This is a genomic window from Clostridium peptidivorans (genome assembly GCF_900205925.1).
Lineage (GTDB): Bacteria > Bacillota > Clostridia > Clostridiales > Clostridiaceae > Clostridium_AK > Clostridium_AK peptidivorans.
In genome coordinates this window covers 173,015-228,894 of the sequence record NZ_OAOD01000003.1, presented here as the reverse complement: position 1 = coordinate 228,894, position 55,880 = coordinate 173,015, and the positions used below count along the sequence as shown (strand labels likewise).

Sequence of the window (55,880 nt, the reverse complement as noted above, 5' to 3'; positions counted from 1 at the left end):
TAATCTTTAAATTTTTATTTTCTATTTTATAGCTTAGGCTAGTATAAGCATTTATAACGCAATCTTTTAAAGATAGTTTTTCAACCCTTAATTCTTCTTGCTTAATTAGTATAAGCTTTAACAGAGTATTATTAAGCTTCTCTAGTCTTTTAGATTCAGAATTAATATAATTTAATGCTGTGAACCTAATATCTTCATTTATATTCCCCTTAATTAGCAAATCTGAATATCCAATTATAGAAGTAAGAGGGGTTTTAAGCTCATGGGTTAAACTGTCAATAAACCTCTGTTTAGCACTATTCAAATTTTTAAGCTCCTCTATTTTATCCTCTGTAGCTTGAGCCATTATATTAAAATTTTCAGCTAAAAGACCTACTTCATCTTTTTTATTTTTAGTCTCTACTCTTTTTGAATAATTTCCATATGCTATTTCTTTAGAGGCTTCACTTAGCTTGGATATAGGCTTTGTAGTTCCTTTTACAATTAAATACATTCCAAGGGCTAGTAAAACAAAGACTAATCCATCTAGCATAAAAAATAGATTGTAATTTTGTGCTCGTTCATCATAAATAGAATTAATATCTTTAGTTAACACAAGTTTAATTGTACTATTTTGCAAAATGAATTTAGAACTAATAAATAAGTAGTGGTCTTTATTGATTTCCCTAACAGTAAAAAGGCGTTCATTTAACTTTGCATTATTTATTTCATCTCTTGCTATGTTCATATTTTGATTTGATCTAGAAAAAAGCAAGTTGTTATTGTCATCATATAGCTCTAAACTGTCTTGTCCTATAACATCATTGCCAATGTATCCTGTTACAACTAAAGTCAGCCAGTCTTTGAGCTTCTTCTGTGAAGCAGGAGCTGTATATTGTATAGAATCTGTATTAAGATACAGCGTACCCTCTATTACTTTATGCTCATCAATGGCAGCTTTTATAGTTCTATCAAGACTTCTTTTATGAATATTTTCTATGATAAATATTCCGGCACCATTGAATATTATTAAGAACAATGTCATTGAGTAGATAAATATCTTCTTCCAAAACTTCATTTTTTCACCTTTATCCTAGTTATTTTAAGAATATATTTTATACTTTAGTTATACTGATTACTTTAATGGAGTTGCAATAAGCTTTTCTTCATAGGATGAAAGTATTATGTTGTCATTCATAGCTATAAAATCACCTTTGAAAGTCACTTTAGTTTTATCCTGAATATTTTGGACAGTACCCTTAAGATTATCAATTACATATACATTGCCAGAGTTCAATATATGCAAATTATCTTCTGAAATAGGATTTTCAAGACTTAACCTATTCCAATTATTTTCCTCATAAGTTTCATCAAAACTCCTTTTATAAATTTTTGTAATCATATTATTTTGTAATTCTCCAATAAAAGCAGTATCACTTTTATCAACATATAGAAGCTTGAGTTTTCCACAGCCATCAATTTCTATTTGTCTATTTTTAGATTTATCCGTCATATATATCTTGTTATCATTAAGATTTTCATATATTAGCTCATCCTTTTGTTTTAAAACAAAAAAATTACCTACTCTTGTTGCATTAATGTGAAGTTTATGCATGCCACCTGATATATCAAGTCTTTCAAGGTAACATTTTCCGTAAAGGGTTGATACCTTAAGATACATAATAGTATTCATTGTATTTAACTCAATTCCAGCTACAACTGCATTTGATGCTGGTAATTTGTAAATTTCACTTTCGTTATTATAATTTAAAGCTTCTTGTTTAGAGTTATTTTTAGTGTTGTAGGTATATATCTTTATACCTGCTTTATTACTTGCAATTGTCTTTTCAGAGATAATCAGTTTATCTTCAGTATTATGCCACTTGAAATGATAATTTTCTAGATCTTTGTCTAAATTTAATGAGTTTTTGCTCCCATCAACTAAACTAATTATATTTATTTTTTTCTCTGAATAATATGAGCAATATTTTCCACTAGGCGACAAGGTAATATTTTTAGCATCCGGGTCAAGTTTAATTTCCACGTTAGCTGATACAACAGGCTTTAAGCTTACTTCTTTAAAGGTAAGCTGTGTATCGTTTGTAAAATAAAAATTATTTAAATAATATAATATCATAGTTTGCACTGAAAGTGATAATATTGCACCCAAAAATAATATACTAAATTTTTTCCTAATCTTTCTCTTAATCTTTACCATAATCTTTCTCCTTAAGGCTCAACATATACCATGTTAGGTATAGCTCTTTCCCCAGTAATACTTGAAGGATTATTTATTATTTCATTATTATAATACATAGCTGTAGAGCCACCTCCATCAAGGCCCATTGCATTGACAGCATCAAGCTTAATCATAATGTTTTGTACATCCTTTAGTGTAGCTCCTAGTTTTAGCCCTTGTCTTCCATCAATAGCCAGTAATATTATACTTCCATCTGCCCTTTGACCTATGGCTGTTCTAGGATTTAGACCACCTAGAGAGTTTTCTGAAATATAAGGGTTACCATCAACAATAAGAGTTGGTGAAAAGGATATAGCTTCCTGTATATTTTTATTTATAAGTTCGTTTCCGGTAGCTGGTCCAACGTACATTTTACCTTTATTATCTATAGCAAACACGCAGCTTTCTCTAGTATCATAGTTCTCTTTTTCTTGTGGATACATTATATTACCTTTAGAAATCATAATGCCACTAGGTATCCCACCTGTACTACCTGCTTTACCATTTGGAGACACATCTAAAAATCCCCCTCCATTTATTGCAGCAACAGCATTATAATTTTTAGCCATTTCGGATACATTCTCACCTGCATGCCCAAGTTTTGAAGAATATCCAACCTTCACCTTTAAAGGATCCTTTACTATTAAGGCAATGCCATCAAATTTATTTGTACTTATATCTAATCTTTCTATAGAACTATTAGTATATTTTAAATTAATCTTGTCCACCTTTGAAATATCATAATCTGACTGAGCTGAATTTAATTCTTGATTATTTTCTTCTATTATTTTTTTAATATCCTCATCATTAAAAAATGTCTTTGCTATATACGTATGGTTTCCTGTAGACATTGATAATCCTACTATTGTATTTCTTACTTTTTTAAATGGACCGTAGAAAGCATAAAAAGGAAATGTTGTAGCAGTAAATATGGTTTCCAATATTAAAAATAAAGCAAGCTTTTTAAATAAGCTTGTTCTATTTCTTTTACTATGCTTTCTTCGTTTGGTTTTCATTTTATAACCTCCCTTCGATTACTAAAATAATACTAACCTTTGGAGGTATCAAAATTATATATTACTTGTTTCAAAGTTGTAAAATAGTTACGTAAGAAATGTTTTATTCCACTTTATTCAAGTATTCTTCCAATGTAATGTTCTTTTGTGATATTTCGGTAGCTTCGGAGATACCTACATATCTTAAATGCCAACACTCATAATTGTAGCCAGTAATATTTTCCTTGCCTTTTGGATATCTAATTATAAAACCGTATTTATGACAATTATTTTTAATCCATCTATAAGCTTGAGTTTGTTCAAAGCCTTCATCCAAAGATGAATATTCATCTGATAGTACATCCATAGCTAATCCTGTTTGGTGTTCACTTGCCCCAGGTTGTGCAACATATTTATCTGCTTCCTTTTGACCAACAGCAGATACTTTGTTATTATAAAGCTTTTCCTGATAGAAATAATCTCTATAGCCAGACACAGCAAGAAGAGTTACACCATCTTCTCTTGCAGCATCAAATAAAGTTTCCAATGCTGAAGCAGCAGAGGTATCTATTTTTTTCACCCTAGAGTCAGCATAGGAAATAAATCTTACATTTGGCACCCTTAATGATTGAGGCACATAGTCTTCCTCTAATCTATTGTTTCTATTTACTAACAAAATACCCGGCTTTGAGGTATTTTTAGAATTGCTATAACTGTCCCCTTCATTAATTAACTCTTCCTTTTCAGCTTCTGCGGACTGCTTTATATTTAATTTATTAGTTTGTATAGTGCTCAGCTTAATATTATCAGTAGCAGCAATTCCCTTACTATAACTTGTTACAGCAGCTAAACCTATAATCAGTAACAAAATACTTAATCTTTTTCTCATATGTTTCACACTCCTTTTTCTATATACACAGTGTAAAGGAGTGATGTCTCATATTTCTTTATTAGTTGTTTCAAAGTTGTAATGTATTAGTAAACTTAATTTTTATAGGTATATGGTAAAAAAATGACATCGAGCTAAACCTATTGAGGCAATTTATATTTTGAGTGCTAATAAAAATTATCAGATTTTACTGGAATTAGCATGTTCCTAACCTTTTATAAATGCAGCAAAATGCCACCATTTAAAACTATCTGACGTTTTCAATGGTGGCAAAATAAAAAACACTCTCTCTAAAGTGAGTGTTTTCAATGCGCGACTAAGTCTATAAGCCGAGTTCTGTATTTCATTTTCACAATATAAATGTGTAAAAATAAATGTTTATAAGTAAGTTATATCAATGCTTCAAGGCTACTTATATAAAAATAAGTATAATTAAATATATATGAATATTTTTAATCAGAATGGCAAAGGAATGGCAAGTTTATTTTTGCCATTCTTTTTAATACCCTCTTAAAACAACTTTAGTTACCTGAACTTATTATATAATTATGATCCCCAAACAATATAAGAATATTGTGATTATAAGTAATTTATAATAAACTATATTTATATAACTATTTAATTAAAACAAAGGATGATACTATGAATAATATTAATTATGAAATTGACCCAAAACTAAAACATTTAAAAAATGATGAGCTAAAGTCATTAATAAGAAAATACTATACTAACGAAAATATAGAAACACTGATTGAAGAATACAAAATTGATACAGCTCCAAACGAGCTATACTTACTGCTTCCAACATGGTTATACAAAGATGTATTCTGTCCAAAATGTCATAGACCTCTTGTGACAGGTAGAAAACCTGGAGATACAACTTCGTTAGATTACAACCAATATTGTGAGATATGTGGGCATACACAGACTGCTAGTTCTATTTACCAATCTAACTCAGATAAGGTAGATAGTAATAACTTAAATAATTCTAATTATGAAGTTAATCCAAAGTTAAAACATCTAACAGAAGATGAAATAAATGAATTAATGAGAAGATACTATAGCAATGAAAAGACAGCATCACTAATCAAAGAATATAAAATTAATGCAACTACAAGCCAATTATGCTCTCTATTTCCCCCAAAGATATGTGAAGATATGCTTTGTCCAAATTGCAATACACATATGATAGTTGATAGACAACCTAAAACCAGAGTTGGCTATAGAACTAAACCGTACTGCTATAAGTGTGGACATACTGATAGCGCTAGCTGTAAGTGCAAGACGTGTTCAGAGAAAAGAAAAGCTGCACAACAAAAGGAAAAAGAACTAAGATTAGAACTAGAAGAAAGAAAAAGAGATTTAATAAATAAAGTATATTCACTACATGATTGTGTGCCAATTGAATTGAAGGATCTAACATTGAGAGATAGGCTATACATAGGTGCTTTATTAAGACTAGCTTTATCAGAGGATATGCAATATATCCAGGCACTAAACAGTATAGAAGGTGAATTGGCACCTACTGTAGAATTAAGTGAAGACATTCTAACTACATTAAAAAATAAGAAAATAATTGCTATACATCCAAATTCGGACATTAAATCATTCGTCGAAAGAGAAGGTGTTAACTTCCCTTATAGATACTACATATATGACGTTAATTATCACCTAAATGTCGGAGAGCATTGTGAAAAGGATAATGTTTTTGAATACTTATTAAATCCGCCTGATCTTAGTAGTTTTGATAATATAATGGTACGTCCACTTTGGAAAGAAATAGCTATTGCTGAATGTCTCCAGTACTTAGAGTATCAGATGAAAAAAGTAAGCTTTGAATTTAGTCCTGGTGAAAAAACAATTTCTTTACTTGATAATTTTTTAAATGACTTTTCTATTTCTCAGGTTTATGGAATTATATATAAAGGTGTTACAAGTGCAACAAGGTATTATCAGGAGAAAAGTGTTAGTAAATTACAAGCAGCCAATTCCGTTATAGGAACTTGTCAGCGATATGCTGAAAAAGCCATGCTTACCGGTTGGGATGTACCAAAATATAGCAGAATTTTCGATCTCCCTCAAACAGTTATAAGTGAGTTTTTCTTTAATAAGATGCTTAAAATAGGTGACGAAGGTTTTAACTCTATCCCTAGAAAACTATAATAAATATAAATCTACTTTAAGCTGTAGACATATTTATTCAAATGATTAACTATATAAAATAAAGTAGTAATAATGCTATAACCTTATTATAACAATATTACTACTTTACTTAATTTACCCTCTATTTAAGAATAGGGAATGAATCTTTATTACTTTAATGGTACTTTAATAATTATTTTATTTTCTGCTAATATCTGTCCGTTCTTATTATATCCCTTAACTGTTATTTTATAATTAGAACCTTTACTAAAACTGTATCCACCATTTCTTGCAGTTATGACTTTACTTGTATTCTTTTTTAATGCTGTATAGTTGCAGTTTGGAGGTACTAAGTCAAATGCCCAGCTTGCTCCCTTGTCACTATCTACCCATGCGAAAACTCTTGTAATATCTGGAGAATACTCTCTTATAATTAAATTTACTCCAGGAGCTCCTCTATTATATGCAGCATAACTTCCACCATCAATATTTATATAACTTTTCTTGATATTATCATACTTGCTTAAGTTATACTGTTTTATCAAAGCTATAAGTTGCTGAGCATAGTTAGGAGCTGTTGCATATCCTGCCTGTTGCAAAGCATTTGCTTGTCCTACATAATCTTTAGCACTAAAAAATCCATTCTGCTTATATCTAGAGTTATTAACTAAGAATAAAGCGTGGTCCTCTATACTTTCCGCATAACTATTATATACTCTAAAATAATCATTTATTAGAGTTTTCTTACCATTGTAATACTCATAAGTTGCATAACTTTTCTTTGCTCCTCTCCACCCACCTATAGCTTTTACACCAAACAAATTTTTACTTTCTTTTGCTAATGTGCTATTTCCCCAGCTACTTTCTAATATAGCTTGTGCAATTGTTATACTTGCTAATACTCCATGCTTCCTCATAGAAGCTATAGCTCCATTCTTAATGCTGTTTATAAAATTATCTGTATAAGCCATGAGTTATTCCTCCCTCTTATCTATACTCTGCTTAAACAACTGGTTAGCATAAACAGTCACTCCTGTGACCAGCACCCCTTGAATTACTGCATTTATATTGAGTCCTATTAAAGCTATAGCTCCACCAATACCACAAATTAAAAGTATCCAAGGGATAGTCCAATCCTTTATTTTCACTGTGCCCTTCAACATTCTACCCAATATATATAGAAAAGGTATTAAAATAAAGGCTTGCTCAACAACATAATCCATTAAATTAATATTCATACTTATTACCTCCTTATTTAGTAAAAAAAGCTATTGTAGCAGTTATAGCACTTGCAACAATAGCCCAAAATTCCTTTGTATTATAAAATTTAATTTTATTTTTAGTTGTATTATCATCTGATAGATTTTTAGTAAATGTATTTAATATTTGTTCTGTAAATTCCTTTAAAGTCTTCTGCTGCTCCCTAGAAGTATCATTTATCATAACCTTTATCTCAGCTTGAGATTTTTCTATGCTTGCAAGCTGAATTTGTTGTCTTATATCACTTTCCTCAAGCTTTCGTATTCTTCCTTCATGGTCTTGAAGCATTTCTAATTCATTCATGCCGCACCTACTTTCTTATAAAATAAGGCAAAATAAAAACACTATCTCTAGTGCTTACTTTGCCTTTGAAAATTATTTATATCTGTATTATGCTACATAATCTTGCCCTGTTATTTCCTTGAATTGTTCTTCAGTAATTACTCTTTTTAATACTGCAGTCTTTACCATTACTGCATTCCATAAACCTCTATCATAATTCTTTTTAATCATTTCAAATGTCATAGTATACTCCTCCTTTATGCTGTTGGCATAGCCAATAAATTTTGATATTCTAATGCACTCGCTATACGTTCCTCCGCGGTAGGTGCTGGTTCTGGTTCTGGTGCATTTATTATAGCCTCTATTGCTAATATAGCCTCATCCTCTGTCAATGCCTCATCTATCTTATATATATTTCTCATTGCTCCTAACTCTTGAATTGCCATACAAGTGTTTCCACTTACCTGTATAATGTGAGCAAAATAATCCAAGGCAGAATAATTCTTTCTCATAACCTCCGGTGTTGCCACCTGACCATTTGGAAACATATAAGTTTTTGTACCATCAAATTTCTCTAATTTTATCATTACAAATCTCTCCTTTATTGTTTAGTTCGAAAATACTTCAACTACTGTGCCCTTAGCTGCAGCAGTAAATAATGCATGACTTCTTATAGTAGCACCTGTGTATTGTTGAGCAGTTGCTACAACACTAGCATGTGTGTTTAATGCCAAGTTTTTATCGTAATAATCTACTGTATTAGAATAAGTAGGTGTATTGCTTGTTTTTCCACCAACAAATAATGCATAGTCGCCTACCACGGCTGTTCCAGGAGTATCTCTTGGTGCAGACAAGCTGGTTGGAGTAGTATGAACTAATGAGGCATCGTATGCATCTGCATCAGAATACCATTGTGATGTATTACCACCACCCCCAGCAAACAGTGCATAACCTCCAAATGATACACCACCCATTCGTCTTTTAGCAGTAGTTAAGGGTGTAATTATGGTCTTTACCAATGAGCTATCAAATGCTTCAACATAATTTTCTGACCCTGAATTGTACCCTCCAGCAAATATAGCATAATTCCCAACTGTAGCACCTTTAACTTGAGTTCTAGAATACTTTAGATATGAGAGTAATGTTTTTACTAGAGAACTATCAAAAGCTTCTACAGTATTAGTAGTATAGTTATTACCACCTCCGGCAAATATGGCATGATTTCCCAAAGTTGCACTTCCCATTTCTTCTCTTGCACTAGATAGGGCAGCGACTACGGTATGCACTAGCAATGTATCATAAGCATCTACATCCTTAGAATGAATAGAGCCGTTGTAGCCACCCGCAAATAAAGCATACGCTCCAACTTTCCCCGCGGTCAACTCACGTCTAGCAGAGACGAGAGCATTAGCAGTAGTTCTTAGTAAATTAATGTTATACGCATCAACAACTGCGGAACTATCTCCTCCAGCAAATAATACATAAGCATCATTGTTTCCAGCTGTTTTGAAGGCTTTATCAGAACTTAAGGGAGTTGCCACTCCTTGATATTCTACCTCACTACTATAAACACAATAGGGAAGCCCACCCACTCCTACAAATGCTTTTTTTACTTTTCTTGCTACCCCACTAACTCCAACGTGTATCTTTTTTACTTTCTTAGCTGCTCCACCAATTCCTATATATACACCTCTAGCCATTCATATCACTCCTATTCATATGTCAAGCAAATATCTCCATTTGCCATTGATGTTGGAATATTAGTTGAAAAGTATATATTCCTTAATCTTGCTGTTGTGTAATCAGTTGCTCCGGATGGCGCTTTTGGTGTTCCTGTAAATATAGGCGATGCCTTAGGTGCTCCATCTGTAATGTTATAGCCACCCAGTGTTGTAGGATTAGTACCAGCAGTGACGTGACCTTGTGCATTCACAGTTACGCATCTAAATTCACCGGCAGTTGCACCAGAGTTTGGATGCGTATAGTTATTTGCACCTGTTGCTATCCCATCAAGCTTAGCCTTATCTGTATCACTAACAAATCTATGCGAAGCATCTTGAACAATTATTGTTGCAGGATGAGTACTTGGATGCACATAATTATTTGCTCCTGCAACTATTCCCGCTAATTTATTCTTTTCAGTGGTTGTATAATCATTAGTAGATAAACCTTTTCCTGTTACCTTATCTACTTTGTTATCTTTTAAACTTTTTATTTCTAAGTCAATTTTGTCTGCATTGTAATTAAGATCATCAATATTTACTACATCTGTACCCTCAGGCTTTTTTAGTCCTGAATTTGCTGTGTTTTGCATTTATATCGCCCTCCTTATTCAAAAACTTTTAATTCATTCCATGTTTTAAATTTAGCATTATTCCAGGTTAATTTCTTTTCATTTAAGTGATTCCAAACTGTATAAGTATATTGAAACTCATATGCTAAGTGAGCTGGTTTTATAGTATCTAGCATATCCTTGAACCCTGCTAAGTTCTTTGGAATGCCTTTAATACCTATAAATTGTACTGTAAAAGAATAGGTTTCAGAATGCTCAATAATATCTACCTCGCCACCACTGAAAGCTTCTGCTGTTTCCTTTATCATTTTCCTTGTTACAGTCCCTTGACCTCTCTTTTTAGCTTTTAATATTTCTCTTCTTTCTTCATAAGATTTATTTAAATCTATACTTATTCCATACTCTTCTTCCCACAAACTTAATCCCCATGTAGCAGTATCAATAAAACATTGTTTAAGCACATCTCTTATATGCCAATTTAATAATGCTAGTTCATAGCCTACTACATCATTCCATACATTAAATTCTTTTATTTCTTGAAGAACAGGAGGTAAATAAGCTAACAAGTCTGGTCTATATAAATTTATTTCATCTTCTGGTATTGTGAAATTGCTACCATATTGACCAGCACCATATTTTATAGCTCCATACAAAACCTACACCCCCTTTAGATTATTCCATGTAACTCCGTCATTAACTGTTGCTACCTTTTTCCACAAACTCCACACACCATTATTCTTAGTTCTTCTATAAGTGTTACTCTGCCAATCACAATATATCTGACTTATCCATAAACTACTATGTGCTAATACTATCAATAAACCATCCGCAATTACTCCGGGTGGTTTATTAGCATCACTAGACGATACCCAATACATACCTGTCATAGTAGCATCATTAGAATTAGTAACACTCACAGTAGATAAATAAGTTCCTAAACCATATCCAGATGGGGCAAATGCCCCCGCATCTATTCTCCTCCAAGCTGTCCATGCACTACCATTAACCTTAAATCTAGTATAACTTCCACTACTTGTGTCGTCAAAATACTGCCATATCCAGTTACTTGAGTTATTGTGAGTCCCACCATCACTTACATATATTCTTAGCTTACCATACATATTCCCCGGGTATGGCGCATTTAATAATGAAGTAGGAGAAGCTATTTGCATTTCACCCTCAGTTAAAGCATTGTTAAAATCAGATACAGGAGCTAAATTCTTCTGAATATATAAAGTATCGTGATTATGTGTAGATGGGGGATATGTGGGTGGCTTGTTTTGTACTCCACTCCATTCTATTTTTTCAGCCCAATCTACTATTCCATCATTATCTGTATCATATGTTGATTTCAGCATATCCCCATATCCAGCATTGCCTAGTTCGCTTTGGGTTATATATTTTTTATCATTTTCAAGTTGTCCTACTTTAGTTGGTATATTACTTATATCTGCTTTACCATTCCACGAATCTCTTTCAGCTTTAGTAATATGTCGTACTGTATCTTTTATATGTTCTACTGCACTATTCCAATTAGTTTTTTCAGTATCTGAAGAAAATCTATGCGTACTATCCTGAACAATAATACTTGCCGTATGTGTTGATGGATGTATATACTTATTAGCCTCAGCTTCAATTCCTGCAAGCTTATTCTTTTCAGTAGTTGTATAATCCTCAGTACTTAATTGCTTCCCCACGATTTTATCTACTTTTCCTGCTAATTGAGTTGTTATGGTTGCAGCAAAGTTAGGGTCATTATTAAGTGCATCTGCAAGTTCTTTTAAAGTATCTAAAGCCGCAGGAGCTGCATTCACTACCATTTGGATTCTTTGGTCAGTTTCAGTTTTAGTATATGTTTCTGTTTTAAGGTATCTTTTATTAAGCTCAGTGTCCACATATGTTTTTTCGGCTTTATTATTTTCCAAATTTGTTGCTCTAACTTTTAAATTGCTAACTTCTAAGTCATTAGAACTTTTATATCTATTTACTTCTATTTGAGTATTTACTATACTTTCTTGTACTTTATTAATATCATCAGCTTCAACTGTATCTCCTTGAGTTTCATAGGTTATATATACTTTTTGATTACTAGAAAATATTTTTATTATCTTTTTCCACGGAGTTAAACTTGGAGTAGAAAGAATAAAATTGTCTATCCTATCTCCAGTAAGCTTAGAGCCTGTATAAACTCTTACGCTCGTATTGCTCACGTTATCATGCCTAAGCTCAACTTCGTACACTCCATTAATCAACATTACTTCTTCTTCAATTACATAAGTATTGCCATCAATCTTGTTTAGCTTTTCTGTAAATTTATCTATTTCATTTGGGTACATTTATCACACCCCCAACTCTACAGTGCCTAAGACTGGTACCTCTTCATCCTGCAATCCAATATTAGCTGTAGAATTATTTATTTTTAAATTCATATAATCCAAAACCCCTGGAGTATTTAATAGTAGGTTTCCTATTCTTGCAATACTAATATAGGTTAACTTAAAAGCTATGTCTTTTAGATATTTATCTAGTAATATTATAAATTCTTGTTGGACTTGTCCTATATTAAAACCATTTGCCAATGCAATATTTGCAGTTACGCTAAGTTGTTTTTCTGTAACCCCAATAATGGTTACTTTTGGTCCTATAGGTCTTGCTTCCTCTATATGCTCAAAGACTTTATCTATTAATTCTTTAGAAGGTGCTTTTTTATTACTGTCCATTATAACTACTTTAACTGTTCCATTGCCTGCCCATAAAGGAACTGGCTTTGCATCTCCAACTCCCGCAACTTCTTTAGCCCATTGTTTGTAATGATTTGGATTCCCTGATGTAATAGGCTTTTGTATTTTTTCTGAATATCTATTAAATAAATCTTCACCTGATTCTATATCTATACCTTCTCTTATTATTTCTCCTAACTCAGCTATAGATAGATTTTCTATATAGTCTATAGGGATTAATTGTCCTGATGGATTATTTCCCTCAACACCTGTTTTTTCACATTCCATCTTATAAATCCCCGGCTCTATCTTTTCTATAGCTTTAAAATTAAATTTATCAATAGAGAATCTAGATCCTAAGGGGATATCTATAAACTTTTTATTGCTATCATAAAAATAACCTTTTTTAACAGCGCTTTCAGCTTGCTTTATCTTAATACCTTCTTCATTTGCACGCTTCTCAATAAACTCAACTGGTGTATCTTGCTCAGGGAAAGCATAGCTTAGAAACCTATCTAAATTTGAATATGCAAAAGCTAATTCTAGTGACACTGGAGCCAAGGTATTATATAGTAGGCTACTTTCTCTTTTATCAATATCATCAGGAGTCTTATCAAGCATTCTTTTTAAAATAACTTCTTCTGTATTTTCTTCAAACACTTGTTATCCCCCTTTCCATATCAAACTCTCCATAAATAGAAAAGACCATGAACTCTATGAGAACACCGTCTTTATCATACTTGAATGTAAAATTATCTACGCTTTCTATTCTATCATCTTGAATAAGAGCTTCCCTTATTCGTCTTTTATATTCGCTTTCAGCTATATTTCTCTCGTTACTTATTAAAAATTTTAACTCACTTCCATAGTAATCTGAGTATATTAAATGCTCATATCTTTCTGTATTTAAAATTAAACATATAGCTTGTTTTAATGCCTCCACTCCATCACAAAACCCAACTACTCTGCCTTTTATAAAATCTACCTTATAAGTTTTAGTAGGTTGTATAAATGTTTCTTCCACTTCTAAGTCATTTTGTACGATTGCTCCTTGTGGCAATATACTAATCTCATTCATAGTTTACACCACCTTGTCTAGTATTACATATTGCTGTCCACCTTGTACTCTCAAAAGTAATACTTTATCCCCTTGCTTAAGCCCTTCTCTAATGACTATTTTATTTAGTTCTTTAGAAGTTGAACCATTTGAATAGTTGTGGCTATGACTTAAATCTATTTCATACCTGGTTAGATTTTCAGGAATAATAAAAAACTCTTGGGGTAATATAAGTTTTTGATCTATCTTGATTTTTAAATCTTCTATACTTAGTATTTCTCCAAAAATTATATTTACAGGGTTGCCAGCTCCTACTGCATCTACTCCAGCCTTCTTTACAATATCTATCATTCCCATACCTTACACCACCTTCAAATCAAAGTCCATAATTAAATTACCTTTTTCAAACTTATGTGTAGCCTCTTCTATAAGATAATATTGACTTATGCCTTTTTCCTTTATATCTACATAGACACCACTGCCAGCTCTTAACTTTAAGTCTGCTGCTATATCTGTACTTATTACATCTTTAAGTTTTAAAGTCTTAGTTTCTCTATTTTTAAGTTTTAACGTAGAATTAAGCATTTCCTGAATTTGGGCCTTATTCATTTTTTCATCTACTTTATGAAAATACTGAAGCCTTCCCCATCTTCTAATACTATTACTATCCTCAAAAATAAACACATCTCTCTTCTTAGTTTCTTTATTATCTTTAACGATTTTAATTCTGTTATAAGTATCACTGTCTATGCTATTTTTCCAGTCATAGTCACCTAAATTACTATCATCACTTATAACTGCAGCTTGCCGCATATTATTTATATTTTTAAGATTTAAATATCCATAATCATCGTATAATGTATAAGTCTTTCCAGTACTCATTACGGTATTTTCTAAGGAACTATAGATTATATCTAATAGCTTTTTATCATCCCCTAATAGCGTTGGTATAACGTAGCCTGTATCTTCTATGGTTCCTATTCTCAAGCCCACATCTTTACAAATTTTACTTATAATATAACTTGCTTTTTTATTCTCAAACTTATAAGTATCATTGTATAGTAAATATCTAATTTGATCATAGGCAGTTACTTGCATATCTAAATCTTTACTGCCGCCATTCTCAAATACATATCCGTAGAAAATACCATTACCATCCATTTTAAAACTTACTACATCCCCATTATTTATGGGTAGTTGCTTATCTTTTAATAATTTAATATCTAAACTAGATGAATTTCCTTTTCTTTTAGTTTTCCAAGTGACTTCACTGATTAATTCTGATATATCAAATACATTGCCATTTTTGTTGTCTATTAGTAGTTGTATCTCCATAAATCCTCCTATGGAATTTTTATTGTTTGCCCTATATAAATGTGATTAGGATTTTTTATATTGTTTAGTTTAGCTATTTCTGGATATCTAGCACCATCCCCTAAATATCTTTTAGCTATGTGCCAAAGAGTATCACCTTTAACAACTGTATGTGTTTTAGATTTTGCTTTTTCTACTGATCTTGGTGGCTTGGCATTAACTTTAGCTTTTACTATATTTTTAGTGTCTTTTTTGCTAGTAACTATTACAACCTTTTTAGCAGCATAAGATTTATACCTCTTTAATTCTATAGAGTAATAAATATCTCCAACTTCTCCGCCGCTTTCGGTTAGTTTTAAATTCTCTATGGTAAATAAATCATTAATTTCAAGTGGAGAGCCTGTAAATATAAATCTTATCTTTTGCTTATTTTCTCTCCACTCTTTAATTTTAGAAATATAAAAGCTCGGTTCAAATAATTGCTCCGAGCTTACATATGGTCCTTCATTTTTAGGGAAAAAACTTTCAAAGCTTATTTCGGTTAACTTAGGTAAATTTATTGTGTTAACTTCACCTAAGTTTATAATGTCATAGGTTTTATTATCTCCGCTTTCATTAAATTCTATCTTCTCAGGGAGTATTGGCAAAACAAACCCTTCTTCACCATTATTAATTCCTAGATACATTTTATAGTCCATTAAGCATATACCCCCTCTGCACTATTAACTAGTTCATTTTCCATATAAGTCTCAATTTTAGATATTATTTTATTTATATCTGCCTCTTCTCTTATATCTCCAGTAGTTACTTGAACTGTAGGAGTTAAGGTAACAAAATTTTGAATACTTTCTGCTTCTGCTAGATCTCTCATTATTTCTAAATGCTCATTGGAAACATCCATTTTATCATCCATATTCTTAAGGTGTTTGTTAGCATCTTTGAGATTCTTGTCTTTATCTCCACTCATAGACAACGCTCCTGGACCTTGTGCTTTATTCCACTTGTTTAAATCTATTCCAGCACCAGCAGATAGTTTATTTTCTTTTGGAGCTTTTGCATGAGCTCCCTTAGCTGCATTTATTTTTGCTTGCCTTTTAGCTAAATCCGCATCTGCCTCCTTGACCATATTTTTCAAATTATTTTCTCTTGCTTTCTTTGCTGCATCTTTTTGCGACATGTAAGCAGCCAAATCCTTATTCCTGCCAGCCTTTTCAGCCTCATTTTCTGCCATAGCTTCAGTACCAAAAGTAACCTCATCTATAACTTTAATTGAAACCCCTGGGATTTTATTCACCGTATTTATTAAATCATTGATTAGATCTATTGCACCATTAACAAAGTTTTGTATTATCATAAGCCCCCCAGCTTTCATATTACCTAACGCATTCTGAATGTTTACAGATAATTGATAACATGAAACACCTAAAGAATCCCACATATTCATTATTCCGTATACTGCCATAAATGCACAAATCTTAAGTGTATCAAATGCAGTGATTAAAAAATTAGTAAACATAAGCCAAGTTGCTTGAAGTCCATAAGTGTGAACTGACCATGCAATTATTGCTGCTATAACTGCTATTATAATAATTACTAACCATGTTAAAGGGCATGCTAATACTGCTGCATTTAGTCCCCACTGAGATGCTGTGGCTGCCGCATCTACATCAACTTTAGCCAATGTTGCCCTTGTATGAACTGCTGTAGCAATTGCAGAAGCAAGTTGAATACCTTTGGATATTCCTTGTACTATATTATAAGCAAGCATTGCTCCTTTAAGTGTAATAATTGCTCCTATAGCTCCAGCTAATATGGGACTTATAATTCCCCAATTACTTTGTATGCCACTTCCAATCCACTGTACCCCATCGACTAACCATAAAATCAAATTAACAGCTCCAGCTATTCCAGTTGATATTGAGTTAAAAAATACTTGAAAATCTCCATTACTAAATGCTTGATTTAACTGTGTTATAACAGGAGCAAGTATCTCCAAGGCATTACTACCTGATTCAGCTAATGATGTTTGAATATTGGACATTAAATTATCAAACTGTGCAGTTGCTGATTTGTTATATTGTTGTAGCATACTCTCAGTAAAACCCTTTTTAGCTAATAATTTATCAAATTTAGATATAAAATCATCCATAGAGCTTGAAGCCTTAAGTATTTCCGCATCAGCTTTTCCAAAACCAAACCTTTCTTTTAAAGAAGTAAAATCTCCACTCATTGCTTCCTTCATTGCAAATCCTGCACCTTCTAATCCTTGGGCTGGGTCCATAAGCGTAAGTCTTTCAGAAAGATTAGCTAACTTATCTAAGCTTTTAGTGTTCTTTGTAAATTGCATAAATTTTCTAGCATTACCCGCAAACTCTTCAAATCCAAATACAGATTCATTAGCTTTCTTTTGTAGATTATCAAAATATGCAGTTGCAACATCTTTGTTGCCCATAATACCTTGTAGTGTAAAGAGCTGCTGTTGAAGCCCCATAGCTCCTCCTATAGTAGATTTAATTCCTTGTTTAGCAGCTTGAAAACCTAAATATCCTCCTACAAGACCTTTGACCTTCCCCATTAACCCATTAGCAGCTTGTGAGCCTTTCTCAAATGAGTTATTTAAATTGTTTTGTTCTCTAGTTGCTTTTCCTTGAGAACTAGCTAATTCTTGTAATCCCGTATTAGATTTTTGGATTGCCGCCCTTGCTGCATTTAATGTATTAGTCATTTTGATATCTTTACTCGCTGAGTTATTCATTCGATCCATAGCTGATATGGTAAGGTTAAGTGCCTGTGTAACTTGTTGGAGAGGACTAGTCATCTGGTCAAACATTTTTAACGAAGTTGCCACTGTAGCCATAACTATCACCTCACTTTCAAGGCATAATAAAAAAGCACCTAGTTATAGATGCTTTTTAAGTTTTATAATTCAATTTTATTTTTTTCTTCTCTCTTTTTTACTATTGGTCTTAATGTATCTACTAATCTTGCCGCTCCTTTTACTGCATTTGCCTCAAGATCTTCAAATATCATATATGCAGTATCCCCAGAACTGTTCTCATAACTTATAATAGCTTTACAAGTAACTTTTCTCTTTTCTTTTGTTTTTGGTGATGATCCGATAATTGCACCTGATACTCCAAATGTAGCTGCCCCAACTACACCTTTTACCATGCTTGATTTTGTATATTTTTCTATATCTAAGTTCATATCAAAATCAACTGAACATATTTTTTCCATTTTTAAATTATATTCCTTATCCCCAGATTCAATAACCAATTTATCACTGTATACAGTAACTTCGCAATACATCTTTTCTGGTATTTCTAGTCCTGTTATATGTCTAAGTTCAAATTTATCTAATTCTCCATTTATGTTCTTTTTCTTCTTAAAAAATAATCCCACAAGAACACCTCCCACTTAGTTATTTAAATATTAACAAATATTCCTTAATAATTCAATTATTATCTTTATTACTTCTTATTTCTTTGTCTTGCTTAAAGATTTCTTTTCACTCTCTACATGTAAATCTATAGAAGCATAAATAAAGGCTTTTTCTTGTCTAGACATATTTGCTAATGTGCCAGGAAGGATTTTAAGTTTGTGGAGGGCATAGTGTGCATATGTAGCCTCACTATCGTCCCCCTTTATTAGTTTTTTGCTTCGTCTACTAGTTCCTCCATAGTCCTATTATACCCATTCACTTCACTTACTACGTTTGACCAATCAGAATATTCCCCGTCGCTCATCTTTAATTTCATGGATTCCAGAAGTTGCTCTGCACCCATTACTCCCCAGGATTTCTGAAGCTCTGCATTTTTTAAATCTGGATATGTTGTAGTTTCTATAATAAGGTTTGAAATATATTTATCTTGATCTGTTTCATACATCTTTTGCCCTTTTGTAAATGTAACCTTTCTACATTTCTTTCTTATTTCATCACCTAAAGTTGAAGATATAGGCTTAAACTTCATCTTTCTTTTTCTTCCACCCATAATTATTTCTTTTTCAATCTCTACTGCATCCTCAAAACTTTCCATTAAAAAATCTTCAAATTGACTCATTTTATACTCCTCCTATTATCCTAATACTGGTTCATTAAATTTATCTAATAAATCTACATCATCGAATGTAAATCCTACATCTTCCTCTAAAGAATCTGAGTCTACATCAAGTAGTGCCATAGAGCATTCATCCAAATTACAATTTTTCAATACTAATGTTTGTCTTCCGATTGAACTTGTAGGATCTTCATTTACAACTGTTATATCGAAATAAGTGTCAATCCCATCCTTCATGTATTTAAGCATAAGCTCTCTGAATAAAGAAGTTACATAGTAAATTGTAAGGGTACCTGTTCCTTTGTACCCCTTAGCTTTACTTTGTGTACCTCTTTTGCCTAATGTTTTGCCTTCACTTTTTTCTTTTTCAATTTTGGATTCAAGTTTTTTAATATAAAATAGTTCTTCATTTCTTCCATCTATGGTCGCATAGGCTCTTGCCTCTTGACCACTTATAGTATCTTTAAAATCTAAATAAGGCATATACTATTCCACCTCCACATCCATATATAATTTTTCCATAGCATCAACAGGCTGTATCCCTATTCTTGATATTACGGAATCTTTATCTGAACCAGATAAAACTTCTACATCTTCTGGAACTACGTTTTCTAAAGCTCCAATTCCTTGTAATCTCTCTAAAAACTTAATGACATCTTTTTTAAATAGATTTCTTCCATCGTCACTATTGTTGCCTTTACCAATGTAATTAGTTTCCCATAGCAGCCTAATGCCATTGTTTACTTCAAACAAAGTTCTTACTACTCTATTTTTCCTGTAGTCTTTTCCTTTATCACTTGTGAAAGTTTTAAATGTGTTAATATCTTGCTCTATTACCACTCGACCGTTACTTATAGTGAATACTATCTCACCATTTGCCAAAGCTTCTTCAATCTCTCTGTTAGTATATTTCACATCAACGTCAATAGCACCATTATAAACGGCATAAGTATTTGACTGATTTATATTAGCACCTGCTGTAGCTCCTGTTACAAATGCAACTGCCTTATCAGATGGTACTGGTGTTCCATCACTTAAAACAACTCCATTTTTAACACTAATAACATTTTCACTATCAGCTTCTAAATAATTTTCTAATACTAACTGAACTTGTCTACCATCTTCTTTTAATCTTTTTATAAATGTGGTTGCTACTGCTTTAATAGCAGGATCTTTAGTAGAAATACCTACTGTATGAAATTCGCAAGGCTCTATAGCTGCTAAATAATCAGTATAATTTTGATTAGTAACTGTTCCATTTTCCCCACCTGTAAGTGGTAATCCTGCAGCAGCTTTTAATTCTCCAGTGCCCTTAAATTCAACATAACTGTTAGCTTTTAAGTCAGATATAGCCTTACCTAATTGTTTGTCTACCTTATTTCCTTCAAACATAGTTATAATTTCAAAGCTGCCTGGAACATCTATGTTGTTTTGGATTACTACAGTAATATTATTTCCTTTAGTCCCTGTGTATTTTGCATTAACGGTTAATCCATCTAATGTTGCAGTGGCTTTAGTCCCTTCGTTGAGCCTGTATAATAGAAGTATCTTTGCTCTCTTAAATACTTCTCTAATAAGTAGCGCGCTTTCATCTGCTATATTTATTCCAAGTACTTTAGATAAATCATCATCAGCATATAGAGTAAGAATTTGTTTTTCTGGCCCCCAAGGTAATTCTAAAGGCATTGTAGCAATACCTCTTTCACCTATTGGCGTTATAGCTTGTTTTTTAGACTTGAAATTTATATATGCACCTGGTCTAATCTTGTTTTGTTTTTCCCAAGTTCCTCCAGCCATACTATTTCACCTCTTTCTTTTTAAACTCTTCTAATACTTCTTTAGCTTCTTCTAAGCTATATTCCTTATCTTCTAAAATAGCTTTTAATATGTCCTTTTCTATTACTGTAAATTGTTTAGAAGATACTATTTGTTCTTTACTAAATTTAACTTCTTCATTCTCCAATAGTTTTCACCTCAACTTTTAAATTTTGCATTATAGGTTCGCGATCTACTTGCTTAATTACTTTGTAATCAAATTGCAGCATGAAATGTAAAACTCCATCTACAACCTCATGGGTCATGCCAGTACTTCTGTATAGGATATTACCTACTGGCACATACTCAAGCACCTCATATAACTTATCAGCCATATCAAGGCAATCCGCATTTATATCCTCTTTATCACTAAAGTAATGAACATCAAAGAATATATTTTTCTTATACCTTCTGTTAATCTCCTTATTTTGTGCTGAGCTTAGAATCTTAATAAAAAAACAAGGCTCCTGAAAGCCCTGCTTTATTTCTTCTCCATATATATTTATGCTAGGAAATTCTTTATCTAATACCTGATTAATTCCTATTCTTAAATCATTTATGTTATCACCTTCTTATTTAATGTTATAATTTTACTAAGAAAGGAGGGATATCCATGTCAAATATAAACTTTGATAAACTCTTATCTGATTATTTACAAGAACTTAAATTAAAAAATCCTAACCCTTCAAATGATCCTTATGTTAATATTCATTTGACTAATATGAAGCTTTCTGCTGAAGTATGTGTCACTATACTTAAAAGGTATGAAGAATTAAAATCTAAAGAAGATGATTAGATTTTTGGGAATATTCTTCAGCGAACTTTTCAGTAATTTTATTAATATCTACTGGCTGGACTTGCTTTTCAAGTTCAGCCACTCTTTTTTCTAATTCCTCTATCTTCATTTCAATATTACTCATTCATTATCACCTACCATTAAGTATTTGATTTAATAATTCTACTTGTTTCTTTTCCAAGAACTTAGGCAAATCTCTTTCTATCTCTTGCATAGATATTTCAACCATAAACCGTCCCTCGACCCATCCTTTATGATTTCTAGTTCTATGACCATTATTCACATAGCTTGCATACTCAACGTTATTAAATATTTCTACTATATATGCATTCCCTTGCTTAATAACTTCTCCTACTTGCCAGTTACGTCTTAAATGTCCTCCAGTTTTATCGGGATATACACCTACTGGAGTACGCTTTTTAATCTTCCTTTCAGCACGAAAAGCCATTTCTAAAAGAAATTCTTTTATCCATCTTTCAATTACTCTTTCATCTAAAGCCTTTTGGAAGCTTCCAGCAAGCTTTCTAAATTCAGAGCAATCAAAGCTTCCTAGTTTAGCCATTATGCCTTATCCTCTTTACTAATAATTACTTCTTGGTGTGTATTGTATATAAAGCCTTCACCAGCAATATATTTAGTAGTTACTCCAAATCTAGTAACTTCAATTATATCTCCTTGGTGTATTTCTAACTCTGGAGCAATAAACAATTTAAGCTCATAGGCTACTTGGTTTACAGTATCAGTTTGATTATTCTTAGATAAATTTTGTTTAGATACCCTGCAATGAACATCACTATATTTTATTTTTGGCACTAATTTAGTTTCTTTAGTAACAGGATCCTTAATCTTTTCCATGCCACCGCTTATATTACAAGTGCAATCATAAAGACTTTCTATGGCTTTTCTGGCTATATTCATAGCTTGCGCTAACATTGACTCACCAACTTTCTAATACATCCTAATATATGGAGAAGGTAACAAAGCTTTAATTTCATCATCAATTACAAATGCATCTGAGGCGTTTTCAAAAGTCATTGAGACATCACCTTCTGTGATTGATTTAACTCCAGTAGGCTTACTTCCTTCTAATTGCTTGGCTTTATTAATCATTCTATACATTGCAAATTTAAAGTTTTTTCTAATATAATCATCAGAAAAATCCTTATTTAAATATGTTCTTATAACTTGTACAGCCATTTCTTCATATTCTTGATCCGTAAAATCCATATAGCTCCTCCTTATAAATAAAAGAGGGCAATTAATCCCTCTTAAATTAAGCTAAAGTTATAGTTCCAATTCCTAATTCTTCACCGTGTGGGAAAGAAGGTAACGCTGTAGCTGCAGCCTTAGTAAATTCTCCAACAGGATCTATAGATGTATAGGTTCCAACAAAGATATTCCCAACCATTGAAGCTTCTTCCATCTTGCCATCACCAATTAATTTTACTTCTTCTGCAGTTAGACCATAGATTGTCTCCCCTAAAGTACCATCTCCAAACATTGAAATAACATTTTCAGGGAAGTATCTATTAGTAGTAAATCCTTTAGCACCTTCAATTTTATACTTACCCTCATAAGTAACAAATATAGGCAATTCACATTGTACTAATAACTCATTTAATTGAGCCAAAGTAACAATTTTATCTGAATTAACTCCATTAATTGCTTTTCTCACAGATTCACTTGCACATATTGCCTTAACAATTTTTCTAGAAGTAAGAGCTCTAGTAGGTCTACTTCCACTTTGAGTTTCAACTGCAGATGCTAAAGTTTCTAAATCAACAAGTGGTGTAGATGTAGTAGCATTGCTCCAGTTGAATGACTTCTTGTTACCAGCTGGAACCTTATAATCAAGAGTAACTTTAACCCCATTCTCCTCTATTTTAAGCTTACCACTTGAAAGAACTTCCATTCTCATGGCTTCAACTCTTACTTTTACTGAGTCAACCATCTTTTCAGAATCATTGTACAGTTGAGATAAAACAAATGCTAATTCAGCATCAGTTCTTGGATTTTGAATTTTGATTATTTCTTTTTCTGCAACCTTAATTTGTCTTTTAATTAATGCTAAGCTTGCAACTCCTTTTTCAATTGCTTCTCTACTAGCTAATTGAGTTTTAGTGTCAAATGCATGTACTTCAGCACTAACTGGTAACCCTCCAGCCCCTAATATCATGTCAAATTCAATATCTTGAATCTTTCTTTCTGGAAACAAACTTTCACCTAACATTGGGGTGATTTTTCTTTCCTTATAGTAATTAATTAACTCTTTAGTATTAAAAACTTCTTCTATTCTTGGCATTATTAATTCCTCCTCTTATTATCTAAATGTTATGTTTGGTAAAGCAGTCTTAATTGCAGTTATTGCCTTAGCTGCAAAGCCATCTAAAACTCTATCTGCCCTTAAATATCCCTCTACTACTAAGCTACATGGCATATCACCATTAGTTACATCTACAGTTTTATATAATATACCTACTGGAGTAGATGTTAATGTTTCTGAACCAGTGGCTCCAGTTTGCTTAACCACATTACCATCAGCATCTATTAAACTACCATTTAATACATATTTCCTACCATATTCATCTGCCGTAGCCACATCAGTTAATACTGTTCCACTAAAAGTAACTAAGTTTGCAGGTGTAACTAAAATTTCTAGATCTGAATTATAAGTTTCTTTTTTAAAATACATAAATTTCCCTCCCTATTTATCATCGCCCCATGGATTAGGAGCACCTTCTACTTTATTTCCATTTGCTTGCGCTGCAATTGCAGCTCCAATGCTAATAGCTTTACCGTCTGAACCCTTTCCTGGTACATAGCTGTTAGATTTCATCTTTTCAGTAACCATTGTTTCAAGACCTTTTGACCAATCCTCAGCTATTGAATCAATAACTTCTTTAGTTTTATCAAAATCTTCTCCTAAGCACTTTTCCACTACACTAGCTGGTAACTTTTTATCAGCTGCATATTTCATTACTTCTGTTAGTAAATCTTTTCTAGCATTAGATTTTCTTTCTTTTTCTAATTCTTTTTCTAACTCTAATAATTTCTTTTGAGTTGGATCAGTAACTAAATCTGGATACTTCTCCTTTATAAAAGGGTCAAGTTCCTTTTCTAAGTTATTTTCCTTCCAAGTACCTAAAGCTTTATTAAAGTGCTTATCATTTTCACTTTCTAAGAACGCCTTAAAATCTTTTTCCTTAAGTTTCCCCTTAAAAGCTTCCAACGTAAGTCCACTAGCTTTAAAAGTTTCTTCAATATCAGTCCCAGATAATAGAGAATTTATATCCTCATCATCTTTTGCATTTTTGATTTTTTCTAGTAAATCTTTCTTTAACATATTTCCTCCTATCCCCTAAACCTCCATACGAGCCTTAGGACATGTGTTTATATTATTTTTAATGTATTTATACCTTGTACACTTAAGTAAGCACACAAGACGTTTAAAGCAGTTTAAGCCATGCTAAGGGCAAAATAAAAAGCCTTATTTCTAAGGCTTCTTTTTATTCCCCATAAAACTCAGTATTACAATTGTGGAACATATTATTAACGTTATTTGCACTGCAGTACTCATAAACATTCACCTCATTTCAGGCATAATAAAAGCACCTACTATTGTTACTTAGTAAGTGCTTATTAATCAATTTTACCTGTTTTTTCAAACTCTTCTAACTTATCAAACCATATCTCGGACAACTTTTTAAATTCATATGTTGATATTTCAAATTCTTCATCTGTAAAATCACAATATATTATTGTTTTTTCTTTGCCAACCTCTGCTCCAAATCCAGGAACTCCAAAATCATGTTTTTCATCTGTTCCAGACATAATATCGTTTATGGCCTTTAGCCAATCCATTTTACTATCATAACCAAGAACTATTTCCATGAATATATTTGTTAACATTGAATAATCTTCTTCAAACTCCATAACTAATTTTGGTACAGCATATACTGGAACAGTTACAAATTTATAATTCATGATATCACCTTCTTCTTTCTATACTATTAATGGAAATGCTGTTGATATTTTACCTTTTTCATCTAAATATATACCTATATCAAATCCACATTTAGTATTTCCCTTCATCATTGCTCCTCTATAAGGCTTCATAGTTAAATAAGCTTCATTTATAACATTAACTACTTGTTGTGGTGTCATGTTGATTGGAAAAAATGTTGATTTAGCTATTTTAGAAACACCATTAATAGTTACATTAGCATTATATATACCGTTTTTATCAACTTTACTTCTAGTACTTTCTATAATTTCACCTTTTTTAGTTGGCATATTTTCCATATGAAAACCAACTGCTTTACCTCTTCTATTCACTTCACCCTCAAGAATGTGCTTAATTACATTCTTGTTGGAGAATATTTCTGTATTCTTTAAATTATCTAAATTATAAACAGTTTTAAGCTTGTATTTATAAGCTAATCTATCCCAATGCTCCTTATTATTATACTTCAATTCCTGGAATTCTGCCAAGTTATTTACATCTAAATCTTTTCCTAAAACATCTTTATATTTTTCATACTGCTTTTTATCAGTTGATTTATTTTGTATTTTCTTTTCCTCTGCTAATGCTTTCGAATTATTAGCAACATTTTCTTTATACCAATCTTCATATTTTATATCACCAGGTACATAATTAGTTTCACCTGTAACTGGATCTCTTGCAATTCTTTCTTCGTCTATAGCATCATCAAAATATGCCATCGTGGTACTTCTGCAATTCGGATGAAAGGGTGGAGCATTAACACCTATTTCTTTTTCGAATACTTTAAATACTTTCCCATCCATAGATCTACATATCTTACTTGTATGTAAATCTAAAGTAGCGAGTATTTCATATTCTTTAACAACTCCACTCCCACTATAGCTGTCAAAAGTGGCTTTAGAAATAATATTTGCACTTTCAGTATTAACCAAGGTCCTAGCTCTACCAATTCCAACATTCATTCTATTAGCTATTATTTTAGAAGTCTTATCTATGCTATCGCCTCTAATAAAAGCCTGTGTTAAATTAGATTGCAACTCCTTTATGAGTAATTCTTTATTATTCCATATCCTATTACTGTAATTATTTCCATGCCACGGTTCAGAAATTATTTTATTTACTGTATTAGTGTCTAATTTAGCAAAATTAACACCTATTCCTAAACCTCTATGAACTTCATATATATTTCTATAATAAGTATCCTCACATATTTCGCTCAAAAGATTTGTAGTATTGTCTTGCTGTTTAGTGTATAAACTTTCTATTTGATTTCTTATTTGTGCCTGTAAAGATTGGAGCCTTGTTATTCTAACTTTACTAGATAAATTATTAAGTTCATTTTCCCATTTTAGGTTTTCATTGTTTTTAGCTTTTTTAATAAACTCATCTAAACTGATTTTAAAATCTTTAAGCTCATCTCTAGCTAGCATTTTCTTAGCTTCAGATATGCTTATTTTATTATCATTAGCAAATTTATTGTGAAAAGCATCTATGTCCTCACAGATATTTTTCAAAGCTTTCTTATACTCTTCTTCTAGCTGTAATTTGTAGCTATCAGCCTTTTCAAATTCATGATTTGAGATATTCTCAGCTCTTTTTTTCCAGTAATCCATGCTTTTCATAGCTAATTACTACCTTCAGGAAAGATATCATTATATTTGTTTCCAAAGTCCATTTCTTCACTTAGCTCTTTTTTTACCTTTTCAGCCTCCGCCACCTTATTATTTATAAAACTAAACAATCCCCTGGCTGTATCTTTAGAAATAATGCCTTCTGGAACTTGTGATAACATTTGCGCTGTAGCTAAATCATCACTTGGTATATTTGGAGTATAAAGAGCCTTAATGTCTTTAAAATCATATTTCTTATTCTTTTTAATATCTAGGTACTTGAATAAAAATCTAAGCCTATTTTTTACTATGTTTTTATGAGCCTTTATCTCTAGATTACATTTGTTTTCAAGTACTATTAACCTGGATCTTAGAGTTATACCTGATAAATTAGATTGCAATTTCTCATTATGATTAATATGGCAAGCAAGTTGGTACATTGTATCCTCGTACCTATCTAAAGTGTTTTGAATAAATGTATCATTTATATTCTTAATTAACCATGCTGCATCACCTCCAGCCGCTGGGAATTGAATAACTCCTAGTTTTTTCATATCTGGTATGTCATTTTTATCAACTTGAGCATTTTTAAATAATAAATATGCATTTCTAAAATCAGATATTTCATTACCTACATCACTTAAATTAGTTTCAAAAGCATCCTGTAAGCCCTTTATATCACTATATAAACTATCGTCAGTACCTTCCTCAGTTAATTTTCCTATAGTAACTGGTACCTCACCAAAAATATTTTGAGTTGGAGCTGCAATTTCATTAAACTTATTGTCAAAGTGATATATCTTATCAGCAGTGTAAACATCAACGAAGGAATTAATTGTATCAAAATCATTTTTGAAATTATGAATAAAAAATAAAACCTTGCCTGAAGCATTATCCATATAGGCATAACCATCAGTAGGCTTTATAATCTTGCTACAAAAATCAGCGTTATCATCTACATAATATAGCTCATACACATGTGTAAATATTAAAAGATATTTCATTAAATCAGTATCATGCAATTCATCCCAATGCGCTGTATAATATTCTATATCTTTTATAACATCTTCGTTTCCGCTCCTGGACTCATAAGTTATGTCATTCCCAAGGGTATATGCAACTTCTTCTTTAATAAATTTCTTTATATAGTTAGCATTTACTTTTAAATTAGATCTTTCAGTTACAAATAAATATTTTCTAATTGCATCAGTATCACCTTTATAATATCTATACATTTTTTCATAGATATTTTTAAATACATAATAGATACCATAGGCTTTTTTTACTACTTGCAAATGCTCAGGATTACTAAGGTTTAAGCCTACTTCTTTTTTAAATAGCTTTTTTACCAAGTCACTTAAAGTCAACTAGCTACACCCCCAAACTCCTTCTATCTAACATTTTGACTTTATTAACTGTCTTAATTTCATCAACTTTTAGCCAGAACTCAGAACTAACGTCAGCAGCATCATCATGTGTAGTAAACTTTTGTCCTGCAAATTCCATAAATTGATTAATAAATTCTTGATCTTCTTCACAAAAAACAAATTCCCCTCGATTTACGAAAGGAACTATTGTACTAACTTTATCATCTTTATTTTTACGCTGTTGCTCATTTATAATTGTTATGTTTCTATACTTTAAAATTTCATGGTCCTTAATAGCTTTTTCCAATTGATTTGCATCAGCTCCATTAAAAGTATTCTTTTCAATGCTTATATGAGTAGCATCTGGATACTCAACAAGCAAATCGACCATGTATTGGATATATTTATCAAACTCCTGCCTTGCATTTATCTTAGCTAATTCAGCTTTTCTAGCATATTTATACCCATTAGTAGCTTCAGAACCTACAATAAAGGCTGAATAGTCATTCTTTCTTCCGCCTGCAGAAGCTGGGTCAGCACAAATCATTGTTTTTATAAATTCATGACTCTCAATTTCCTCTCTAGTTTCAGTATGCATTTGCTTAAACCATTTTTCCCCTATAGAATCCACATCCCCTTGAACCTCTTGTTTAAAAGAATTGGGGTTTTCAAAATAGTCTAGGGCCAACTCTAGGCAGTCCCAAAATTCACTCCAAAGCATAGGAAATTGCATTTCTTTTTCATTATTATAGTAAAATTCTTTAGCATCTTCTAACCTAGTATTGTTTTTAAAATTAAAAAGAATATCCTTAAACTGCTTCCATAGGCCATTATTAAATAAATAATCAACACCATTAATCTTTTGCCCTTTTTCACCTATAAAATCATCAACTAAGACCCCTTTTTCTTTCTTAAAGGTCCAAGTAGCTGTTTTAATTAACTTGGAATAGAAACACTCCTTATGCTGTTGAGTTCCCCAAGCCATAAGCACGGTACCTTTTTTAATAATCTTACCATTTCTTCTTACAGGTCTTTGCTTAGCGAACTTAACGTCATCAGAATACCTCTTCCACTTCTTTTCTCTGGCTTCTTCAGTCCTAACATCATCCTCTGATTGATAGTCATCTAATATTATAAGGTCTGGTCTAACATTTTTATATTTTCTACCCCTCATAGGAGATGTAGAAGAAATAGCTTCGACAAAAGTATGATTAATAAATTCTAGTTGAGTAGCATTACAAATAAAATTTCTATTTTTATCATCAAGTATTTTACCAAAAGCAGATTCAATATACTCATTTTCAAGCATGTTGTCCTTAATATCTTTTATAAACTTTTCCGCGGTACTCCCTATGTCAGAGCATATTAACACATAAGTTTTATGTTTATATGCTACGCTCCAACAAGTAGGGCCTAAAGTACCAAAGGCTGATTTACCAGTACCTCTTGGAAGAACTCTTCCCAATTGTTCAGGTCCAGTACCAATAATACTTTCTTGAATATCATGCCATAATTCTTCATGAACCGAAGCCAATGGAGCTGCTGCATTATCTTCCTTAGGAAGATATATGTCTTGTAAAAAATACATACAAAAAAACTCTAAGCTTATTTGTCCTAATTGCCAGGCTAAGCCATGGTATCCAAACAAATTCTTAGAGTTTTCTAATATTCTATTATCTGTTAATTCTTCAGCTTTTTTATCTTCTATTCCTATATCAGTATAGGATTTTTTAAGATAGTGATAAAGCAACCATTTATTACGAGCTTCATCACTAGGAAAATCAAATGGTATTTTCAAGCTTTATCACCTCTTCAAATTTCTAAATCATTTCTTACTACCATTGAATTTGCGATTTTCATCTAAACCATGAAATTTGTTTTTCACAATGGCCTTTAATCTTCCTTTTTGTAGTTCATCTTTACACCCATCATCAATCAATTTATTCATTAATTCATAATACTTTTTTACCTTTTCTAAAGTATCATTACTTTGGTTTGTAAAAAAAATGTTCTCTAATGCAGTCATTCTAAAGCTCATATACAAATATCTGTCATCACTTACGTTATCATTTATGTTAGTATTCCCCTCATTAATATCCTCATCAACCATATTAATAATTTTAAAAATTTCAATACAATTTCCAATTAACGCTATTGAATAAAAAATTATAAATACTATCGTATATGTGTATAAAAATGAACAAATACCTATACAAAAAATATTATATGAATAAGTAGAGTATGTAGTTATATACATAATCAAACTACTTATTATATCTACTCCAACAATTATGCCTAACAAATAAAAACTAAGTAAAATCTTTTCAATAACATTAATCCTGTCCTGTTTCTTTAATATGTTTATAAATTTATTAGATATAGCAGATGTTAATATCGCAAGACCTGAAATCACAAAACCTAAAAATCCTATTAATACAATTGCAATTTCTTTTGTCATTTCCCTCATTAGATTATTAATATCAACTATGTTTGCTTGATTAAATACTAAAGTTATTAACATAGTTATTATTATTGAACTTATTAACGAGACTCTTACTTCCATAGTATTAGTATTATAAATATCTCTATACTTTTTATACCTAACTATCCTACTAAATGAAGATTCGTTATTCATATTTTTTACATCCTTTATCTACATATTGAGCATACCTTCTGCTCTTACTGCTGCAATAAAATCTCTAGCTTCTGCATTATAGTCATCTTCTTCTAAATTTTCATTTACAATTCGTGTTAATGCCGCATCTGTATTAGACTTTACAATTTGCTCTCTTCCATTTTTATTTATTCCATATGTTGTAATGTCTCCATAACCTTTAACAGCTGCGCTTATTGTTTCTTTCATCATTTTTGCGTCCATATTCAATCCGATATCATCGGTATCAATTAAATCTAACTTAATTTTTTTAGCATTAGTCTCCCTACATTCAGCTATATAACCTATTGACTCTCTTAAAGCTTTTAACTCACTTTCATTTGAATTTGGTGGAATTAATGTAGCAGATACTCTTTTTACTTTTCTTAAGCTTTTGAGTTTCCTTTCAAGCATGTCTTGATCTTTTTTTAAAAACACTTCAAATTCATAATCTTTTATACTTATATTTAACAAATATTTAAATGCTTCTGTAAACTGATTATACCCAAATGCCTGTCTAACGCTAAAGGTAACTAATTCCTTTCTTACATCAAAATAAAAATATATACTTACATGTTCTTGAACGTATGTATGAACTAACTCATTGTTTTTGTTAAAGTCTTCTGTGGGTCTATTATAAGTTCTAATTACTTTACCAGTAACAATCTTCTCTTCATCAAATTTAGTTAGCTCATTGAATTGATATTCTGATGTTTTTATATATACCTTTGTATTTCCTCGACTATCTTTAAATTGTTTTCTCTTACTTATTTGATAAGTTTCTTCCTCATTCACCTTTTGGAATATCTCATTTAGAACTTTATCCAGTTTTAATTTTTCTTCATAGACATCAAATATTTTAGAATTAAGATTGATTTTTGCTATATACATTAATGGCATATTATTCTCCCCTCTCTACGTGTAACTAATTATACACGAAAGGGCAAAATCCTTCTAAAATTTATTAAATTTTTATAATTTATAAATATAAAAAATTTCTTTTACATAGGTTTATCACATATTTTAACTCTGAATATATAATTTTTAGCCACATTAATCCCCACATATATTATATTCTTTAGCATACCTGTAATAAGTTGGCTTAGTAATATTAAGTAATTTCATACATTCAGTTGGTTTAATATCACCTTTCAACACTCTTTTATATTCTTTTACAAACTTTTCAAAATCCAATGCTCTTGGTCTGCCATAATCGTCCCATTCACCCCTCGCCTTTTTAGCTGCAATACCTTCCTTTTGTCGTTTCTCTTTTTTCTCTATTTCAGCCTGGGCAAATGATGCATACATTTCTATAAGCATATTATTAATAGTCTCCATTATCATAGAAGCTATAGAACTATCCTTTGGCAGCTCTGTCAATGTAGTTGGAATTTCTAGAATCATTAACCTTATACCTTTATCTTGCATCTTTCTTATTTCAGCTAATATAAGTTGTTTGTTTCTTCCTAGTCTATCCAACTCGGTTAATATTAAAGCTATCTTTTCATTTGGATTAACCTTTTTTATTAGTGCCATATCTTGAATCATTTTGTCATAAAATGGTCTATTAAAGTTTTTCCCAGTTTGTTGATCAGTATAAATATTACTGACAAGTTCTATTTTCTCTTTAGTAACAAAATCATTAATCTCAGATATCCCTCTATCTAAATGTTGTTCTTTTGTTGAAGTTCTATGATAAGCAAAATATAACATGCTAACACCTCGACTTTTTAAAAATATTATAGAAATTGTGGAATTGAAAAACGCTATTTTAAAAACCTTCTGTTTTAGAAGGTACCCCATAGCTTCAATCTATGCTTCTATGATATTCTCACAGTCTTAAAATGTCAACATATATTTTTGATACCTATGAATAGTATTTATATGACCTGAAAGTCGCATTATATCATGTAATTATTGCTAGTATCATTAAGTATACCTTTCGATACTACTTAACAACCTTTAGGTTCTTTATGTCTTCAATCTCTTTCTTAAGAGTATTAGTATCTTTATTATCATTGCCATTTCCATCAACATTACTTTCTTCCTTAGTAGTCGCTGGAGTTCCAAGACATTGATCTAGTAAATACTTAATTGCATTATACTTAACTCTTTGGTCAGTACAAGTATTAGCTAAGTCCAGCATCTTATCAACTAGATTATTAACATTGCCTGTAATCTTATCTCTAGCTGATTTTCTCAACACCTTTCTTCGCTCCTCAAGCTCAACCTTAACTTCAGATTTATCTAACCATCTATATAATGTGCTTGGATGAAGTCTAAGTGATTTCGCAATTGCAGTAACTGTGTGGCCTTCAAGCAATTTATCAATCATTTTACTTTGCTCATTAGTAACTATATTCATAGATAAACCTCCTTATATAAAAATAAGAGATACTTGCAACAAGTATCTCTCTTGATATATTTCTATGATACTATTATATAACCTTTTTAACCTTAATATATTAGCATGATACAAGATGTTTCTAAGTATTTTCTAATATTGTTCTTGTAAAAACATTATATTTGAGATATCTTTAATTAATTTACTCTTATAACTAGATAAATAACTTTCTTCTAAATTAATATGCTTACTTATATTTTTTAGTTGATTACGTTCTATATAATATTCTTTAATAATATATTTATCTCTTTCATTTAAAGAGTTAAGTACATTATCTACTTTTTCTATTTCAATTTCTTTAAGCCTTATTTTATTTCTAAGTTTTAATATATTTTCATCTCTTTTTATTATCTCATTCTCTACACTGCTATTAAATGCATTCGTTGGTGAAGAGCGTTCCTCATATCCTATTGCTTGTACGCCTTGATAATCATTTTCTAGTGCTTCAAGGTCTAGAAAATAATTTTTTATTTCAATCTTAGTTTTTTTATAATTATATAATATTGCCTCCGTTTTTTTATATAAATTCATCAATTTCACCTCTTTTTTCATGTTTATCTGTAACACTTTTTGAGGGTATTTGTAACAATAACAATGTAGCAATATCAATAGTTTAAGCTTAATTTGTGACAGAAAAAGTGTTACATACTTATATATAATTTCTTTTATATATTATATATTTTTATATTAAAATATATTTTATATAAAGAAGTTGAAAACATCTGTAACTCTGTAACACATACGACTTAAACCATTGATATTACAAGATTTAAAGGTGTTACAGATAGTTACGCTTTATTGTAACAAAGTGCCCATATTAATATCGCTTTAACCGTTGCTATATCTATGTTGGAAGAGCGTTACAGATAATATCTGTTTGTGTAACAGTTTTAGACATTTGAATTCTGGCATTGCCTTCTTTTCATTTTTTCAGCTTCTTTTAATGCTTTGTGGGTATTAATTTCTGCTATACAAGGTAATATTGTCATAATTACTATGGAACCAATGATTATATATAACATATTTTTATATGTCTCCCTTCGTCCTTATTTCAAATTACACTCTAATCTATTTTCTTAAATTTCATGTTTTCATTTATCCCTAACCCAACCTGAGGTACATTGGGATAAAACTCAAACTGAATAAAATTATTTTCTTTATACACTCGCTTTAATAACCTATGATCTGTAGTAGGCACATAAAACACCCCTTCTTTAATTACATTTATAAGTTCAGCCAATGTATATTCCTTTGATGTATTTTCCTTTGGTGTCCAATTAGTGTATGCATAAACAGTACCATCACAATCTTTAGATAATACATAATTACCACATCTAGTACATATTGTATTTTCTCTATTGTAAGGTGAATATTTACACTCAATACATGAATATTTCATTATCTTTCAACCCTTTCTAATTGAATTGTTCATTAATATTTAACTTGAATTTTAAGGTTTTTAAATTGATTAAGTTCTTCCTCGACTTCTTTAATCCATTCTTCTTTTATTGCATTTGCCTTATCTTTTAATGCTTTTCTATTCAATGATACAAAATAACAATCATTGAAGCGTGTAACTTCATTAGTAATTTTACTTTTATCAATCATAAGATTTTTCAAAGGTGCTATTTTCAACTCTTTTTTCTTTTTATTAAAATACAATTGAAACATGATTTCCTCCTTATTGCTTCACAATATTCTCAAGTTGTGTACTAGCTAACTGACTGTTCATAAATTATTTCTTTATTTTTAGCTTTAGCATATTCAAATTCTAAATTTGCACCTTTACTGTCTGTCCAGTTGTTTAGCATGTATACTGCATCACAGGCATCAATCATTGTGTAACATATCTGCATATATATTTCCCACGGAAACCCTTCAGGCAAAATGCTTGGGTTCATACATAAATGCCCTTTCTCCTTTAATTGTTTTTCTACCTTATAAAAGTTTTCTTTATAATTTTTTAAACCTGTTATTTTACCTGCTATATAAATTTTCATAAACTCACCCTAACTTAATAATATTTTTACATTATGATTTTTTATAAACTCTTTTTTGTTTACCATTAACTCTTATCACTGTATCGCTATTATAACCTTGCTTTCCTACTTCACGTCCAAATACTGGTTTACTTATTGCTTTTAAACCATTTTCACTACACCAACTTGAATATCTTAAGTAAACCTCTTTTACTGGATCATTTTCTATATCATTATCCTCTAAAAATGCTACTACTGGATTGTTAATTGCTTCATACTCTTCCCAAACATCATCGCATACTTTTGCGTAAGTGAATGAATGATTATTAAGTGTTCTATTCAATCCCTGGAGTGCTAATTTGAGTAAATATTCCATAGCTTCTGTACCTGTTAGCTTGTCTAGTATGAAAGGATCATAGTCTTTATCACGTTTTGAAAATGTAGCATTAAAAGGAATAAATATTAATCTTCTTTTAAGTCCTCCAGATAAATCATTTATTCGTGGTAACTCATTAGCACTAAAAATTAATTTAGAGTAATTTTTAAAATCAAATGGATCTCTTCCTTTTCTCTCTACATTGACTTTTTCTCCTGTAACTAATTTCTTAAAAGTACTATTATCCTCAATATATTTATTGGAAATATCATCACCTATATTTGCAAGTTTCCCTTCAAGCTGAAAAGTCTTAAATCTATGATTAAGCTCTTCCAAAGATACACTTGATATATTTTCTTCCCCCAAGAGGTCATTTAGTACTTCCAGTAGTGTAGATTTTCCATTAGCACCTTGACCAGTAAGTATGAAGGCCTTACCTAACTCATTACGCCTAAATAACGTGTAACCAATCATTTCTTCTGTTAGCAATCTTAAATTCTTATCATTACAGCATATTTTATCCAAAGTCTTATCCATAGTTTCGTTATAAGCGTTAGGGTTATAGGACCATGGAATTTTATTTTTAATTATATAGCTGCTATTAAACTCCAATAGCTTTTTAGATTCTAAATCAAATACTCCATTACTTAGTGCTATATATTTTGGATTAGACATTTTTGCATTTTGACATATTAGCTCTAAGTATCTTATAACTTCTGTTCTAACACTATTGGTAGAGTTGTTTATATATTTAAGCATAACTTTTTCAATTTCTTTCATGTCACTGCTGTAGTAACCATCTTTATACATATGCAATTCATCATTTATTTTTATAATTTTCTCGTTATCTCTCAGATAGGTTGCTAACTTTTCATATTGTAATTTACTTTTTATATAAAAACTCTCTTTCATGAAAGCTTCATCACGTAAAATTGTTTCTATTTCTCTTTCATCCAATGGCTCCTGGAGAATGTATTTATTTATAATTCTTATAGTTTCTCTTATTTCTTCCTTAGTAAAACCATTACTCTGTAAGATTAGAATATAATTAAATAAAGCTTGATTTCTTCCATCACCTTCACTCATGCTCGAGAAGTTAATTTCCCTTTTAGTTAGTGGCCTCAACCATATTGGAAGTATATCTGGAGCATCAGTAGTTTGTAAAAACTTACGCTTTCTCCCTTTAATTTTAAGAGGTACTACTGCATTTTGAACTCCTAAGCCAACATCTATTTTTAATCCTAACGCGGTATAATACCCTTGCTTTCTTTTATCTATGTTTGTGTTAGTAAAGTAAAAATGTTTCCCTCTAGAGGTCTGAAGTACACTAGTGTTAACACTCATATCTTTAATTATTTCATATAGTCCATCAGCCTGTGATCCATCGTCGATGTCTATTTGAATTAGAGTATCATCTAATACTCCACCATAACTTTGTAGAGTTTCAACATCTTTTAAACTATAAAATTCAGTACGATTTTTGTATTCTTCAGCTGGTGTTTTTCCATCTTTACCCCCTGTAGGTATATATCCTTTCCACATTAATTATCACTCCTTGTAGCTATATCTACAGTTCCCTAGATCCTCTCCAGTTGGCTCTGGAATACAGCGCTCTTCAAATTCCTTGTATATTTCACAATCATTATTACATTTAATACAGTTTCTACAGTTATAATAAAATATTAATTCGACTAGTTTATAGTAGTCCCTATTCATTTCATAGCAATCATCTAATTTACTACTTAACTTTTTATTATACATTTCAACAGCATATCTATCTTCAACATTTATATAAGCATTTTTAACACTATTCCAAAATGTTTTAAATGCATTATTATTTAATCTTTTAGCTTTACTATTAAAACCTTTAAATCCCCAAGTCCTAGCTGTTTTAAGTGCTTTATGTTCTTCTTTAGTAAGGTTAGTATTATTTAACATTTCGTCAATATTATCTATATATTTTTTTAAGAAAAGGAGCTGTACTCGCTCCTCTTTATTCAAATAATCCTTTAACATATTAATATCCCTCTTTCACTCGATTAATATTAATTTGCCTTTTCTTAAAGTAAGCATCTTCTATTTCCTTAGCACTAAACCCTAATTGGTTCCCTACACTTAGAAAGAAATGTAATACATCTACATATTCATCAATAATCCTTTCTTTTGGTTCAGGACCTTTATTACTCCAGTGCTTAAACACTCTAGTCGCATTAGCTAATTCGGAAACTTCAACTTGTAAAGCTAACAATGTATCTGTTAGTAATTCCTTTGATTTCAAATTGAGGTTTTTCTTTTCCAAAATATACTTGTCCAATTCATCCTGTAGTTCATATAAATCATTTAAATGTATCACTCTTTAGCCTCCATTTCTATTACAGTCATTATTGAATAATTTGCAAGATCTTTAAGAGTATCTATAATACTTTCATCTCCAACTTTAGCATGAGACTTAATTAAATTTTTAAATCTCAATAGTTTATCTTCTAATCTAATAGCCGACATAACTGGTCCATATTCTTTAAATCCCTTACCAAAGCTATCACCATAATCATGGTTTTTAGCTTCATATAACTTATTGAGTTCAACACATATTTCAGCATGTTTTTCAATTTTATTCATTTAATATCCTCCACTTCAATTAAACCTGGTCTTTCTAGCTCAATTTTTTCATCTGCAATACTTGCAGCATGACAATAACTCATAATTATGACTGTAATAACGGATATAGCTATTATTCCTAACCACATTAACACCTCTATCATCATTTACCACGCCTTTCCATATATAAAATTCCACCCAAGTACTCTATTTTGTATGTTTTTAGATATTTATTAGTAAGTCTTAGCTTTTCCTTAAAACTTTTGTAAGGCAATGCCATTACTATTGGTTCTCATCTCTTACTCATATCCTCACCTTTTATCATTTGATTTTCATATGATAATGAAAAGTTATACTTATGTCATCTAATAATTGAAATACGACATTAATTGTTTCCATTTAATAACTCAATATGTGTATATTGCAATGTTCCTATCTTGAAGTACTTCTTTTTAGTTCCCCAGTTTGGTAAAGTTATAAAATGTATTTTTACTGGAGCTTTTACTAGTGGTAAACAAAATTCACTTTTAGATAATTTTTCAAGATATAGAAGTACTTCTCTTTTAGATAAAGAAAACTTATCTATCCATATATTTTCAATTGTTTGTAATGGGAAAATATCTCCCCATTTCTTTTTATCTTCTTTATATTTATTTAATATTTCAATCACTAAATCATTTAAAGTCATAGCTACCTCCTGGTATGTCGCATAATTTTCAGTTTCCGAACCTAGACTATTTTTAATTGACCATCATTTTCAGTTTTAATACTTCCACATGGTCTGTATTCAATTCCTAAATAGTCTAATATTTCTCCTAGTCCTAATTTATTTATGCAATAATCATATTGTTTAGGGTACATTTCAAACATTCTCTGAAACCTATTAGGTTGACTTTCCAAATGGCACCCAAACATACAAAACATACATCCTGTTCTTTTTTCTTTCGTTGTGTAATACTTACCATAAGCGTTTTGTTTTATTTCACCATACTCTGGAGCTATATCTATTTTTTCTTTAACTACATATTCAAGCAAATCTTGCTGTGTCCAAAAAGCCATTGGTGTACTCTTAGGTCTTTTTAGATTCCACATATTGCAACCATTTTGGAGATAAATGATTTTTCTATTTACACTTTCTTCAACCATTTCAGCTGTTATTGGGTGTAATCCTCCGTTTTCATCTTCAAATTTATGTGCAGGTCTTTTTTTCATAACATCACAACACTGCTCTGAAATCTTAAAAGGTGCATTTAATAGATAGTGCCATTTGTCACTTAGTTTCCCACTTGTACCCCTAATATCTCCATGCAGTAATTTATTTATATATGCTTCACTTAAATTTTGAGTTGTTAGTTTTCTTATTGCCATAGCCTGTGATTTTGATATTACTGGATAACCGTATTTATCTATTACCTTATTAAATGTCATTTTAGGTTTTAATACATATTTTGCATATTTCAAAGCTATTGCTCTTACTCCTGGATATTCAAGTCCAGTATCAATAAATACTATAGGTCTTTTACTTTTCCATCCCCCTTTTTGCATTACATCAACCAATACCCTACTTCCTAATCCACCGCTAAAACTTATATATCCCCCATCAAAATCACTTAATCTTTCTTGTGTTGATTCAACTTTTTCTTCAAGTGGCATACCTATTCTATATGTTAATATTCTCATGTTGTTTTCATATAATCCTTTATCTAATTTTTTCACCTACCTTTACATCATCAATGGCATTCAAATCGCTTCAAATATGTGTTTGAACAGGATTGCAGTAGTAACAGCTCCAACGCCATTCTTAGCACTTGTAACATATGCCTTTTCTATAACATCTTCTGATACATCTCCTAAGCCTACATCTATTATCAAGCTATTTACTTTTACCATATCCTTAGTTATAAGCCCCTTTTTACCTGTAACACTTATAATCACATCTGCATCTTTTGTATACTGTTCCAAGTTTTCTGTTTTGGAGTGGCATATGGTAGGAGTAAAATCTCTTTCTAGCAAAGACAAAGCTATCTCTAAACCTAAACGTCTACCAACCACACAAATATGTTTGTTAGAATTTATATCTAAGAAGTCCAATATCTTATTTACTGCTTCTACGGTGCAATTTTGGAACTTACTTTTCCCAGTGAAGTTGTCCACATCTTTGTTATAATCCAAATATGCTTTTATTAATAGTTCTTCTGATGGTGTGAAAGGCTTCACTGGTAGTACAGCATCTGACTTAACTTGTACTTCATCTAAAATTTTGGTTATATCAAGCTTATTAGCTAAATCTACTGTTAAAATATTTACTTCTAACTGCTCTGCTTTCTTTTCTATACTTTTAATATAATTAGTGCTATCCTCTCTTTCTCCATGTTTAAGTATTGCTAATGTAGAGTTTCCTTTCTTAGTTGGTTCCAAACTATCTATCAATTCTTTTAAATCTATATACATTATTTTTATACCTCCCATTTGAGTTGTCCGGTTATTCCGAAGTCCTCTAATCTTTTTTTAGCTACATCTATATACCATTGTTTATCCAATTTACGTGAAATTCTTTTTTCCTTCATATCTCCATTCTCGATAAAACATCGTCCTGGTGTATTTGCTATCTTTTCAGGCTTATCCTTAGAATTTATTTTCATTACTGGACCATCAGATAAACTTCTTGAAGCAAATACTCTTATACATTTTTCAGGTATGGGTTCGCTATTATAAGTTATACCTTTATACTTAGATGTTATTTTAACTACCTTTTGAAACTCAATTAACTTATTACAATTATTAACAGTAGTTTCTACTGAAGTTCCATTAACAAAATATTCTCTAAGTGCTATATTAACTATTGGTAAGTCATAATCTAATTGCTCTAACTTTTTAACATAAGCCCCTTTAGATTTATAAGAGTTATCTTCATGGACTACAATATAGTTATTAACATCCTTTTGATATATCTTAGAAAATGTTTCCCATTCTAACTGTAGTCTTGTCCTTTGTTCCCACTCTGCAGCAATAGCTTTTATTTTATCTATATCTTTTTCTCTTCTAACTTTTAAAAATAATCCATCAGTATTACTTTGTATTAACTCACAGTGGTTCTCTAATTTTTCTATTAAATCTAATAAAAATAACTGCCCCGCCACACATACATTATTAGCCATCAATGGGTCATACAGATTATTATTCTTATCTTTCATAGCTCCGTAAGTTGAATTTAAAACTAACTTATAGGGTAACTGCATTGGATTTTTAGCTTTTTTAAGTTTTAATCTTGTATCTCTGATTTCTCTAAATTTATTTCTATCACTTACATTACGGGACACGTAATTGTATTCAATCATTAAGCTTGGATACAAACTTGCAACGTCACAATTTAGGAATATACCCTCTCCATAATACTTTTCCTTTGCACCATGTAATCCACCCCAAGCAAATATATGAGGTACTCCTGCTACGTCACATTTGAGTGATGATTTATAATCTCTATTGAGTCTATTTTTATACCAATCTACAACATATGAATATTTATCTACTTTAAGATTATCAGGGATAGTTATTTCAAATTCGTCTTGATGCCTTTTTTTACGTGCTCCAAGTATTATTGCTGACAATTGTGGTTTAGTCATAGAAATGTACTTTATATTTAGATTAAATGCTTTAATTAAAGACATTTGAGAATTAAATTCTTCTATTCTCTGCATAAAAACTTCCATGGTATTCTCTACGTCTGATTTACAATACTTAACTGTTTCTACTATTTCATCACTATTTAAAGGCCTGTCTATATTAAAAGCCACATCAGATTCTTTAATATTATTTCCCATGTACCCTTCCAGCTGCTTAAGTCCTTTAGTAACATCAGTCATAATATCAAAATTGTATAATTGAAATTTGTTAAAATCCCTACTAAACATCCAAGCTGGTTGTTGGGCTTGAATAATATGATTATTTAACTCCCAAGGATCCAAGTCTAATAGAATAGCTTTTAAGATATACTGATCATAACTTCTACTGTTATAACCTACCCAAATATCATCTTTATGTGCTTCATAAAACTTCTTTAATCCATTTGGATTATCTATACACACATTATATTTCTTAGTATCTGTATCCATTATTACTACTAACCAGTTATAACGGAATACTTCAAAGTCATAGAAGAGCATTTATGTCACCCTCTCTCCTCTGTTTCTTGGTTCCCAAACATACTTATTTACTGTTGTTGGACTTAATTTGAATTTCTCACCTAGTTGTTTCATGTTATAACCTCGGTTGTATAGCTTATTTATATCTTGTATTATTTGTATATTTACTTTTGGTTTTCTACCCATGTCTACTCACCTGTTTATTTTAAAATTTAGGGGACAGTTAAGTCCCCACTCCCCTTAAACTTCATATACGTCTGTTATCTTATATACATTGTATCCTTTGTTATTTTTGCTATAATCTAAGGCAAACTCTAACTTTCCCTCTACAGCTTCATGAACATCTAAAATAGTATCGTTATACTGCTTGAAGTTATCAAATTTTACTTCTGTATCAGTTCCAAGTGATTTTAGCATTTCATTAGCATTGTGTATTCCAAACCCGGTGCTTAACACTTGATTATAAAATATAAGTGAACCTTCATACTCTCCAGCAAGTATTTTAAACCAAATTGTTAGCATTGGACTTCCTTTCTTAGATTCAGTTAATTCCATTTTATTTACCTTAACTTCATACTGTCCTACTGGAACTTCTTTAAACTCCATTGAACCAGTCGAAGCTTCAGCCACATCTTTCTTTAATCCCTCTACATCTATTGCCTTATCAAATTTTTCCCATAAATTCATATTAATTTTCCTCCTCATATTTTAAATTATTTTCTTTTAATAATCTTTCAGTTACTTTTAACAATACTTTACTTACATCACTTATTTCTTCATTATTCATAGCTGGGGCCAATATCCTTATACTGTCTAATATTGCTCTTATTTTAGCTATATCTGCCATATTATTCAGCCTTCCTTCTTCTTCTTTTAGGTGCTTCTTCTACCTTCTTATTAGTTTTAGCATCATCCGCTTCACTTGAAATTTCAGCATTTTCTTCTGTTGTTGAATTTTCTAATTCATCATTTTTATTTTCTATATTTACTTGACTTGGAGGTCCCCCAACTGAACTATCATTATTAAGATTTTCTTCCTTTGGAGCTTCTTCCATCTTAGAATAAGTTTTAATACCCTCCTGAGCTTGCTCTAAAGCTTTTATAAACTCATCTTTATCAAGTTTAATTGTCTTAGTTTTAAAATTAAATCTACCACCACCAAATACATTCTCTTTCTTTTCAAGTAATAAAAATCTATCTTCACCATTCATGTATGCTCTTACTGTAAGATCTACAGTTCCAGCTAATACATTAGCAAATTTATCTTGGATATTAGGAATAATAGTTGTTATCTTACCTCCATTTTTAAGATTAATTTCAGATACTACTTCTTTACTTATATAAATTACTTGGTATCCTAAATTCTTAAGTCTTTTTATTGCACTAAAGAACTCTGTTTTTACTAAATCCCACCCTTTACCGTAGCCAGCATCTGATTCATGCTGTATTCCATTTTTATCAAATACATAAAGTCTACAATGTTCTTTTAGATCCTCAACTAAGTCAATACAAACTCTTTTGAAGTCATTTTGTTTTTTCTCAAGCTCTGCTATAACCTCTAAGAATACATCCCAAGCCATTTTTCTTTTAGTTATTCTTCCTTCTACAGTTACTTCATCAGCTATTCTAATTACAGGACTTGTAGTGTTATCTGTATTTCCATCAGTATTAAGGAATAGTAAGTCATCAAATTGATCAACAAATGTACTTTTTCCAACGTAGCTATCTGCATAAACCCACATATCTGGATTAGTGTCTATTTTTCTTTCTCTTCTTTTATTACTTGGTAAATTCATATAATCCTCTCCTCTTTGGCAGTATGGCTGATGTTCACACCATCCGCATAATTTAGTTTCATTTTTAGGGAATTCTGTACTTTCAAGCATTTCTACAGCTGTATTTAAACTGTCAGTAACTTTTTTACTGTCATATTCTAAATACTGTACTCTTATATCCATACCCCTTATAGTTTCATTTAGGCGCTTTCTAAATTGATATAAGTCTTCACTATTCTTTTGTCTTATAAATGTTTTTGGTATAAAGATAAATGCCATTTTATTAACTTTGTATCCTATGCACTCTAAGAAATATTTATAAATATGAAGTTGTGGTGATTTTAAATAATCTTCAACATTATTACTGTATTTAAAATCGTATAGATCCACTGTTCCATCTTTGTTATGTGCCAATAAATCAGCTGTGCCATGAAATTTCCCCACTTCAAATTCAACTTCATGTTCTAATTTGTCATATTGGTTTATAAAGTTAAGTACCTTTGGAAGTAAATATTCAATTTTAATAGCTTCATTAATAGTGTTATCAGTTAGTACATAATAGTTAGAGTAGTAATTATCTATCATTTTTTTAACGCTTCCGGTCTCAGCTCCATAATGTATAGCTGTTCCCAAATATAAAGCATTATTAGCATCTTGATTTTTAACTATTTCAAGATTATCTACATATCTTAATTTATATTTATAAGGACAGTGTCCATATTGCGTTATGGCACTTTGTCGCATTTAATCACCTCCTTACCAGCTGGTTAATCTTTTCTTACCTCTGCTGCCGTTTCTTATTGAGTTGTCAATACCGGTTATGGTTAATCCCATAACATCCCTTTCACCTGAAGATTTTTTTAATTTTTTATCATAATGGTCATTAATAACTTTTTTCATGAACTGGCTTTTACTTAATCTTTGCATAGCTTGTACATATCCTTTCTAAAGCTTTCAAAATCCTTAGGATATAATATATATCCAATGCCTTTAGCACCTTGTATAAGCTCTATATTGCGTTTCTGTAACTCACTAGCATGACCATTCTCTGCTTTAACTTCTATTCCAATAAATCTACCATTGCAGCAACAAATAATATCTGGAATACCACTCTTGCTATAAGGTCCAGCCCAGTACTTAAAGTACCAAGTATGTGGTAAACTCTCTAAAAACTTTTTTATTTTATTTTCAAATTGTTTTTCTGCTGCCATTATTCTTTAGACCTCACTAATACAAAATGAACTGGACTTACTTTAATTAAGTCAGCTATGTCTATTTTCCCTTGTAAAGTTCCCTTATTAACTGAGTTCACTGTCATTAGAACCTCGTCTTTTATTAAGCTACTTCTATCAAAATTCATAATTGTTGCACTTGCAGTATAAGTATTAAATTTAATTAGTTTGTTATTTATCATTACTTCAATTAATTGATTTTTAAGTGAATCTAAATCATTCTCTATAATCTTTAGTGATTCTTTTTTATCAAGTATTTCTTCCATTAAATCTGACATTTTCTCTTCAGCTTTAGTCATCTATTTCAGCCTCCCTTTTATATTCATTCATGCATTTACTGCAAATAATCATCCCGCGAATGTCGTAATATTCTTCACCTTCATATATAAACTCTCCACAATCAATACAGGTATCTACTATTTTTGCTTTAGGAGATTCGTATTTGTATTCATAACAAGAATCTGGTAAGTTATCCATATTAGTTATCACTCTCCTCAAATAATTTATCTGCCTTTATATGACCTTTTATTATTAGCCTGTTGTTCAATCGTTGCCCATCTACAATTAGAAGACTCATAATTCCCATCATTATTTATTCTGTCTATGGTCAAATCATCTTTATAACCATTGCCCATTGACCAATTATAAAAATTCATAAAGTCATTTAACCATTCATCACAAATTCTTATTCCCCTGGCTCCATATCTTTCGTAATTAGTAGCATTAGGGTTATAGCATCTTGTTTTCATGCAGCTCCATATGCTGAATAATCTATGATTAGTTAAGTTATGAGTTTTAAAATTTTTGCTAGTAGTCTCTTTTCTTAAACATCCACAACTTTTACTTCTCCCATTTCTTAAATCATGTAATTTAACAATTTTTCTATTACCGCATTTGCATTCGCATACCCAAGTGCTTCTACCATTTATATTTTTACTTCTTTTTATAACTGTCCAATATCCATACTTTTTTCCAATAATATTTACAGGAGCCGGCACGTTAATCACCTTCCTCAAATAGCTTTAAGGTATAATCTTTTCTTTCTTTTAAAGTATTTAAAATATCTTCCTCTATACTGTTTTTAGTAATTAAGTACCAATAGAAACAAGTTTTTTCTTGTCCTATTCTATGAGTTCTTTTTTTTGACTGCATCCATATTTCTGCACTCAACGGTAAACTGTAATAAATAATCTTATTACTAAGTTGTAGATTAAGCCCCATAGCTCCAGCTTGATATTGAACTAGAGTTATACTATTATCTTTAGTCTCATATTTTTTTAAATCTTTAGTTTTTCCATTTATAATGCTTATTGGTTTATCTAGCTTTTTACATAGCATCTTAATCTGTTCTAATTCTTCAGTGAAGTTATAAAATATGATCACTCTATCTTCTGTACTCTCTAGTAAATCTTTAAGAGCTTCTAATTTATTTTTGTTATACTGTGAAGCCAATTGTCTTTGATATAACATTTTAGTAAGTGAAGTATCTCCTACTAATTCCTTACCTTCTATAGTAATTACTCTATCTTTCTTAAACTTCTTATACTCTTTAGTGTTATCAACTACTACTGTATTTTCTATCTGATCTGGAAGGTCAAACACATCTTCGGTTTTCATAAATATACTTCCATACTCTCTTAGTTTTTCTTTAAGCCTTTCCACATTCTTATATCCAGTTACTTTAGGTATTTTGAAATTACCCATATCAATATTGATATAATTTACATAAGTGTCCCAAAATAACTTCTTACTAATATTCCAACCTAAGAGTTTACATTGAGTATGAAGTTCTTCATATTTACCGCCTACTGGAGTACCTGAAAGAAGTATTACATTTTCAGGCCTTAATTTAAGAATAAATTTTGTCCTGTTAGAGCTAGGATTTTTTATACAAGAACTTTCATCTAACATTAGTGTAAAATCTCTAAGCTTTAATAATTCAGGTCTTCTCCAAACTAAATCATAATTTATGATTACTACGGACCCACTAGGTATATCTCTTGTCTTGCTATATATAAAGGTGTTATACTGTGGGTAGTGTGTTTTAATATGCTCATACCAATCTTGTAATTTTGATTTTTGGCAGATTATCAAATTTACATTGGCATTGAGCTCTTTTAATTTTTCTGAACCTACATAAGTCTTTCCAAGTCCCATATCTAAGTAGTATGCTACTCTATTATGATATTTAGTTTCTTCTAGTGCTCTTACCTGGTGCTGATAAAGTTCAATTGTTCTCACCTACTTTCTACACACATCTTTTTAATACAAAATCACATCTTTCTATTATTATCAATAATTCTTTTAAGCTTGTCTTCTTGTTAAAATTAATGTTATTAAACTTAATATCTTCTACAACCATATTGGACAATTCTTTGTTTAAAACAATTCCCCTTTGACATAGTAAAGTTCTTAGCAAATTCTCACCTTCCTATAAATCTTTTACATTATTTAGATCAGTTAAATCTTTCCCATCAAACTCTTGAAGAAATCTATTAATTTCAGTATTTCTAATCTTCATGCTTCCTATTTTCAAAGATTTTAAAAATCCTTTTTTAATAAGTAAATATATGAAATTTTTGTTAGTTTTAAGTCTTTCAGCTGTTTCTGTGACACTTAATAAATAATCTTTCATTGCTTACACCTCTTTTCTATGCTCCGTATTTAATTGCCATTTCTTTTACTATAGCCACATAGCCTTCTATAAGCTTCTTATCATCTTGAATTACATCGAGCATCGTTAATTTATCCCTCTTAGATTTACAAATTCCTTCATCGGCCATTCTTCTACGCTTATTTGTTAGCCTTATAGATAACTGCACTCCCATTCTTTGTTCCAATAGCTTATAACTCTCTTCTCTAAGTGCTTTAATGTGGTCATATCCTCCTGCAGTTAAAGCCATTTTATTGATTAGACTTGAACTGTCTTTTCTCCAATCATTTGGATTAAGAGCAACTACATCTCTTATAGCTTGTACCTCTTGTTTTGTTTCTTCCGCCTTTGCATTAGCTTCAATAGCTTTAGTGTTAGCTTGTTCCACTTGTGTCCTCATAGCCTTCATTTCCTGTAACTGTGCTATTAATACATCTTCTAAACAAGAAGGCTTTAGTTGATTTTTAATATGTTCTTCCATTTTATTAAAGGCTTCAATGTATTTCAGTTTCCACTGTAAAGCTTTTGCCCCAGTGAATCCCATAACCAATAACGAAAATCCATCTCTTGTTAATAGATATTCTTTATACAACTGTTTATTTTGTTCATGCTGGTATTCTGATTCAATAAATAGGTGTGCACAATTTTGAGCAGACCCAACGTTTGATATTAAGTTTTCTATATCTCTCACAACATTTCTGTGTTCTTTCTCAAAATCATCTGCTATTTGTCTACTTGTTACTACAAGTTGTCCATCTTGATTTAAAATTTTTATTAAATTATCCATTAGTTATCCTCCTTGTACACTTTTTCATTAATTTTTAATGCCTTAAAAATTTCATCTGTTGAACACTTATACAATTTTGACATTTTAAAAATAATATCTTTGGATGGACTTCTTTTCTCAGTTTCAATTTTATAAAGCATACTTTTACTTATTCCAAGAATTTCAATAGCATTTTCAAAATCTATACCAGAATTAATTCTTTTTAATCTTATAGGTGTTAATTTCATTTTATTGCCTCCTTTGTAACACTTTATGTGATTATAATATCACTTATAGTGTTAGGCATAAAGCTCTATTATATCACAAATAGCGATATAATTCATCACTATTAGAGATTAAATGTTTGTACCTAAAATTTCCTTTTAAATGCTAAAATTTGCTATTGATTTTATCACAATCAGTGTTAAAATATATTACAAGGAGTGATAATGATGTTAGGATATAAAATTAAAACCTTGAGAATTAAAAATCAACTTACCCAAAAACAATTAGCTGATAAATTAGGATTAGCTCAATCTACAATTGGAATGATTGAAAGTGGCAAGAGAGATGTTAGCTTTGAAATATTAATAAAAATTGCAGATTTATTTAATGTATCAACAGATTATTTAACAAGGAAGTCAGCAAAGGCAGTAATTGAAGATAAGTTAGAAGAATTAAATATGACTTTTGAAGAATTATCAGATAAGACTAAAATTCCAATGGTATTCTTTGATAAATTAGATGATATAATCCCATATGAAGGTGATTATGAAAGAATACAAGTAATAGCTCGTGCTTTAAATATAGAGCCAATTGACTTAGCAAACGCATTGCATAGGCAAGAGCCACCTATTACATATGAAAAATTGGATAAATGGGATAAGAAATATAACAGTAGAGATTTATCTGAAAAAGCAAACTATATTGAATTAGGAAAAGTCGTTGAGGAATGTAGAAAATATAAAGAGTATTCTATTACTAATTTAGTATCGCGAATTGCTCAAGATGATAATAAAAGGAAAAAAATCGAAAAAATAATCTATGACCTAGAGCATTATAATTGGACAAAAGAAAAATTGTCTAAGCCAGATCTTATAGAGTTATTATCCAAAATAGCGACTGAAACAAACACCTCATACCCTGCAACATTTGAAAAATATGTTGATAAAATATATGCAGATATTGAAAACGAAAATCAAATTAGAGAAGACTCAGCTCCTTATAATACTGGAGGATTTACTACGCCTGAAGCAGCCATGCAATTTATATTAAAGCAACCTGCTGTTATGGGATTTGGAGGATTTGATGTAAATAAAATGAGAGATGAGGAAATAATAGAGTTTGCAAATGAACTTTTAAACCAATTGAAATTAATAAGCTATAAGTATAAAAAATAATAACATAAAAAGGGTGATGAGAATGTATTTATGGATACACAATACAATTTCAGGTTTACAGGACATCTATAATACAAGCAATATTTATGATTTATATGGTTATTTAGAAATTGAGATAATTGAATTAGACTCAAGTAATATTTTACTTAGAAAAAACGAAGCATTTTATAATAGAGATTATTTTGGAAATGAGGTTGTCTTTATTAGAAATGATTTAAACCAGCAATATAAAAAATTTGTATTGGCCCATGAATTGGGGCATTCATTATTGCATACTCACATTTATGAAGCAGCTTTTAATAAAGAATTATTGAATATTGGTAAATTAGAGCGTCAAGCTAATTATTTTGCTTTTAAACTGCTAAATATAGACTTAGATCCAATACAGTTTGAAGGTTTTACTATAGAACAAATTGCTAGCTCTTTATATATACCAAAATCTTATTTTAATGTTACAAATAAAATATAAGTAATACCAACACTTTGGAACTATTTTGTTACAGAGTGTGACAAATGAGCTAAAACATCTGTAACACCTCTCAAATATTGATATAACTAAATTAGATTTACGTTTGTTACAGAGTTACAAATAAAATAACTTTCTTTATATAAAAATAAAATTAAAAATAAAAATATATAATATATAAAAGAAATTTAATATATATTGTAACACTTTTTCGTAACCTAAAATCTTCTTAAGTATTGGTATTATTGAGTTTTAACTTTTGAGAAGTGTTACAATAGGTGTTACAGATATAGCAAAAGGAGGTAATTAAATGTCAAGAGTAACTATTATAGAACCAAATATAACTGAAGAACAAAACGAAGAGAATTTAGAACGAGTAATCGAAGTGTTAGAAAGTATTACACATGGAACTGTTGTAATAACTCATGATAAAAGGAAGTGAAATTATGAACAAACTTCTAACACAAAAGGATTTAGCTGAAAGATGGCAAATAAGCATTAAAGCAATAGAAAGTTATAGACAACAAGGTATTATAACTCCAGTTCCTGGTATACCAAGTATACGATTTAATTCTCAACATATTTTGGAATTGGAAGGAACTAAACTAGAAAGATTTTCTCCAATAGAGAGAAGAAAGCTTGAAAGAGAGATTGAAATTCTTAAACAAGAAAATGAAAAGCTTAAAAGTATACTCTCTAAAGTATTAAGTGATTTAGCACCAGTTATTAATTTGAAATGAGGTGAATTTTATGCAAGGTGGAGTGCGAAAGCGAGGTAAAACATGGTCCTATTATTTCTACATTGGCATTGTAGATGGAAAAAAGAAATATAAAGAAAAAGGTGGTTTTAGACTTAAAAGTGAAGCCCAAGAAGCCTTACGTGAAGCAATGACTGAGTTCGAAAATGGAGGATTCATAAAACCTAAAGGAATCACGTTTATGCAGTTTTCTATGGAATGGCTTGAAAACTATGTAAAACCTCTTAGAAAGGTAAGCACCTACAATCGTTACAGGGAATTAATTAACAAGTATTTAAATGATATTGGTAATATGAATATTGGAGACATTCAGTCATATCATCTAGAAGAATTGTTATTGAAAAATAAAAATAACATTAGTGGTTCAACTTTACAAGGCATTTATACTATAATTAATACTATCATGAACAGGGCTTTACATTTAAAACTGATAAAAGATAACCCCTGTAAGTATGTTGAAAGACCAAAACGTGATAAATTCACTCCAGATACATTAGAAATTGAAGAAATTGAACAATTGTTTGATGTGTTGGATCAAAATAATAATTATGATTATATGTTTTTTATTGCATTAAAAGTAGCCTTAGAACTAGGACTGAGACGAGGAGAATTAGGTGGACTTGAGTGGTCAGATATTGATTTTAAAGAAAATTTGATTACTGTTAATAACAATTTAATTTATAGCAATGGGCATGTTCTTATGTCTACTCCTAAAACTGAGGAAAGCAATAGAACTATTTATGTATCAGATCAAATATTAAATATATTAAGGGAGCTAAAAGAAAAGCAAGAGGAAAATAAAAATAAGTATGGTAAGTTTTATGTATTGAACACTTTTGATGACAAAGATTATGATTTGGTCATGGCATGGCAGAATGGCAAATATATTCATCCAATGTATTATCTAGATAAATTAAAAAAGGTGCTAAAAAAAGCAGGGATAAATAAAGATATCCGTTTCCATGATCTTAGACATACAAATGCTACTCTTTTAATATCACAAGGCATAGACTTTAAAACTGTACAAAATAGACTTGGTCATAAGGACATTAATACAACATTAAATATTTATAGTCATGTGAATAAAGAAATGCAAAAGAAAGCTACAGATAAGCTTTCTAAAATTTTAAATAAATAGAATGGCAAAAGAATGGCAAAACAAAAAACACTAAGTCTAAAACCCAGTGTTTTCAATGTGCGACTAAGTCTATAAGCCGAGTTCTGTATTAAACAGTCATCTATCTAGGCCTATCGTTACCAATAGGCTCAAGCGATACACCCGGAAGCGGGACGGGCAGCCCCATAATGCTTCCCTATTCGATCTTGCTCCAGATGGGGTTTACATAGCCGCATAGTCGCCTATGCGCTGGTGAGCTCTTACCTCGCCTTTCCACCCTTACCTATATAAAATAGGCGGTATATCTCTGTTGCACTTTCCTTCAGGTCACCCTGACTGGGTATTACCCAGCACCCTGCCCTATGGAGCTCGGACTTTCCTCTCCTGTGTTTCCACAGCAGCGACTGTCTGACTTACTCGCGAATTATATTATAACATATTCATTGTAAAAATCAACTTATTTTTTATTGGTAATATTATCCATCAGCCAAAAAATATTATCCATAGCTCGAAAATCTATTTATTTCAGCTATTTATTTATTTATTTTCTAATCTCTTATCAGAAAATAATATTCTCCCGCAGTTATCACAAAATGTTATTTCGTTATCTTTATTTATATTATCTATTGTAAACGCTGATACCTGAATTTTGCATCCTTCGCATACTCTATCTTTTAACTTAACTGCTGCCTTTTTATTTCTGCTTTTTATTTCATCAAATATATCTAAATATCTCTTAGGTATACTCCCTCTTATATTACTAATTTTCTTTTCAATAAGCTTCTTATCTGTATTAGCCTCATTTATTTTTTTACTTTCTTTTTCCTTATAGTTATAAAACTCTTCTTTAATATTTACTAACTTTTCTCTTAAGCTTTTTCTTTCCTCTTGTATTTTTTCTTCTCTCTCAAGCATATCTATAATTTTGCTATCTAACTCTACAAGCATTTTTTTATCATTATCTAGCTTATTATTAATAATATCAATAACCTTTAAATTTGCTCCCGATTTATTATATAACTTATAATTTCCATCTTCTATTTCTTTTTTTAAACTATTTATATTATTATTAAGCTCAACTATTTCCTCCTTTATTTGTTTTAAACTCTCATCTTTATTTATAAGTTCAACTTTAAAATTTTCAAATTGTTTCTTTAATTTTTTTAGTTCACACTTATATGAATTATCATTTAAAATTACATCACAGTTATTCATTTTATCATACTCATTTTGTAGCTCATAAATATTTTCATTTAAACTCATATCTTAATCCTCCTTAAATATTAAATGATTGGGATATTACTTTCATCTGAACTTTATCATGCTTAAATTTAAAATTTATATAATAAAAAACAAAAATGAATAGATATCCATTCATTCAAACAGACATCTACTCATTTCTATTTATACTTATAAGGACATACAGTTTTAGTTGATAAAATTATTTCTATATTATGCCCCATTAATTTTATTCTGTTCTGTAACCATTTTCCAACTATTTGCATACCTGGCCATTCTGTATGGAAATGTCCTGCGTCTATTAAGCAAATTCCATCTTCAGCTAAATCTGAAGCATAATGATATGTACTATCCCCTGTAATTATACACTCTGCCCCTAAATTTTTTGCCTTCATTAAAAAGTCATTTCCACTTCCATTTATAACTGCTACTTTTTTTATTAGCTTTTTTTCATCTCCTATATATTTTAAAGATATTATATCTAAAGAATCTTTAACTCTATCACAAAGCTCATCTAAGGTTATAGCCGTGCTTAATGTAGCTATTCTACCCAATCCCGTAAAATTATCTATACTATTCTTATTTGGAGAAATAACTTCATAGTTTTTAAAGTCTAGTAAACTCATTATTATATCATTTATGCCATCTTTTGTTGCATCTAAATTAGTATGACTTGAATAAAGACTTATATCATTTTTTATAAGATTTATTATTTTCTTTCCTAAGAGAGTTTCTGTTGTTATAGAAGATGGTTTTTTAAAAAGCAATGGGTGATGTGAAATTATAAGGTTACATCCTCTATCATTTGCTTCTTGAATTACATCTAAAGTACAATCTAATGCTATTAAAATAGAAGTTACTTCCTTTTGTGCATCTCCTACCATAAGCCCTACATTATCAAAATCTTCTTTTAATTTTATTGGAGCAAATTCTTCGATTATATTTGCTATATCTTGTATTTTTAAGGACATTATCTCAACAACTCCTCCAATTTATAAATTTTTTCTTTAACCTCTTTTTTTCTGAGATTTGCCAAAGAAGAATCCTCTTGTATATATTCAAGTATATTATTATACTTATTTATCTTATATTGTATAAATTCATTTACTAATGGATGTTTTTGTTTAATCAAATCATGGCTTACTTCATAAAATATATCATTTTCGATTTTTTTTATGTTTTCATTTTTATTTGCGTATCTAATTTTTATTATCTCATAAAATATTTTTTCGTCAATACATAATTCTTCTTTTATAACTTCAAAACCACTATCATATATATACTTTCTTAGAACATCAGGATTTTGCACTGGCTGAAGTATTAAGTAATCTAAAGATTTAAATACTTCCATTCCACTTTCGATTAAGTCCTTTATTAAATGTCCACCCATGCCTGCAATTATGGCTACATTTACTTCTCCTGGAGTTATCATATCAAATCCAGAGCCTAATCTAAGACTTATATTATCTTCTAAATCCCCCATACTTATATTTTCTTTAGCCT

77 protein-coding genes and 1 other RNA gene (2 of these 78 running past the window's edge) are annotated in these 55,880 nt (G+C 30.6%); 7 read left to right on the top strand and 71 right to left on the bottom strand.

Annotated features, from left to right (window positions below; translation table 11 throughout):
- From CRN98_RS04425 to CRN98_RS04410, 4 genes are all read right to left on the bottom strand, one after another.
- Positions 1-1,057: the 5' portion of a sensor histidine kinase gene (locus tag CRN98_RS04425; protein WP_097026197.1), read on the bottom strand. The gene continues 386 nt to the left of window position 1, outside the view; 1,057 of the gene's 1,443 nt are visible here — the first part of the coding sequence; it begins with the start codon at positions 1,055-1,057; the stop codon falls past the left edge of the window.
- Positions 1,058-1,114: 57 nt separating this feature from the next.
- Entirely contained in the window at positions 1,115-2,197 is a 1,083-nt protein-coding gene (locus CRN98_RS04420) for a hypothetical protein (protein WP_097026196.1), read from the bottom strand.
- Positions 2,198-2,208: 11 nt separating this feature from the next.
- Entirely contained in the window at positions 2,209-3,234 is a 1,026-nt protein-coding gene (locus tag CRN98_RS04415; protein WP_097026195.1) for a phosphodiester glycosidase family protein, read from the bottom strand.
- A gap of 103 nt (positions 3,235-3,337) precedes the next feature.
- Positions 3,338-4,102, bottom strand: a complete 765-nt coding sequence (locus CRN98_RS04410; protein ID WP_097026194.1) for a M15 family metallopeptidase — start codon at positions 4,100-4,102, stop codon at positions 3,338-3,340.
- Between the two features lie 642 nt (positions 4,103-4,744).
- On the opposite strand from CRN98_RS04410, the gene CRN98_RS04405 reads away from it, so the two are divergent.
- The gene (locus CRN98_RS04405) at positions 4,745-6,265 is read left to right on the top strand and encodes a hypothetical protein (RefSeq protein WP_097026193.1); all 1,521 of its coding nucleotides are present in this window, start codon (positions 4,745-4,747) and stop codon (positions 6,263-6,265) included.
- Positions 6,266-6,414: 149 nt separating this feature from the next.
- Here CRN98_RS04405 and CRN98_RS04400 read toward each other — a convergent pair whose 3' ends face one another.
- From CRN98_RS04400 to CRN98_RS18110, 21 genes are all read right to left on the bottom strand, one after another.
- Positions 6,415-7,215 (bottom strand): glycoside hydrolase family 73 protein, encoded by an 801-nt coding sequence (locus tag CRN98_RS04400; RefSeq protein ID WP_097026192.1) that lies wholly within the window; start codon positions 7,213-7,215, stop codon positions 6,415-6,417.
- Positions 7,216-7,218: 3 nt separating this feature from the next.
- Positions 7,219-7,476, bottom strand: a complete 258-nt coding sequence (locus CRN98_RS04395; protein WP_097026256.1) for a phage holin family protein — start codon at positions 7,474-7,476, stop codon at positions 7,219-7,221.
- A gap of 19 nt (positions 7,477-7,495) precedes the next feature.
- Positions 7,496-7,807, bottom strand: coding sequence for a hypothetical protein (locus CRN98_RS04390; RefSeq protein WP_097026191.1), 312 nt, complete (start codon positions 7,805-7,807; stop codon positions 7,496-7,498).
- Positions 7,808-7,894: 87 nt separating this feature from the next.
- A complete protein-coding gene (locus CRN98_RS04385) occupies positions 7,895-8,029 on the bottom strand; it encodes an XkdX family protein (protein ID WP_097026190.1) in 135 nt (44 codons plus the stop codon).
- 14 nt (positions 8,030-8,043) lie between these two features.
- Positions 8,044-8,373, bottom strand: coding sequence for a hypothetical protein (locus CRN98_RS04380; RefSeq protein ID WP_097026189.1), 330 nt, complete (start codon positions 8,371-8,373; stop codon positions 8,044-8,046).
- 21 nt (positions 8,374-8,394) lie between these two features.
- Positions 8,395-9,486 carry a Kelch repeat-containing protein gene (locus CRN98_RS04375; RefSeq protein WP_097026188.1) on the bottom strand — a complete coding sequence of 364 codons (1,092 nt, stop codon included), beginning with the start codon at positions 9,484-9,486 and terminating at the stop codon, positions 8,395-8,397.
- Between the two features lie 11 nt (positions 9,487-9,497).
- Positions 9,498-10,100: a hypothetical protein gene (locus CRN98_RS04370; RefSeq protein ID WP_097026187.1), complete on the bottom strand. Its 603-nt coding sequence runs from the start codon at positions 10,098-10,100 to the stop codon at positions 9,498-9,500.
- A 14-nt stretch (positions 10,101-10,114) separates the two neighbouring features.
- The gene (locus CRN98_RS04365) at positions 10,115-10,732 is read right to left on the bottom strand and encodes a YmfQ family protein (RefSeq protein WP_097026186.1); all 618 of its coding nucleotides are present in this window, start codon (positions 10,730-10,732) and stop codon (positions 10,115-10,117) included.
- 3 nt (positions 10,733-10,735) lie between these two features.
- The gene (locus tag CRN98_RS17855) at positions 10,736-12,415 is read right to left on the bottom strand and encodes a pyocin knob domain-containing protein (RefSeq protein WP_242960824.1); all 1,680 of its coding nucleotides are present in this window, start codon (positions 12,413-12,415) and stop codon (positions 10,736-10,738) included.
- A gap of 3 nt (positions 12,416-12,418) precedes the next feature.
- Positions 12,419-13,459, bottom strand: coding sequence for a baseplate J/gp47 family protein (locus CRN98_RS04350; RefSeq protein WP_097026185.1), 1,041 nt, complete (start codon positions 13,457-13,459; stop codon positions 12,419-12,421).
- Positions 13,452-13,877 carry a DUF2634 domain-containing protein gene (locus tag CRN98_RS04345; protein ID WP_097026184.1) on the bottom strand — a complete coding sequence of 142 codons (426 nt, stop codon included), beginning with the start codon at positions 13,875-13,877 and terminating at the stop codon, positions 13,452-13,454. The genes CRN98_RS04350 and CRN98_RS04345 overlap by 8 nt, the downstream gene beginning before the upstream one ends.
- 3 nt (positions 13,878-13,880) lie before the next feature.
- A complete protein-coding gene (locus CRN98_RS04340; protein WP_097026183.1) occupies positions 13,881-14,213 on the bottom strand; it encodes a DUF2577 domain-containing protein in 333 nt (110 codons plus the stop codon).
- 3 nt (positions 14,214-14,216) lie between these two features.
- Positions 14,217-15,191, bottom strand: coding sequence for an XkdQ/YqbQ family protein (locus CRN98_RS04335; protein WP_097026182.1), 975 nt, complete (start codon positions 15,189-15,191; stop codon positions 14,217-14,219).
- 8 nt (positions 15,192-15,199) lie between these two features.
- Complete coding sequence (locus CRN98_RS04330; protein ID WP_097026181.1) at positions 15,200-15,868, bottom strand: LysM peptidoglycan-binding domain-containing protein; 669 nt, start codon at positions 15,866-15,868, stop codon at positions 15,200-15,202.
- Entirely contained in the window at positions 15,868-18,027 is a 2,160-nt protein-coding gene (locus CRN98_RS04325; protein ID WP_097026180.1) for a hypothetical protein, read from the bottom strand. Before CRN98_RS04325 ends, CRN98_RS04330 begins: the two co-directional genes overlap by 1 nt.
- A 62-nt stretch (positions 18,028-18,089) precedes the next feature.
- On the bottom strand, positions 18,090-18,572 hold the full coding sequence (locus CRN98_RS04320) for a hypothetical protein (RefSeq protein ID WP_097026179.1): 483 nt from the start codon (positions 18,570-18,572) through the stop codon (positions 18,090-18,092).
- Between the two features lie 245 nt (positions 18,573-18,817).
- Positions 18,818-19,231 (bottom strand): phage tail assembly chaperone, encoded by a 414-nt coding sequence (locus CRN98_RS04315; protein ID WP_097026178.1) that lies wholly within the window; start codon positions 19,229-19,231, stop codon positions 18,818-18,820.
- Positions 19,232-19,246: 15 nt separating this feature from the next.
- Complete coding sequence (locus tag CRN98_RS04310) at positions 19,247-19,711, bottom strand: phage tail tube protein (protein WP_097026177.1); 465 nt, start codon at positions 19,709-19,711, stop codon at positions 19,247-19,249.
- A 3-nt stretch (positions 19,712-19,714) separates the two neighbouring features.
- Complete coding sequence (locus tag CRN98_RS04305; protein ID WP_097026176.1) at positions 19,715-21,025, bottom strand: phage tail sheath family protein; 1,311 nt, start codon at positions 21,023-21,025, stop codon at positions 19,715-19,717.
- A gap of 1 nt (position 21,026) precedes the next feature.
- Complete coding sequence (locus CRN98_RS17665) at positions 21,027-21,191, bottom strand: hypothetical protein (RefSeq protein ID WP_179631917.1); 165 nt, start codon at positions 21,189-21,191, stop codon at positions 21,027-21,029.
- The gene (locus CRN98_RS18110) at positions 21,181-21,603 is read right to left on the bottom strand and encodes a phage tail terminator family protein (RefSeq protein ID WP_097026175.1); all 423 of its coding nucleotides are present in this window, start codon (positions 21,601-21,603) and stop codon (positions 21,181-21,183) included. The genes CRN98_RS17665 and CRN98_RS18110 overlap by 11 nt, the downstream gene beginning before the upstream one ends.
- Before the next feature lie 53 nt (positions 21,604-21,656).
- On the opposite strand from CRN98_RS18110, the gene CRN98_RS04295 reads away from it, so the two are divergent.
- Positions 21,657-21,839, top strand: coding sequence for a hypothetical protein (locus CRN98_RS04295; protein ID WP_097026174.1), 183 nt, complete (start codon positions 21,657-21,659; stop codon positions 21,837-21,839).
- Here CRN98_RS04295 and CRN98_RS17660 read toward each other — a convergent pair.
- The 42 genes from CRN98_RS17660 to CRN98_RS04110 form a co-directional block, all read right to left on the bottom strand.
- The gene (locus CRN98_RS17660; protein ID WP_179631915.1) at positions 21,823-21,963 is read right to left on the bottom strand and encodes a hypothetical protein; all 141 of its coding nucleotides are present in this window, start codon (positions 21,961-21,963) and stop codon (positions 21,823-21,825) included. The genes CRN98_RS04295 and CRN98_RS17660 overlap by 17 nt on opposite strands.
- A gap of 6 nt (positions 21,964-21,969) precedes the next feature.
- On the bottom strand, positions 21,970-22,401 hold the full coding sequence (locus CRN98_RS04290; protein WP_097026173.1) for an HK97 gp10 family phage protein: 432 nt from the start codon (positions 22,399-22,401) through the stop codon (positions 21,970-21,972).
- Positions 22,401-22,772: a hypothetical protein gene (locus CRN98_RS04285; RefSeq protein ID WP_097026172.1), complete on the bottom strand. Its 372-nt coding sequence runs from the start codon at positions 22,770-22,772 to the stop codon at positions 22,401-22,403. Before CRN98_RS04285 ends, CRN98_RS04290 begins: the two co-directional genes overlap by 1 nt.
- Positions 22,773-22,787: 15 nt before the next feature.
- On the bottom strand, positions 22,788-23,066 hold the full coding sequence (locus CRN98_RS04280; protein ID WP_242960821.1) for a hypothetical protein: 279 nt from the start codon (positions 23,064-23,066) through the stop codon (positions 22,788-22,790).
- A gap of 46 nt (positions 23,067-23,112) precedes the next feature.
- Positions 23,113-24,141 (bottom strand): major capsid protein, encoded by a 1,029-nt coding sequence (locus CRN98_RS04275; RefSeq protein ID WP_097026171.1) that lies wholly within the window; start codon positions 24,139-24,141, stop codon positions 23,113-23,115.
- 18 nt (positions 24,142-24,159) lie between these two features.
- Positions 24,160-24,531 carry a hypothetical protein gene (locus CRN98_RS04270; protein WP_179631913.1) on the bottom strand — a complete coding sequence of 124 codons (372 nt, stop codon included), beginning with the start codon at positions 24,529-24,531 and terminating at the stop codon, positions 24,160-24,162.
- Positions 24,532-24,543: 12 nt separating this feature from the next.
- Positions 24,544-25,182 (bottom strand): DUF4355 domain-containing protein, encoded by a 639-nt coding sequence (locus tag CRN98_RS04265; RefSeq protein WP_097026170.1) that lies wholly within the window; start codon positions 25,180-25,182, stop codon positions 24,544-24,546.
- A gap of 296 nt (positions 25,183-25,478) precedes the next feature.
- Positions 25,479-25,823 carry a hypothetical protein gene (locus CRN98_RS04260; RefSeq protein WP_097026169.1) on the bottom strand — a complete coding sequence of 115 codons (345 nt, stop codon included), beginning with the start codon at positions 25,821-25,823 and terminating at the stop codon, positions 25,479-25,481.
- A gap of 18 nt (positions 25,824-25,841) precedes the next feature.
- A complete protein-coding gene (locus CRN98_RS17655) occupies positions 25,842-27,464 on the bottom strand; it encodes a minor capsid protein (protein WP_179631911.1) in 1,623 nt (540 codons plus the stop codon).
- 2 nt (positions 27,465-27,466) lie between these two features.
- Positions 27,467-28,819: a phage portal protein gene (locus tag CRN98_RS04250; RefSeq protein ID WP_097026168.1), complete on the bottom strand. Its 1,353-nt coding sequence runs from the start codon at positions 28,817-28,819 to the stop codon at positions 27,467-27,469.
- Between the two features lie 4 nt (positions 28,820-28,823).
- Entirely contained in the window at positions 28,824-30,617 is a 1,794-nt protein-coding gene (locus tag CRN98_RS04245; RefSeq protein WP_097026167.1) for a hypothetical protein, read from the bottom strand.
- Positions 30,618-30,644: 27 nt separating this feature from the next.
- A complete protein-coding gene (locus CRN98_RS04240; protein WP_097026166.1) occupies positions 30,645-31,454 on the bottom strand; it encodes a hypothetical protein in 810 nt (269 codons plus the stop codon).
- Between the two features lie 18 nt (positions 31,455-31,472).
- Positions 31,473-32,372: a hypothetical protein gene (locus CRN98_RS04235; protein ID WP_097026165.1), complete on the bottom strand. Its 900-nt coding sequence runs from the start codon at positions 32,370-32,372 to the stop codon at positions 31,473-31,475.
- Positions 32,373-32,525: 153 nt separating this feature from the next.
- Positions 32,526-33,185, bottom strand: a complete 660-nt coding sequence (locus CRN98_RS04230) for a recombinase family protein (RefSeq protein ID WP_097026164.1) — start codon at positions 33,183-33,185, stop codon at positions 32,526-32,528.
- Positions 33,186-33,420: 235 nt separating this feature from the next.
- On the bottom strand, positions 33,421-33,837 hold the full coding sequence (locus CRN98_RS04225) for a helix-turn-helix domain-containing protein (RefSeq protein WP_097026163.1): 417 nt from the start codon (positions 33,835-33,837) through the stop codon (positions 33,421-33,423).
- Between the two features lie 132 nt (positions 33,838-33,969).
- Positions 33,970-34,407 carry an ArpU family phage packaging/lysis transcriptional regulator gene (locus tag CRN98_RS04220; protein WP_097026162.1) on the bottom strand — a complete coding sequence of 146 codons (438 nt, stop codon included), beginning with the start codon at positions 34,405-34,407 and terminating at the stop codon, positions 33,970-33,972.
- 532 nt (positions 34,408-34,939) lie between these two features.
- A complete protein-coding gene (locus CRN98_RS04215) occupies positions 34,940-35,275 on the bottom strand; it encodes a hypothetical protein (protein WP_097026161.1) in 336 nt (111 codons plus the stop codon).
- Between the two features lie 32 nt (positions 35,276-35,307).
- Complete coding sequence (locus CRN98_RS04210; RefSeq protein WP_097026160.1) at positions 35,308-35,547, bottom strand: hypothetical protein; 240 nt, start codon at positions 35,545-35,547, stop codon at positions 35,308-35,310.
- A gap of 41 nt (positions 35,548-35,588) precedes the next feature.
- A complete protein-coding gene (locus CRN98_RS04205; protein ID WP_097026159.1) occupies positions 35,589-35,876 on the bottom strand; it encodes a DUF4406 domain-containing protein in 288 nt (95 codons plus the stop codon).
- A 31-nt stretch (positions 35,877-35,907) separates the two neighbouring features.
- On the bottom strand, positions 35,908-37,773 hold the full coding sequence (locus CRN98_RS04200; RefSeq protein ID WP_097026158.1) for a phage/plasmid primase, P4 family: 1,866 nt from the start codon (positions 37,771-37,773) through the stop codon (positions 35,908-35,910).
- Positions 37,774-37,779: 6 nt separating this feature from the next.
- Positions 37,780-38,247: a DUF5651 domain-containing protein gene (locus CRN98_RS04195; protein ID WP_097026157.1), complete on the bottom strand. Its 468-nt coding sequence runs from the start codon at positions 38,245-38,247 to the stop codon at positions 37,780-37,782.
- A 1-nt stretch (position 38,248) separates the two neighbouring features.
- Positions 38,249-38,581: a dUTPase gene (locus CRN98_RS04190; RefSeq protein ID WP_097026254.1), complete on the bottom strand. Its 333-nt coding sequence runs from the start codon at positions 38,579-38,581 to the stop codon at positions 38,249-38,251.
- On the bottom strand, positions 38,581-38,850 hold the full coding sequence (locus tag CRN98_RS04185; protein WP_097026156.1) for a nucleotide modification associated domain-containing protein: 270 nt from the start codon (positions 38,848-38,850) through the stop codon (positions 38,581-38,583). Before CRN98_RS04185 ends, CRN98_RS04190 begins: the two co-directional genes overlap by 1 nt.
- On the bottom strand, positions 38,847-38,978 hold the full coding sequence (locus CRN98_RS18030; RefSeq protein ID WP_278335407.1) for a hypothetical protein: 132 nt from the start codon (positions 38,976-38,978) through the stop codon (positions 38,847-38,849). The genes CRN98_RS04185 and CRN98_RS18030 overlap by 4 nt, the downstream gene beginning before the upstream one ends.
- A 236-nt stretch (positions 38,979-39,214) precedes the next feature.
- Complete coding sequence (locus tag CRN98_RS04175; RefSeq protein ID WP_097026155.1) at positions 39,215-39,517, bottom strand: hypothetical protein; 303 nt, start codon at positions 39,515-39,517, stop codon at positions 39,215-39,217.
- 41 nt (positions 39,518-39,558) lie between these two features.
- Positions 39,559-40,545 (bottom strand): adenine nucleotide alpha hydrolase family protein, encoded by a 987-nt coding sequence (locus CRN98_RS04170; protein WP_097026154.1) that lies wholly within the window; start codon positions 40,543-40,545, stop codon positions 39,559-39,561.
- Positions 40,546-40,569: 24 nt separating this feature from the next.
- On the bottom strand, positions 40,570-41,280 hold the full coding sequence (locus tag CRN98_RS04165; protein WP_179631908.1) for a bifunctional 5,10-methylenetetrahydrofolate dehydrogenase/5,10-methenyltetrahydrofolate cyclohydrolase: 711 nt from the start codon (positions 41,278-41,280) through the stop codon (positions 40,570-40,572).
- A gap of 5 nt (positions 41,281-41,285) precedes the next feature.
- On the bottom strand, positions 41,286-42,992 hold the full coding sequence (locus tag CRN98_RS04160; protein ID WP_097026152.1) for a DNA polymerase domain-containing protein: 1,707 nt from the start codon (positions 42,990-42,992) through the stop codon (positions 41,286-41,288).
- Positions 42,993-43,157, bottom strand: coding sequence for a helix-turn-helix domain-containing protein (locus tag CRN98_RS17465; protein WP_143331274.1), 165 nt, complete (start codon positions 43,155-43,157; stop codon positions 42,993-42,995).
- A gap of 54 nt (positions 43,158-43,211) precedes the next feature.
- Entirely contained in the window at positions 43,212-43,658 is a 447-nt protein-coding gene (locus CRN98_RS04155; RefSeq protein WP_097026151.1) for a DUF669 domain-containing protein, read from the bottom strand.
- 1 nt (position 43,659) lies between these two features.
- Positions 43,660-43,818 carry a hypothetical protein gene (locus CRN98_RS17650; RefSeq protein WP_179631906.1) on the bottom strand — a complete coding sequence of 53 codons (159 nt, stop codon included), beginning with the start codon at positions 43,816-43,818 and terminating at the stop codon, positions 43,660-43,662.
- Position 43,819: 1 nt separating this feature from the next.
- Positions 43,820-45,490 (bottom strand): AAA family ATPase, encoded by a 1,671-nt coding sequence (locus CRN98_RS04150; protein WP_097026150.1) that lies wholly within the window; start codon positions 45,488-45,490, stop codon positions 43,820-43,822.
- Between the two features lie 12 nt (positions 45,491-45,502).
- On the bottom strand, positions 45,503-45,673 hold the full coding sequence (locus tag CRN98_RS17645) for a hypothetical protein (RefSeq protein ID WP_179631904.1): 171 nt from the start codon (positions 45,671-45,673) through the stop codon (positions 45,503-45,505).
- Positions 45,661-45,957: a VRR-NUC domain-containing protein gene (locus CRN98_RS04145; RefSeq protein WP_097026149.1), complete on the bottom strand. Its 297-nt coding sequence runs from the start codon at positions 45,955-45,957 to the stop codon at positions 45,661-45,663. Before CRN98_RS04145 ends, CRN98_RS17645 begins: the two co-directional genes overlap by 13 nt.
- Entirely contained in the window at positions 45,957-46,277 is a 321-nt protein-coding gene (locus CRN98_RS04140; RefSeq protein ID WP_097026148.1) for a hypothetical protein, read from the bottom strand. The genes CRN98_RS04145 and CRN98_RS04140 overlap by 1 nt, the downstream gene beginning before the upstream one ends.
- On the bottom strand, positions 46,270-46,455 hold the full coding sequence (locus CRN98_RS04135) for a hypothetical protein (protein ID WP_097026147.1): 186 nt from the start codon (positions 46,453-46,455) through the stop codon (positions 46,270-46,272). Before CRN98_RS04135 ends, CRN98_RS04140 begins: the two co-directional genes overlap by 8 nt.
- 26 nt (positions 46,456-46,481) lie before the next feature.
- Positions 46,482-46,976, bottom strand: a complete 495-nt coding sequence (locus CRN98_RS04130) for a hypothetical protein (protein WP_097026146.1) — start codon at positions 46,974-46,976, stop codon at positions 46,482-46,484.
- A 1-nt stretch (position 46,977) separates the two neighbouring features.
- Positions 46,978-48,219, bottom strand: a complete 1,242-nt coding sequence (locus tag CRN98_RS04125) for a DEAD/DEAH box helicase (RefSeq protein ID WP_341455750.1) — start codon at positions 48,217-48,219, stop codon at positions 46,978-46,980.
- Positions 48,220-48,226: 7 nt separating this feature from the next.
- A complete protein-coding gene (locus CRN98_RS17640) occupies positions 48,227-48,397 on the bottom strand; it encodes a hypothetical protein (protein ID WP_179631903.1) in 171 nt (56 codons plus the stop codon).
- Between the two features lie 12 nt (positions 48,398-48,409).
- Positions 48,410-48,613 carry a helix-turn-helix domain-containing protein gene (locus CRN98_RS04120; protein WP_097026145.1) on the bottom strand — a complete coding sequence of 68 codons (204 nt, stop codon included), beginning with the start codon at positions 48,611-48,613 and terminating at the stop codon, positions 48,410-48,412.
- 16 nt (positions 48,614-48,629) lie between these two features.
- Complete coding sequence (locus CRN98_RS04115; RefSeq protein WP_097026144.1) at positions 48,630-49,418, bottom strand: Rha family transcriptional regulator; 789 nt, start codon at positions 49,416-49,418, stop codon at positions 48,630-48,632.
- On the bottom strand, positions 49,418-49,645 hold the full coding sequence (locus tag CRN98_RS04110; protein WP_097026143.1) for a helix-turn-helix domain-containing protein: 228 nt from the start codon (positions 49,643-49,645) through the stop codon (positions 49,418-49,420). The genes CRN98_RS04115 and CRN98_RS04110 overlap by 1 nt, the downstream gene beginning before the upstream one ends.
- A 204-nt stretch (positions 49,646-49,849) precedes the next feature.
- Between CRN98_RS04110 and CRN98_RS18180 the strand changes: the two genes are divergently transcribed.
- The 5 genes from CRN98_RS18180 (at position 49,850) to CRN98_RS04085 (ending at position 53,159) form a co-directional block, all read left to right on the top strand.
- Positions 49,850-50,797, top strand: a complete 948-nt coding sequence (locus CRN98_RS18180) for a helix-turn-helix domain-containing protein (protein ID WP_423237082.1) — start codon at positions 49,850-49,852, stop codon at positions 50,795-50,797.
- A gap of 22 nt (positions 50,798-50,819) precedes the next feature.
- A complete protein-coding gene (locus tag CRN98_RS04095; RefSeq protein ID WP_097026142.1) occupies positions 50,820-51,266 on the top strand; it encodes an ImmA/IrrE family metallo-endopeptidase in 447 nt (148 codons plus the stop codon).
- 307 nt (positions 51,267-51,573) lie between these two features.
- Positions 51,574-51,705, top strand: coding sequence for a hypothetical protein (locus CRN98_RS18025; RefSeq protein ID WP_278335406.1), 132 nt, complete (start codon positions 51,574-51,576; stop codon positions 51,703-51,705).
- A 1-nt stretch (position 51,706) separates the two neighbouring features.
- The gene (locus CRN98_RS04090) at positions 51,707-52,003 is read left to right on the top strand and encodes a histidine kinase (RefSeq protein ID WP_097026252.1); all 297 of its coding nucleotides are present in this window, start codon (positions 51,707-51,709) and stop codon (positions 52,001-52,003) included.
- 10 nt (positions 52,004-52,013) lie between these two features.
- Positions 52,014-53,159 (top strand): tyrosine-type recombinase/integrase, encoded by a 1,146-nt coding sequence (locus CRN98_RS04085; RefSeq protein ID WP_097026141.1) that lies wholly within the window; start codon positions 52,014-52,016, stop codon positions 53,157-53,159.
- A gap of 56 nt (positions 53,160-53,215) precedes the next feature.
- On the opposite strand, the gene rnpB is transcribed toward CRN98_RS04085, so the two are convergent.
- The 4 genes from rnpB to CRN98_RS04065 all read right to left on the bottom strand — a co-directional run.
- Positions 53,216-53,558: RNase P RNA component class A (gene rnpB, locus CRN98_RS04080), an RNA gene on the bottom strand.
- 117 nt (positions 53,559-53,675) lie between these two features.
- Complete coding sequence (locus tag CRN98_RS04075) at positions 53,676-54,401, bottom strand: zinc ribbon domain-containing protein (protein ID WP_097026140.1); 726 nt, start codon at positions 54,399-54,401, stop codon at positions 53,676-53,678.
- 137 nt (positions 54,402-54,538) lie between these two features.
- On the bottom strand, positions 54,539-55,348 hold the full coding sequence (locus tag CRN98_RS04070) for a Nif3-like dinuclear metal center hexameric protein (protein WP_097026139.1): 810 nt from the start codon (positions 55,346-55,348) through the stop codon (positions 54,539-54,541).
- Positions 55,348-55,880, bottom strand: the 3' portion of a protein-coding gene (locus CRN98_RS04065; protein ID WP_097026138.1) for a tRNA (adenine(22)-N(1))-methyltransferase. 163 nt of this gene lie beyond the right edge of the window; 533 of the gene's 696 nt are visible here — the last part of the coding sequence; its start codon lies beyond the right edge, outside the window; its stop codon occupies positions 55,348-55,350. Before CRN98_RS04065 ends, CRN98_RS04070 begins: the two co-directional genes overlap by 1 nt.

What these genes read in the sequence shown, in the direction of transcription:
- CRN98_RS04420 (WP_097026196.1), bottom strand. Translation starts at nt 2,197, where the DNA reads ATGGTAAAGATTAAGAGAAAGATTAGGAAAAAATTTAGTATATTATTT.
- CRN98_RS04415 (WP_097026195.1), bottom strand. Translation starts at nt 3,234, where the DNA reads ATGAAAACCAAACGAAGAAAGCATAGTAAAAGAAATAGAACAAGCTTA.
- CRN98_RS04410 (WP_097026194.1), bottom strand. Translation starts at nt 4,102, where the DNA reads ATGAGAAAAAGATTAAGTATTTTGTTACTGATTATAGGTTTAGCTGCT.
- CRN98_RS04405 (WP_097026193.1), top strand. Translation starts at nt 4,745, where the DNA reads ATGAATAATATTAATTATGAAATTGACCCAAAACTAAAACATTTAAAA.
- CRN98_RS04400 (WP_097026192.1), bottom strand. Translation starts at nt 7,215, where the DNA reads ATGGCTTATACAGATAATTTTATAAACAGCATTAAGAATGGAGCTATA.
- CRN98_RS04390 (WP_097026191.1), bottom strand. Translation starts at nt 7,807, where the DNA reads ATGAATGAATTAGAAATGCTTCAAGACCATGAAGGAAGAATACGAAAG.
- CRN98_RS04385 (WP_097026190.1), bottom strand. Translation starts at nt 8,029, where the DNA reads ATGACATTTGAAATGATTAAAAAGAATTATGATAGAGGTTTATGGAAT.
- CRN98_RS04380 (WP_097026189.1), bottom strand. Translation starts at nt 8,373, where the DNA reads ATGATAAAATTAGAGAAATTTGATGGTACAAAAACTTATATGTTTCCA.
- CRN98_RS04375 (WP_097026188.1), bottom strand. Translation starts at nt 9,486, where the DNA reads ATGGCTAGAGGTGTATATATAGGAATTGGTGGAGCAGCTAAGAAAGTA.
- CRN98_RS04370 (WP_097026187.1), bottom strand. Translation starts at nt 10,100, where the DNA reads ATGCAAAACACAGCAAATTCAGGACTAAAAAAGCCTGAGGGTACAGAT.
- CRN98_RS17855 (WP_242960824.1), bottom strand. Translation starts at nt 12,415, where the DNA reads ATGTACCCAAATGAAATAGATAAATTTACAGAAAAGCTAAACAAGATT.
- CRN98_RS04345 (WP_097026184.1), bottom strand. Translation starts at nt 13,877, where the DNA reads ATGAATGAGATTAGTATATTGCCACAAGGAGCAATCGTACAAAATGAC.
- CRN98_RS04340 (WP_097026183.1), bottom strand. Translation starts at nt 14,213, where the DNA reads ATGGGAATGATAGATATTGTAAAGAAGGCTGGAGTAGATGCAGTAGGA.
- CRN98_RS04335 (WP_097026182.1), bottom strand. Translation starts at nt 15,191, where the DNA reads ATGGAGATACAACTACTAATAGACAACAAAAATGGCAATGTATTTGAT.
- CRN98_RS04330 (WP_097026181.1), bottom strand. Translation starts at nt 15,868, where the DNA reads ATGGACTATAAAATGTATCTAGGAATTAATAATGGTGAAGAAGGGTTT.
- CRN98_RS04325 (WP_097026180.1), bottom strand. Translation starts at nt 18,027, where the DNA reads ATGGCTACAGTGGCAACTTCGTTAAAAATGTTTGACCAGATGACTAGT.
- CRN98_RS04315 (WP_097026178.1), bottom strand. Translation starts at nt 19,231, where the DNA reads ATGAGTCAATTTGAAGATTTTTTAATGGAAAGTTTTGAGGATGCAGTA.
- CRN98_RS04310 (WP_097026177.1), bottom strand. Translation starts at nt 19,711, where the DNA reads ATGCCTTATTTAGATTTTAAAGATACTATAAGTGGTCAAGAGGCAAGA.
- CRN98_RS04305 (WP_097026176.1), bottom strand. Translation starts at nt 21,025, where the DNA reads ATGGCTGGAGGAACTTGGGAAAAACAAAACAAGATTAGACCAGGTGCA.
- CRN98_RS04295 (WP_097026174.1), top strand. Translation starts at nt 21,657, where the DNA reads ATGTCAAATATAAACTTTGATAAACTCTTATCTGATTATTTACAAGAA.
- CRN98_RS17660 (WP_179631915.1), bottom strand. Translation starts at nt 21,963, where the DNA reads ATGAGTAATATTGAAATGAAGATAGAGGAATTAGAAAAAAGAGTGGCT.
- CRN98_RS04290 (WP_097026173.1), bottom strand. Translation starts at nt 22,401, where the DNA reads ATGGCTAAACTAGGAAGCTTTGATTGCTCTGAATTTAGAAAGCTTGCT.
- CRN98_RS04285 (WP_097026172.1), bottom strand. Translation starts at nt 22,772, where the DNA reads ATGTTAGCGCAAGCTATGAATATAGCCAGAAAAGCCATAGAAAGTCTT.
- CRN98_RS04280 (WP_242960821.1), bottom strand. Translation starts at nt 23,066, where the DNA reads ATGGATTTTACGGATCAAGAATATGAAGAAATGGCTGTACAAGTTATA.
- CRN98_RS04275 (WP_097026171.1), bottom strand. Translation starts at nt 24,141, where the DNA reads ATGCCAAGAATAGAAGAAGTTTTTAATACTAAAGAGTTAATTAATTAC.
- CRN98_RS04270 (WP_179631913.1), bottom strand. Translation starts at nt 24,531, where the DNA reads ATGTATTTTAAAAAAGAAACTTATAATTCAGATCTAGAAATTTTAGTT.
- CRN98_RS04265 (WP_097026170.1), bottom strand. Translation starts at nt 25,182, where the DNA reads ATGTTAAAGAAAGATTTACTAGAAAAAATCAAAAATGCAAAAGATGAT.
- CRN98_RS04260 (WP_097026169.1), bottom strand. Translation starts at nt 25,823, where the DNA reads ATGAATTATAAATTTGTAACTGTTCCAGTATATGCTGTACCAAAATTA.
- CRN98_RS17655 (WP_179631911.1), bottom strand. Translation starts at nt 27,464, where the DNA reads ATGAAAAGCATGGATTACTGGAAAAAAAGAGCTGAGAATATCTCAAAT.
- CRN98_RS04240 (WP_097026166.1), bottom strand. Translation starts at nt 31,454, where the DNA reads ATGAATAACGAATCTTCATTTAGTAGGATAGTTAGGTATAAAAAGTAT.
- CRN98_RS04235 (WP_097026165.1), bottom strand. Translation starts at nt 32,372, where the DNA reads ATGCCATTAATGTATATAGCAAAAATCAATCTTAATTCTAAAATATTT.
- CRN98_RS04230 (WP_097026164.1), bottom strand. Translation starts at nt 33,185, where the DNA reads ATGTTATATTTTGCTTATCATAGAACTTCAACAAAAGAACAACATTTA.
- CRN98_RS04225 (WP_097026163.1), bottom strand. Translation starts at nt 33,837, where the DNA reads ATGAATATAGTTACTAATGAGCAAAGTAAAATGATTGATAAATTGCTT.
- CRN98_RS04220 (WP_097026162.1), bottom strand. Translation starts at nt 34,407, where the DNA reads ATGAATTTATATAAAAAAACGGAGGCAATATTATATAATTATAAAAAA.
- CRN98_RS04215 (WP_097026161.1), bottom strand. Translation starts at nt 35,275, where the DNA reads ATGAAATATTCATGTATTGAGTGTAAATATTCACCTTACAATAGAGAA.
- CRN98_RS04210 (WP_097026160.1), bottom strand. Translation starts at nt 35,547, where the DNA reads ATGTTTCAATTGTATTTTAATAAAAAGAAAAAAGAGTTGAAAATAGCA.
- CRN98_RS04205 (WP_097026159.1), bottom strand. Translation starts at nt 35,876, where the DNA reads ATGAAAATTTATATAGCAGGTAAAATAACAGGTTTAAAAAATTATAAA.
- CRN98_RS04200 (WP_097026158.1), bottom strand. Translation starts at nt 37,773, where the DNA reads ATGTGGAAAGGATATATACCTACAGGGGGTAAAGATGGAAAAACACCA.
- CRN98_RS04195 (WP_097026157.1), bottom strand. Translation starts at nt 38,247, where the DNA reads ATGTTAAAGGATTATTTGAATAAAGAGGAGCGAGTACAGCTCCTTTTC.
- CRN98_RS04185 (WP_097026156.1), bottom strand. Translation starts at nt 38,850, where the DNA reads ATGAATAAAATTGAAAAACATGCTGAAATATGTGTTGAACTCAATAAG.
- CRN98_RS18030 (WP_278335407.1), bottom strand. Translation starts at nt 38,978, where the DNA reads ATGTGGTTAGGAATAATAGCTATATCCGTTATTACAGTCATAATTATG.
- CRN98_RS04175 (WP_097026155.1), bottom strand. Translation starts at nt 39,517, where the DNA reads ATGACTTTAAATGATTTAGTGATTGAAATATTAAATAAATATAAAGAA.
- CRN98_RS04165 (WP_179631908.1), bottom strand. Translation starts at nt 41,280, where the DNA reads ATGTATATAGATTTAAAAGAATTGATAGATAGTTTGGAACCAACTAAG.
- CRN98_RS04160 (WP_097026152.1), bottom strand. Translation starts at nt 42,992, where the DNA reads ATGCTCTTCTATGACTTTGAAGTATTCCGTTATAACTGGTTAGTAGTA.
- CRN98_RS17465 (WP_143331274.1), bottom strand. Translation starts at nt 43,157, where the DNA reads ATGGGTAGAAAACCAAAAGTAAATATACAAATAATACAAGATATAAAT.
- CRN98_RS04155 (WP_097026151.1), bottom strand. Translation starts at nt 43,658, where the DNA reads ATGAATTTATGGGAAAAATTTGATAAGGCAATAGATGTAGAGGGATTA.
- CRN98_RS17650 (WP_179631906.1), bottom strand. Translation starts at nt 43,818, where the DNA reads ATGGCAGATATAGCTAAAATAAGAGCAATATTAGACAGTATAAGGATA.
- CRN98_RS04150 (WP_097026150.1), bottom strand. Translation starts at nt 45,490, where the DNA reads ATGCGACAAAGTGCCATAACGCAATATGGACACTGTCCTTATAAATAT.
- CRN98_RS17645 (WP_179631904.1), bottom strand. Translation starts at nt 45,673, where the DNA reads ATGCAAAGATTAAGTAAAAGCCAGTTCATGAAAAAAGTTATTAATGAC.
- CRN98_RS04145 (WP_097026149.1), bottom strand. Translation starts at nt 45,957, where the DNA reads ATGGCAGCAGAAAAACAATTTGAAAATAAAATAAAAAAGTTTTTAGAG.
- CRN98_RS04140 (WP_097026148.1), bottom strand. Translation starts at nt 46,277, where the DNA reads ATGACTAAAGCTGAAGAGAAAATGTCAGATTTAATGGAAGAAATACTT.
- CRN98_RS04135 (WP_097026147.1), bottom strand. Translation starts at nt 46,455, where the DNA reads ATGGATAACTTACCAGATTCTTGTTATGAATACAAATACGAATCTCCT.
- CRN98_RS04120 (WP_097026145.1), bottom strand. Translation starts at nt 48,613, where the DNA reads ATGAAAGATTATTTATTAAGTGTCACAGAAACAGCTGAAAGACTTAAA.
- CRN98_RS04115 (WP_097026144.1), bottom strand. Translation starts at nt 49,418, where the DNA reads ATGGATAATTTAATAAAAATTTTAAATCAAGATGGACAACTTGTAGTA.
- CRN98_RS04110 (WP_097026143.1), bottom strand. Translation starts at nt 49,645, where the DNA reads ATGAAATTAACACCTATAAGATTAAAAAGAATTAATTCTGGTATAGAT.
- CRN98_RS18180 (WP_423237082.1), top strand. Translation starts at nt 49,850, where the DNA reads ATGTTAGGATATAAAATTAAAACCTTGAGAATTAAAAATCAACTTACC.
- CRN98_RS04095 (WP_097026142.1), top strand. Translation starts at nt 50,820, where the DNA reads ATGTATTTATGGATACACAATACAATTTCAGGTTTACAGGACATCTAT.
- CRN98_RS18025 (WP_278335406.1), top strand. Translation starts at nt 51,574, where the DNA reads ATGTCAAGAGTAACTATTATAGAACCAAATATAACTGAAGAACAAAAC.
- CRN98_RS04085 (WP_097026141.1), top strand. Translation starts at nt 52,014, where the DNA reads ATGCAAGGTGGAGTGCGAAAGCGAGGTAAAACATGGTCCTATTATTTC.
- CRN98_RS04075 (WP_097026140.1), bottom strand. Translation starts at nt 54,401, where the DNA reads ATGAGTTTAAATGAAAATATTTATGAGCTACAAAATGAGTATGATAAA.
- CRN98_RS04070 (WP_097026139.1), bottom strand. Translation starts at nt 55,348, where the DNA reads ATGTCCTTAAAAATACAAGATATAGCAAATATAATCGAAGAATTTGCT.